Origin of the sequence: Pseudomonas sp. Sample_20 (assembly GCF_004307585.1) — a bacterium.
Taxonomy (GTDB): domain Bacteria; phylum Pseudomonadota; class Gammaproteobacteria; order Pseudomonadales; family Pseudomonadaceae; genus Aquipseudomonas; species Aquipseudomonas atacamensis.
In genome coordinates this window covers 1-41,141 of record NZ_RCOA01000070.1, presented here as the reverse complement: position 1 = coordinate 41,141, position 41,141 = coordinate 1, and the positions used below count along the sequence as shown (strand labels likewise).

32 protein-coding genes and 3 pseudogenes are annotated in these 41,141 nt (G+C 56.8%); 23 read left to right on the top strand and 12 right to left on the bottom strand.

Annotation, left to right across the window (positions count from 1 at the left end; all coding sequences use genetic code 11):
• The 9 genes and pseudogenes from D8U70_RS28035 to D8U70_RS15205 form a co-directional block, all read left to right on the top strand.
• Positions 1 to 317, top strand: a pseudogene (locus D8U70_RS28035) (type VI secretion system tip protein VgrG); the annotation flags it as partial.
• Complete coding sequence (locus D8U70_RS15240; RefSeq protein WP_122506828.1) at positions 317 to 1,156, top strand: DUF4123 domain-containing protein; 840 nt, start codon at positions 317 to 319, stop codon at positions 1,154 to 1,156. The pseudogene D8U70_RS28035 and the gene D8U70_RS15240, both read left to right, overlap by 1 nt.
• A 51-nt stretch (positions 1,157 to 1,207) precedes the next feature.
• Positions 1,208 to 1,684: a hypothetical protein gene (locus tag D8U70_RS15235; RefSeq protein WP_163012694.1), complete on the top strand. Its 477-nt coding sequence runs from the start codon at positions 1,208 to 1,210 to the stop codon at positions 1,682 to 1,684.
• Complete coding sequence (locus tag D8U70_RS15230) at positions 1,681 to 3,501, top strand: DUF2235 domain-containing protein (RefSeq protein WP_130929209.1); 1,821 nt, start codon at positions 1,681 to 1,683, stop codon at positions 3,499 to 3,501. Before D8U70_RS15235 ends, D8U70_RS15230 begins: the two co-directional genes overlap by 4 nt.
• 149 nt (positions 3,502 to 3,650) lie before the next feature.
• A pseudogene (locus D8U70_RS28030) lies at positions 3,651 to 3,854 on the top strand (type VI secretion system tip protein VgrG); the annotation flags it as partial.
• 293 nt (positions 3,855 to 4,147) lie between these two features.
• Positions 4,148 to 5,221 carry a sel1 repeat family protein gene (locus tag D8U70_RS15220; protein WP_241664667.1) on the top strand — a complete coding sequence of 358 codons (1,074 nt, stop codon included), beginning with the start codon at positions 4,148 to 4,150 and terminating at the stop codon, positions 5,219 to 5,221.
• 171 nt (positions 5,222 to 5,392) lie between these two features.
• Entirely contained in the window at positions 5,393 to 6,361 is a 969-nt protein-coding gene (locus tag D8U70_RS15215; protein ID WP_177433971.1) for a sel1 repeat family protein, read from the top strand.
• 290 nt (positions 6,362 to 6,651) lie between these two features.
• Positions 6,652 to 6,918, top strand: a pseudogene (locus D8U70_RS15210) (DUF2790 domain-containing protein); the annotation flags it as partial.
• 93 nt (positions 6,919 to 7,011) lie between these two features.
• Complete coding sequence (locus D8U70_RS15205; protein WP_130929211.1) at positions 7,012 to 7,410, top strand: hypothetical protein; 399 nt, start codon at positions 7,012 to 7,014, stop codon at positions 7,408 to 7,410.
• Here D8U70_RS15205 and D8U70_RS15200 read toward each other — a convergent pair.
• Positions 7,407 to 7,676, bottom strand: a complete 270-nt coding sequence (locus D8U70_RS15200) for a DUF1652 domain-containing protein (RefSeq protein ID WP_041480220.1) — start codon at positions 7,674 to 7,676, stop codon at positions 7,407 to 7,409. The genes D8U70_RS15205 and D8U70_RS15200 overlap by 4 nt on opposite strands.
• 369 nt (positions 7,677 to 8,045) lie before the next feature.
• On the opposite strand from D8U70_RS15200, the gene eco reads away from it, so the two are divergent.
• Entirely contained in the window at positions 8,046 to 8,531 is a 486-nt protein-coding gene (eco, locus tag D8U70_RS15195) for a serine protease inhibitor ecotin (RefSeq protein ID WP_130929208.1), read from the top strand.
• A 12-nt stretch (positions 8,532 to 8,543) separates the two neighbouring features.
• On the opposite strand, the gene ilvA is transcribed toward eco, so the two are convergent.
• Positions 8,544 to 9,557: a threonine ammonia-lyase, biosynthetic gene (gene ilvA / locus D8U70_RS15190; protein ID WP_130929207.1), complete on the bottom strand. Its 1,014-nt coding sequence runs from the start codon at positions 9,555 to 9,557 to the stop codon at positions 8,544 to 8,546.
• A 286-nt stretch (positions 9,558 to 9,843) separates the two neighbouring features.
• On the opposite strand from ilvA, the gene D8U70_RS15185 reads away from it, so the two are divergent.
• Positions 9,844 to 10,023, top strand: coding sequence for a hypothetical protein (locus tag D8U70_RS15185; RefSeq protein ID WP_016774888.1), 180 nt, complete (start codon positions 9,844 to 9,846; stop codon positions 10,021 to 10,023).
• Positions 10,024 to 10,038: 15 nt separating this feature from the next.
• Here the strand turns inward: D8U70_RS15185 and D8U70_RS15180 are convergent, their stop codons facing one another.
• Together D8U70_RS15180 and D8U70_RS15175 are read right to left on the bottom strand one after the other, a co-directional pair.
• A complete protein-coding gene (locus D8U70_RS15180) occupies positions 10,039 to 11,340 on the bottom strand; it encodes an ATP-binding protein (protein ID WP_073476613.1) in 1,302 nt (433 codons plus the stop codon).
• 4 nt (positions 11,341 to 11,344) lie between these two features.
• Complete coding sequence (locus D8U70_RS15175; RefSeq protein ID WP_016774890.1) at positions 11,345 to 12,046, bottom strand: response regulator transcription factor; 702 nt, start codon at positions 12,044 to 12,046, stop codon at positions 11,345 to 11,347.
• Between the two features lie 276 nt (positions 12,047 to 12,322).
• Here D8U70_RS15175 and D8U70_RS15170 point away from each other — a divergent pair, with 276 nt between their 5' ends.
• The 4 genes from D8U70_RS15170 (at position 12,323) to D8U70_RS15155 (ending at position 18,053) form a co-directional block, all read left to right on the top strand.
• Positions 12,323 to 13,480: an efflux RND transporter periplasmic adaptor subunit gene (locus D8U70_RS15170; protein WP_130929206.1), complete on the top strand. Its 1,158-nt coding sequence runs from the start codon at positions 12,323 to 12,325 to the stop codon at positions 13,478 to 13,480.
• A 15-nt stretch (positions 13,481 to 13,495) separates the two neighbouring features.
• Positions 13,496 to 16,588 (top strand): efflux RND transporter permease subunit, encoded by a 3,093-nt coding sequence (locus D8U70_RS15165; RefSeq protein ID WP_110645403.1) that lies wholly within the window; start codon positions 13,496 to 13,498, stop codon positions 16,586 to 16,588.
• Between the two features lie 146 nt (positions 16,589 to 16,734).
• Complete coding sequence (locus D8U70_RS15160) at positions 16,735 to 17,376, top strand: DUF1345 domain-containing protein (protein WP_130929205.1); 642 nt, start codon at positions 16,735 to 16,737, stop codon at positions 17,374 to 17,376.
• 167 nt (positions 17,377 to 17,543) lie between these two features.
• Positions 17,544 to 18,053 (top strand): hypothetical protein, encoded by a 510-nt coding sequence (locus tag D8U70_RS15155; RefSeq protein ID WP_016774894.1) that lies wholly within the window; start codon positions 17,544 to 17,546, stop codon positions 18,051 to 18,053.
• Between the two features lie 50 nt (positions 18,054 to 18,103).
• Here the strand turns inward: D8U70_RS15155 and D8U70_RS15150 are convergent, their stop codons facing one another.
• From D8U70_RS15150 to D8U70_RS15140, 3 genes are all read right to left on the bottom strand, one after another.
• On the bottom strand, positions 18,104 to 20,542 hold the full coding sequence (locus tag D8U70_RS15150; protein WP_130929204.1) for an autotransporter outer membrane beta-barrel domain-containing protein: 2,439 nt from the start codon (positions 20,540 to 20,542) through the stop codon (positions 18,104 to 18,106).
• Between the two features lie 250 nt (positions 20,543 to 20,792).
• Positions 20,793 to 22,877: a hypothetical protein gene (locus tag D8U70_RS15145; RefSeq protein ID WP_073476625.1), complete on the bottom strand. Its 2,085-nt coding sequence runs from the start codon at positions 22,875 to 22,877 to the stop codon at positions 20,793 to 20,795.
• 104 nt (positions 22,878 to 22,981) lie between these two features.
• A complete protein-coding gene (locus tag D8U70_RS15140) occupies positions 22,982 to 23,827 on the bottom strand; it encodes a hypothetical protein (protein WP_130929203.1) in 846 nt (281 codons plus the stop codon).
• 237 nt (positions 23,828 to 24,064) lie between these two features.
• Here D8U70_RS15140 and D8U70_RS15135 point away from each other — a divergent pair, with 237 nt between their 5' ends.
• The 5 genes from D8U70_RS15135 (at position 24,065) to D8U70_RS15115 (ending at position 29,349) form a co-directional block, all read left to right on the top strand.
• A complete protein-coding gene (locus D8U70_RS15135) occupies positions 24,065 to 25,093 on the top strand; it encodes a LacI family DNA-binding transcriptional regulator (RefSeq protein ID WP_130929202.1) in 1,029 nt (342 codons plus the stop codon).
• Positions 25,094 to 25,243: 150 nt separating this feature from the next.
• On the top strand, positions 25,244 to 26,026 hold the full coding sequence (locus D8U70_RS15130) for a TIM barrel protein (RefSeq protein WP_130929201.1): 783 nt from the start codon (positions 25,244 to 25,246) through the stop codon (positions 26,024 to 26,026).
• Complete coding sequence (locus tag D8U70_RS15125; protein ID WP_130929200.1) at positions 26,019 to 27,014, top strand: sugar kinase; 996 nt, start codon at positions 26,019 to 26,021, stop codon at positions 27,012 to 27,014. The genes D8U70_RS15130 and D8U70_RS15125 overlap by 8 nt, the downstream gene beginning before the upstream one ends.
• Positions 27,015 to 27,068: 54 nt before the next feature.
• Positions 27,069 to 28,367, top strand: a complete 1,299-nt coding sequence (locus D8U70_RS15120) for an MFS transporter (protein WP_056789676.1) — start codon at positions 27,069 to 27,071, stop codon at positions 28,365 to 28,367.
• Between the two features lie 13 nt (positions 28,368 to 28,380).
• Positions 28,381 to 29,349: a D-glycerate dehydrogenase gene (locus D8U70_RS15115; RefSeq protein ID WP_130929199.1), complete on the top strand. Its 969-nt coding sequence runs from the start codon at positions 28,381 to 28,383 to the stop codon at positions 29,347 to 29,349.
• Between the two features lie 167 nt (positions 29,350 to 29,516).
• Here the strand turns inward: D8U70_RS15115 and D8U70_RS15110 are convergent, their stop codons facing one another.
• From D8U70_RS15110 to D8U70_RS15095, 4 genes are all read right to left on the bottom strand, one after another.
• The gene (locus tag D8U70_RS15110; RefSeq protein WP_071172586.1) at positions 29,517 to 30,704 is read right to left on the bottom strand and encodes an aminotransferase class I/II-fold pyridoxal phosphate-dependent enzyme; all 1,188 of its coding nucleotides are present in this window, start codon (positions 30,702 to 30,704) and stop codon (positions 29,517 to 29,519) included.
• A 41-nt stretch (positions 30,705 to 30,745) separates the two neighbouring features.
• On the bottom strand, positions 30,746 to 32,371 hold the full coding sequence (locus D8U70_RS15105) for a methyl-accepting chemotaxis protein (protein ID WP_130929198.1): 1,626 nt from the start codon (positions 32,369 to 32,371) through the stop codon (positions 30,746 to 30,748).
• A 304-nt stretch (positions 32,372 to 32,675) separates the two neighbouring features.
• Entirely contained in the window at positions 32,676 to 33,815 is a 1,140-nt protein-coding gene (locus tag D8U70_RS15100; RefSeq protein ID WP_130929197.1) for a glycerate kinase, read from the bottom strand.
• A gap of 238 nt (positions 33,816 to 34,053) precedes the next feature.
• Entirely contained in the window at positions 34,054 to 35,175 is a 1,122-nt protein-coding gene (locus tag D8U70_RS15095) for a sugar diacid recognition domain-containing protein (RefSeq protein ID WP_122750490.1), read from the bottom strand.
• Positions 35,176 to 35,346: 171 nt separating this feature from the next.
• On the opposite strand from D8U70_RS15095, the gene D8U70_RS15090 reads away from it, so the two are divergent.
• Both D8U70_RS15090 and rarD read left to right on the top strand, forming a co-directional pair.
• Positions 35,347 to 36,657, top strand: coding sequence for an MFS transporter (locus tag D8U70_RS15090; RefSeq protein WP_130929196.1), 1,311 nt, complete (start codon positions 35,347 to 35,349; stop codon positions 36,655 to 36,657).
• 284 nt (positions 36,658 to 36,941) lie between these two features.
• Complete coding sequence (gene rarD, locus D8U70_RS15085; protein ID WP_071172591.1) at positions 36,942 to 37,823, top strand: EamA family transporter RarD; 882 nt, start codon at positions 36,942 to 36,944, stop codon at positions 37,821 to 37,823.
• A gap of 138 nt (positions 37,824 to 37,961) precedes the next feature.
• Here the strand turns inward: rarD and hppD are convergent, their stop codons facing one another.
• Positions 37,962 to 39,038, bottom strand: coding sequence for a 4-hydroxyphenylpyruvate dioxygenase (gene hppD, locus D8U70_RS15080; RefSeq protein WP_016774910.1), 1,077 nt, complete (start codon positions 39,036 to 39,038; stop codon positions 37,962 to 37,964).
• Positions 39,039 to 39,388: 350 nt separating this feature from the next.
• Here hppD and D8U70_RS15075 point away from each other — a divergent pair, with 350 nt between their 5' ends.
• Positions 39,389 to 40,924, top strand: a complete 1,536-nt coding sequence (locus D8U70_RS15075; protein WP_130929210.1) for an EAL domain-containing protein — start codon at positions 39,389 to 39,391, stop codon at positions 40,922 to 40,924.
• Positions 40,925 to 41,141 lie beyond the last annotated feature (217 nt).

The following is a 41,141-nucleotide window of genomic DNA, read 5'->3' as shown; positions in this document are numbered from 1 at the left end:
TGGAGCTGACCGCCAAGGCTGGCGGGAGTTTTGTGAAGGTTGATGCGGGTGGTGTGACCATCAGCGGCGCGGAAGTGAAGGTGAATTCGGGTGGTGGTCCTGGGGCCGGCACTGGCATTCAGATCCTCGCCCCATTCATTCCGGGACTCGCAGCCATTGATAACGCCGGACGCCTGATGCAAACCCGCGCTAACCAGATGATGCAGGCGGAGTCCCTCGCCGTGACGCCGAAACTCAAAGCGCCTACCGGCATCTGCGTCGAATGTCTGAAAAAAGCCATGCGTGAGAAACTCGCTCTGCAATCGGGGGCCAATTGATGACAAAGAATGACGCAGCGAAAGCCTGGAGCGAAGCGCAAAAGAATGCTCAGTCGATATTCGCGATCGTTGAGACCGGTCTGTTGCCGGAACCCGCTCGATTGCAGTTCGTCAGCGCTGATCCGTCTCGACGGCCGTTGATGGTGCAACCGGAATTCGCCGAACTGCGCAACTACGGCCCGTGGCTGGTCGACGTTAGCCACATGGATTTCGAAGCCTTTCTTGCTCACGAACACTTCACCGGCTGCACCGCAATGGCCAGTTGGATTCGTACCGACTGCCCAGCCGACAAGCTCGCCGCTCACCTTAGTGATGCGTTGCTGGCAAAAAATGAAGCTGGCGAAGTCCTGATGATTCGTAGCTACGCACCAGAAGTGGTGCCGATGCTGTACGCACGCGATGATCTGTCTTGGCATGCGTGGCTGTTTGGCCCACTGCAGGAGTGGTGGGTACCAGCAGAAGAAGATCAATGGCACTGTCTGAAGGGACTCAACCTCGAAAAGCCCGGAAGATACGAGCCTATCTTTCTTGACGGAAAGCTGTGGACGGACATGGAGATCGATCCTCTACCCTACAGCCTCACCACTGAGCTGGAAAAAGAAGCGCCTGAAGTGTTTGCCAGCACCTGTCACGGCGCCCGTTTGAAACAAGTGAAAGAAGCGCTGGACGCTGGCCGCAATGAAGGTTTAACGGACGCGGAAGACGTCACTCTATTTGCCACCCTGCGGTTGATGAACCCTAAGTTTCCAGAGAACTGGCCGATGTGGACTCAAGCTAAGGAGCGAACATTTAGAGAAAAACTGCCGCTTGGAATCGTTATACAGCAGCTGTCTGACTGAACCTTCAATTTCTATATAACATCGCTTTGTAAAATGACACAGGAAACATTGATGTCGCTGACCATGAATAGCTCGAATGAACGACGATGGAAACGCCGATCTTCAGCGATCGTAATTCTGATTCTCGCGGTATTTTTCGTGGGATTTTATATTTACACCAAAACCCGAATATCCGGCGCTGCTCTCACCTCCCACAATTATATGAACAGACCAGTAGGTAGCTTTTGGGTAAATGACAACTGGGGAGGAAATGGTGGCGTGACCTGTTGCTGGAAGATGTCCGGCGACACTGCGAAGGTAGTTTGGATCCTGAGCATGTCGAAAGCTCAGGAGGATCAAGGAATGAAAATAGAAAGACATGAAGAACTAATGCCTATGCCAAAGCGCAAGGCTGGGGACGACACGCTGCATGTTTACTTTCTTCCCGGTAATAAAATAGAGCTCACGTGGTCTGCAACTACGCTTGATAAAAACTCATTCCGCGAAAATACGACTAAAGAAACCAATGGACAAGGGAGCCATCCATGAGCGAACCAAAAAACTTATGCGATGCACAAGCCATTAGCTCGCGCTTAAGTTCGTCCGCAGGATTAAAAAAGAGTTCAACGTTACCATGTGAAGCAACATTACATGTTGGATTTTTTTTCGATGGAGTTAGTAGAAACCTAGAAGACGACTTAAAGGAAGAAAGAGTTACCAATATTGGCCGCCTTTTTCTCGCGTATCCACACGAGGAGAACTCTGCACCATCCGATCCGGCCAGCCAGCATCATAAATTCTATATATCTGGGCTTGCCACATCGTTTGACGCTACCTTAGGCACGAACTCGACTACTAGCGCAGCCAACCTCAACGGCGCAATCAGCAAAATCAAAGACGACGTTTCCAAGCTACCGAAAGATAATTCCACGGAAGCTGTTGTTGACGTAGGCAAAGACGTATTAGCCGGGAAAAACTGGTGGGACAACTTTACAAACAACCTAAAACCCAGGAATCTTATTTCCGCTATTGCTACTACAGCAGCCAAGGCTTCGGTCGAAGGCATTTCTCCCGTCCGTGACCACGAAATAGTTTTCAGTTTACTTAAAACTGGTGTAGACACTCGCCTAGAGGCCGCAAGTAATCGTTTTGAAAAGCTTGTAGAGGACGTCAAAAAATCGAACTCGATCTCGATCAAAAAAATTTCAGTATCGGTGTTCGGTTTCGATTATGGCGCTACGCTTGCGCGAGCCTTCGCTCATAAATTATTTGAGGCGTGCGACCCTGGTACTACCGTCTACAAAGGTGCAAAGCTGGAAGTGGTTTTCGCTGGGCTGTTCGATGCGGTAGATCGAAGCATGGAAGCATCGGTGGTTCGAGATTTTTTACTGCCAATTTCCAATTCAGTGGATGATGGAGAGTGCTTGCCAGGACCAGTCAAGTCGGCACTTCACCTAGTTGCTGCTCATGAGTGTAGAGGTGACAGGCGTGCACGTCTAATCGGCACCGGATCGCTTACCCCCCGATGGGAAGAACGTTTGGTTCCGGGCACGAGCTCTGACGTAGGGGGCGGATTGGCGAAAAAAAGTGCCTCGCACAGCCGAGAGCTGCACATGGTGGCTTTGCACGAAATGTATCGTGCCGCCTATAGTGCTGGAGTCCCCTTCCCCTCTATGGCGAAACTTCAAGAAAAAGATAGATACGTGGCTAGCTTCTTCGAATTTCATGATCACATCAATGGCACCGGCGCTATTGAGGCGAGCAAACGATACACGAGCCTAGCTGGCAATAAAAAAGTGTCTGCCGGCGCTTTTCTAGCTCATCGCCGCTTATACATCCAAAGACTTCGTGGACTTTGGGAATTGTATAGTGGACAACACCGTGCTTATAGCGAACAAGAAGATCGCTTGAAACGCCCATTATTGGGTGACTCCGGAACATTGAAACGCTTGCTGGGAATGGGCAGTGAAACAGAAGTTCAAGCTAGTAAGCGCGACGCGGCTCTGGAACAAACTCGCAAAAGTAAAGATGTACTTCGCAGCGAGCTTGGCTGGTTAGAGGACGTTGATAGGGAAGCCAAACGCCTGAGCATCGGACTCGCAACTAAAGCAGAAAAAGCATTGCTGGACGAATGGTTTGTGAAGGAGTCGAAGAGTCTCAGCTTCGATATTGAGGACCTGCTGGAATTCTATGTAAATGACAAATTCATGGTAAGCCAAATGTCACAATCACCAAGCTCGACCAAGTATTTTTTAGTCAGAGAATTTGACATTCCTGACCTAAATAAAACAAAAGGGATGGCCCCCGACTTTATGGAACAGATGATGCGAAAAACGCCCGCAGACTCTTCAGGTGCATCGACCTAAAAGCATGAGACTCAAGGTCTGAGAATGAATCTTTTGATTTGGATTCCATTCTATTGACGGATATTGCGGAGGACGAATGCCAAAAAAACAGAATTCGCGACGGAAATAAATAGCTCTCGCGGTAAACGGCCTGGCGGCTTAGTTATGCGATCCACGCCCAGCGCGACGGGGAGGAAAACATCGAACACAACCAGAAAATCCGCGTCGGCAACGAACGCCACGACACCGTTGAAGCCAATTTATTGAGTGAGTCCAAGGTTGAAGAACAACGGATTCCCAATCTGGAACCCATCAGTGAAATACGCACGGATGATCACCCGATTGTGGGCGTCACGCAGTATGTAAAGGTGGGACCAGTGTCAACTGCTTCAGCAGCAGGCTGTTGAGCGCATACTAGGATTGATTGTCCGCCAAGCGGAAAAGCAAGGAACAATAACCCTTGCCCAAGCACAATTTGAAGAAGCATGCATGAGCATGAATCGGTTCGGAACCAAAGCCGCAGACGAAGCAGAACAGCTATATTGCGAGAATCGACTGCATATGGACAATTTCATGTCAGAAGCAATTCTGCGACTGCACGACGATGCGAACGACGAAATGCGTGCCGGGTATAAAGCGCACGTGAACCTCTTAGGCGCGAACCTAGATGGCTTTTGTCACAGAACCCGATACTACGGACAAACTTTTGTTCCTGGCGGAAAAGCAAAATATGTCCCTCCAGCTAAATACATCAAGGGATAAAAAAATGTTGCGCACACTTATATATATAGCAACCACAATTGCAACCCTCTTATCAAACAATGTACTTGCCGAGCTTACACCAACTCAGCAGGCCGCAAAAACTCGTGGGATAATGCTTTTCAATCAATACAAACCAGCAGAACTGGAACTTCGCATAGCAGCCGAAGCGGGCGATGCGGAAGCACAATTCTATTTAGCTGACGAGCTTCGTCAAAAAAAACAAGGAATGACTGTCGAAGCGCAAAAATGGTACGAGGCATCAGCATCACAGGGTGATTATTATGCGATGTTTAAACTCGCCACCGTATCGGAAGACCTGTGCTCGGTTGTCAACCAATGTCCTGCTAGTAGTAAAAAACCAAGTGACTGGCTAGATTTATTGATAAAAACTGCTACGCCTCGTGCTTTGGGTGGCGACGGCGAAGCGATGGCTGTGCTTTACAACGCGACTGCAGAGTTGGATTGGTTGCAGAAATCAGCAGCGGCTGGATATGCGCCGTCACAGTGGTTGCTCGCTAATCGTTACGCCGAGGGGGAAGGCACATTTTTGCTACCTTGGAAAAGAAAGAGTGCCGAGGAGGAGTTGCTAAAGGCTGCTTCGGAAGGAGGTTACCCTCCTGCAATGATCGAATATATTTCGATTCTTTCCCAGCGAAATGATCTGGCAGGTGTTCGGCATTGGTGGGAAGAAGCGGCGAAAACCGGTTATCAAAATGCCGTCGCAACCTATGGTGCATATCTTTCCCACACGCCCGACAAAGTTGGCTACCCCGTCGATTTGATCAAGGGCTACGCACTGGTCTCTTTGCTTAAAGAATTGGATGGCGGTGGAAACGTTCAAGTCTATGTGGAAGGGAAGCTTCCTAAAATTGCTGCAAAAATGACATCGAACCAGATTGAGGAAGCGGAAAAATATGCAATTGAGTGGAAGGCCACCCACCCGCCCCTTTCTTTCTTTCCAAGGAAATTAGGTTTTTAATTAGTAATGAAGCAGAATGCAAGAAATAACCGGTACGAGGCTAATCTTCCCGAATTAGAACAATCGACAGCCTTGTCGTTCGCGCTCTGCCGTATCGTTTTCAAAAGTTTTGCAAAGACCGATATACCAGCGAAACAACTGCAATCGAAAAACAACTCAGCACTTACACTGATGAAGGTGATCCCCACTACGCTTATTTTATTAACGCTAGCGTCGACCCAGTCATTCGCGCTTACGAACGAACAATCTCGGGCAAAAATCAAGGGCATTGAGCTATACAATCAATACAAAGCGACTTCTGCAATCCCGTTTTTAACAACAGCGGCAGAAGCGGGAGACCACGAAGCTCAATATTATTTAGGAGAAGTTCTTCGTAAGAAAAATCATTACGTGAACGAGGAGGCCAAGAAATGGTATGAAGCGTCAGCAGGCCAGAACGATCTTTATGCCATGATCCAATTGGGCCGCATTGAGCATGATATATGTAAAATATCCAACGACTGCCCTCCTTCTCACAAGCAACCAATAGAATGGTTAAATCAGGCAAAAAAAATAGCTCAAGAAAAAGCCGAGGCTGGTGATGCGGAGGCAATGTGCATAATGTATGAAATCACGCTAGATGATGCGTGGTTGGAAAAATCCGCCTCTGCGGGAAATGCATTTGCGCAATACTGGATGGCGGTATCCCTCAAACAAGGTGATGGTTTTCTCATGCCTTGGAAACGAAGCGAAGCAGTTGAAAAGTGGTTTAAGCTATCTGCTGAAGGCGGCTACCCAAAGTCAATGATAGAATACGCTGCGATATTGTATGAGCGCGGCGATATAGAGGGATTTCGCCACTGGAATGAGCAAGCAGCAATAGCAGGTTATGCGGAATCAGTGTATGGATATGGCTCATATCTTGCTCATGAGCCCGACACATATGGATTTCCATATGACCCCGTTAAAGGCTATTCACTAGTTTCATCCTTAAGTATTCTGAATGGCGGGGGTGGAATGCAAGAAAATGTTGAATACAAACTCCCTCTCATTGCAGCCAAGTTGACACCCGCACAAATTTCCGAAGCGCGCGAGCAAACAAAGAAATGGGCCGCTACACATCCTCCGCTGTCTTTTTTTCCTGAAAAACTGAGTCGTTAATTCACTTTAATCAATAATGAGTTAGGACGCGTACTACTTGAGAGCCATGACCAGGATCATCGCTCCTGGTTATGGCTGATCGGCAATCGCTTCAATGCAAATATCTTTGGTTAAATGTGCTTACCGCTTGATCCCCGATCTATTCAGCCTAATTAGTCCAATTACCCCCCCTTAATCCTCAAATCAAAGACTCTACAGTACTGTTCCGCTCAGGCATCGCGCTGAAACCGACTGCGGCAGGCTCATCCGGCTTCATGCCGGGCGCCTATCCGTTACGCTGGAGTCCTTTCATGAACATTCGTCCATTCCTACTCACCTCTACCCTCGCCTGCGCCGCTTCCGCCGGGCTGGCCCCAGCCACTGATACATCCGCCACTTCCGACGCCTTGCCCTACCAATACGGCATGCCACTACACGTGGCGAAGGTGCTTTCGCTAACCGAGCCGCCGACCCTGAAATGCAAAGTCACCACCGCCGACATGAAATACATCGACAACACCGGCAAGCCCGCACAAATCAGTTACAGGAAATTATCTAACGCATGCCGTCGGCAGAACTGGCAGACGCTTCTGATTTTCCGGTTCGCCATAGGCGTGGAGTGGCTCCGGCGGGTATGCTCGGGGCCTTCCCTACTGCCGCAAGGATTGGCCATGCAGTTGTCGTTCCGCACGTTGTCGAGCTTCACTTCAATCCTTTGTTTTCTGCTGGCGCTGGTCTGGGGATTTTTTCCGGAGGTGTTGCTGGCGATCTGGAGTATTGGCTATTCGGAAGGCACCGGCGTAGTCGCAAGGCGCAGCGCGGTGCTGTTTGCGGCGTTGGGGGTGATGTTTTATTTGCTGCGCAATGCTCCGCCGTCAGTGGCACGCAGTGCGCTGAGCAATGGTTTTATCGTCGGCTGTTTTGGTTTGGCGGCGTTGGGTTTTGGCGAGTGGCTCAATGGCCATGCCGGCCCCGGGATTTTGCTCGCGGTGCTGGTCGAGTTCGCGCTGGGCCTAGGTTTCGTGCAGGCCCGGCGCGTGACGGTCGAACTGGGTAAGACGGTGGGTTAAACGGCTCGAGAACGAGCGCTGGTTTGATGTGTTGTGGTCTGTTGCGCGAGGTCGGAACGCAGGCCAGCGACCAGGTTGTTAATTTCACGGCAGCTGTTCAGGCGGCTGGCGTCGATTCCACTGACATAGAGATCGGCCTGATCGGTTCGATGGTCGCCAAATACTTTGACGGACATCGACAAGTCTGGTGTCAGCGTGCACTGGCAGCGTTTCGGCAGGAAGCTGCTTTCAATGATGTTGCGTAATTCCAAGGCAGATAAAAACATGGCGAACCCTCTCCTTTCTGTGCGATTGCCAATCAAGTATTCACGCTGACCCTCTGCTGCGCCTTCACGGGTGTGCCCCCGCTGTTTCCCTGGTGCGGCAAGTGGTGGTACTGCGAAATGCCCATTGGAGTGTAGGCGCCCAAATCCTGTGCGCCTCACTCAAAGAACGCATAAAACGTGCCTTTGATCGGTTCGTTTTGCTCCCTTAAAAATCAAGCACTTGGAAATGTGGCCAGTATCCCGCTATTTGCAAATTGCATGAATCGACCACCCGTCCCCTGCAATCTGCAATCTCCGGGCAAATTTGCTTTCGAAGACTATGACGGCAAGAATGTCTCCCATTGCAATTCAACCCGCACGGAGGCTTCCATGAATTCCTTAAGTGTTTGCGCGATCACCGGTCTGTTGATCGCCAACCTCTCCACCCTCGCCCACGCCGCCAAGCTCGAAGACATCGCGCCGTATCCCAAAGCCGAAGCCGGGTTTACCCGTCAGGTCATCCATCTGCCCAAACAAGAGCAGGAGGAAAATTTCCAGGTTGAAATTCTCGCTGGCAAAACTCTAGAAGTGGATTGCAACCGTCAACGTCTGGGCGGTGTTCTCGATGAAAAGAACCTGCAAGGCTGGGGCTATCCGTTCTATCGCCTGGAAAAGGTCATCGGCCCGATGAGCACGATGATGGCCTGCCCGCCCGGCAGCCAGAAAAAGCGCGCTTTCGTTCCGGTCGTCGGTGACGGCTTCATGTTGCGCTACAACAGCAAGTTGCCAGTCGTGGTGTACGCGCCATCGGACGTCGAAGTGCGCTATCGCATCTGGTCGGCGTCGGAAAAAGTCGGCACCGCCCTGCAGGAATAACCCGAGCGCTTGTTACGCCGGCACGCCGCAAGCAGCGGCGCGTTCGGCGACATGGCGCAGGCTGTAGAAGTTGATGTTGGCCCCGGAGTCGATGGCGACGAATGTCTGATCGCGAACCCCATTGCGCGCCACGTACTGCTTGATCCCCGCCACGGCCAGCGCCCCCGACGGTTCAGTGATCGAACGGGTATCGTCGTAGATATTCTTGATCGCGGCGCACAGCTCGTCATTGCTGACCGTGATTACTTCATCTACGCAGAAGCGGCAAACCTCAAAGCCATACGCGCCGATCTGCGCCACCGCGACGCCATCGGCGAAGGTGCCGACGCTCGGTAGAACCACCCGCTCGTCCGCACTTAAAGCCGCTTGCAGGCACGCCGAATGTTCAGATTCGACGCCGATGATCCGCACTTCCGGGCGCAGGTATTTGACGTAGGCCGCGATACCGGCGATCAAACCTCCGCCCCCGACCGGGATGAAGATGGCGTCCAGGGCGCCTTGATGCTGGCGCAGGATTTCCATTGCCACGGTGCCTTGTCCGGCGATCACGTCAGGATCATCGAACGGTGAAACAAACGTGCATCCGGTCTGTTCGGCCAAGTGCAACGCATGGGCCAGAGCAAAGGGGAAACTCTCGCCATGCAGCAATGCGTCGGCACCGCGACTGCGCACGCCGAGCACCTTGAGCTCAGGGGTGGTAGACGGCATGACGATCGTCGCGCCGATGCCCAATTCCCGTGCCGCCAGCGCTACACCCTGCGCGTGATTACCCGCCGATGCAGTGATCACTCCCCGCGCTCGCTGCTCATCGCTCAGTTGCACGAGTTTGTTGTAAGCACCACGGATCTTGAAAGAGAACGTCGGTTGCAGATCTTCGCGCTTGAGCAGGACCCGATTGCCCAATGTTTCCGACAACGCTGGCGCAAGCTGCAACGGCGTGCGCACCGCAATGTCGTACACCGGTGCGGCCAGGATCTTTTTCACGTAATGCTCAAGCAAAGCTTGCTGGTCGGGGCTGTGCGGCATGGTCGTCTCCTGACATTTTTCAGAACCCCGGAGACAGAAAGTAAAAACCCGCCTCTAGGGCGGGTTGGGTGCTGCAGTCGTAAGCTAGCCCGCCAAATGAGGAATGGCGGTAATAATGCTTGGCTGGCAGCGCGATACGGTGAAAGTCATGGGCTGGAAATTAGCCTGCCGGCGGATGACAAGTCAATGGCCCGCTGCAGAACTTTGAATCTTCCTAATGACTGAACAGTCACTGCAAAAGAGCACAACAACTTCCGCTCCAAGCCGATGAAAGTGGAGATTGACCATGAATATCCGCCAAGCGCTATTCGCCGTCCCGCTGCTGGTCGCCGCCCTGTCCAGCCCTGCTGTATTCGCTGTCGATGAAAGCGACGCCGTGAAAAAGCCCGAATGTCCGAAAGGCCAAGTGTGGGACAGTAAAACCCAGCAATGCGTGTTGCAGACCAGCGGCACAACACAGCCCTGATTTCCTTCATACGGTTCAGGCCGTGGCCGGCAACCACAGCCTGAATCGCGCGCCACCCAGCGGCGAACTCTCAACGGTCAGCGTGCCGCCCTGCGCTTCCAGCGCGCGGCGGCTGATCGCCAAACCGAGGCCGAATCCGCCGGTCGCGCGATCACGGCTGCGGTCGAGCCGATAGAATGGTTCAAAGATCCGCTCGCGCTCGTCGTCGGGAATGCCGATGCCATCATCATCGACCCATATCTCACACCCGCCGGCAATGACCTGCACGCCAATCTGAATGCGTTTTTCGCAATAGCGCATGGCATTGCGCAACAGGTTCTGGATGGCCCGAGCGGTCAGGCGCGGATCCAGCGCGAAGCGTTCGAGCTGGCCGTGCAGCAGAACGTCAATCACGATTTCCGGCGATTCCAGCTCCTCATCGACGCTGCCGAGAATGCTGTCGATGAACTCGTCGAGCGACACCTCGATGCGCTCGGGCGATTGCGCCGGGTTTTGCAAACGGCTGTAGGAGAGCAACTCCAGCACCAATTCATCCAGCTCACGAATGTGCGCGACCAAACTCTGCAAGCGCTCGCGGCTGGCGGCTGGCAAGTCTTCTGACAACGCCAGCGCCAGGCCGAAATCCAGACGCGTCAACGGCGTACGCAGTTCATGGGAAACGGCGTTAAGCAGATCACGTTGCTGGTTGAGCAGGTTTTCGATATCGCCGGCCATGGTGTCGAACACGTTGGCGAGACTGCCGATGTTCGAACTCGGGGCGATTCTGGTTCGTTCGCTCAAATGCCCCTTGCCGAAGCGTTCGGCAGTGCCCTTCAAACGTTCAAGATCGCGCCAGTGCGGGCGCAACCAGAGCAGCAGGCAGCCGAGCAACATGGCACCGATCAGCACGTTGATGCTCCAGTACAACAGATCGACGTCGACCGGATCGGGCGGCACGACCATGCGCACGGCCATGTCCGCATTCAGCGGAGTTACCGCCAATGTTCGCCAGCCCCAGTCGCCGATGCGCACAACGTTTTCACCCCGGTGCAGACGCTCCTGCTCGATGGGAGTGAACACCGGGTCGTCGATTGGCGTCAGGACGATGTGCAGCGGCTGGAATTCCTTGTCCATCGCCGCTGCGATCTCCGGCCACTGCTCTTGCGGCGCAGCATGAAACTGCTTGGTGATCAGCGATTGCAGACCTCGGGAAAAGTCCAGGTTGTAGGTGACGAAGCGATCCCGGAAAGCCATGACTACCAGATCCGGCACCAGATAGATCGCCGCGCTATAGGAGACGATGGTCACCAGATACAGGCGAAACAGGATGCGAAACATCAGCTCAGCATTCCCACTCGGAGCGGCTGAACAGATAGCCCTTGCCCCACACAGTCTTGATCTTGCGCGCCTCGCCGGCGTGATCATCGAACTTGCGCCGCAGCTTGGAAATCGCCACGTCCACCGAGCGGTCAGTGCCATTGAACTCGATGCCGCGCAGCCGCTGCAGAATCTGATCGCGACTCAGCACTTCGCCGGCGTGCCGGGCCAGCACCACCAGCAAATTGTATTCGCCGCTGGACAGCTCAACCGCTTGATCACGCCAGGTCACGGTGCGCTCGGACAGGTCAATGCACAGATTGCCCATGACGATCCGGTCATTAACCGCCAAAGGCTCGCCGAGGCTGCTGCGCCGCAACAAGGTACGCACCCGAGCCAGCAGCACCCGTGGCTCGCAGGGTTTGGTGACGTAATCGTCAGCGCCCATTTCCAGGCCCAGCACCTGATCATGGCTGTCATCGCGGGCCGTGAGCATGAGGATCGGCAGTGTCGCTGAATCGGCGCGCAGCAAGCGGCACACCTGCAAGCCGTCGAGACCCGGGAGCATGAGGTCGAGGATCACCAGATCCGGCGGGCTGATCCGCGCCCGTTCGCGCACATGGTCGCCACGGCCGATGACGCTGACGGAGTAACCGTTGCGCTCCAAGTAGCTGGAAATCAGTTCGGCGAGGGCGGTGTCGTCTTCGACCAGGAGGATGTTGGGCATGGGGTGTTCCAGATATTGCTGAGGTATATGTCAGACCGCTTTCGCGAGCAAGCTCGCTCCCACAGTGGTTTTGCATTGTTCACAAAACTCATGTGGGAGCGAGCTTGCTCGCGAAAGCGGTTCAACCGTCACAAAAGAATTCAAGGTCTGCAGGATATACGCCCTCACCCGCCACGGAGCAAAACCCTTACACAATTTCACACAGCAGCTACAAAGCTTCACCGCTAACCTCCCCGTCTGGCCGTAGGATGCGGCCTTCAATATTGGGGGTTTTACATGTCTGGAAAACTGCTGGCCGGGCTCGGCCTGATCGCATTGGCGCTGACGCTGAGCGCTTGTGATTCATCCTCGAACGCCGAAGAGCAGACGCCGCCGGCCACGGTGCGCGTCGAGACGATCAAAACCCAGCCATTGTCGATCAGCAGCGAACTGAGCGGCCGCATCGCCGCGCCACGGATTGCCGAAGTGCGCGCACGAGTAGCCGGCGTGGTGTTGCAGCGCACCTACCGCGAAGGCAGTGACGTGAAAAAAGGCGATGTGCTGTTCCGCATTGACCCGGCGCCGTTCAAGGCCGATCTGGACAGTGCCGAAGCGGCGTTGCGCAAGGCCGAGGCCAACGCCTTTCAGGCGAAACTGCAAGAACAACGCTACGCCCAATTGATTGAAGACAAGGCCATCAGCGGTCAGGACTACGACAACGCCCGCGCCGCTGCCCGGCAAACGGCAGCTGATGTTGCCGCCAGCAAGGCAGCACTTGAACGGGCGAAACTCAACCTCGGCTATGCCACCGTCACCGCGCCGATTTCCGGACGTATCGGTCGCGCGTTGGTCACCGAGGGTGCGCTGGTCGGACAGAACGAAACCACGCCACTGGCGTTGATTCAGCAACTCAACCCGATCCATGCCGACCTGACCCAGTCGACTCGCGAGCTCAACGAACTGCGTCGAGCATTTCGTTCCGGGCAGTTGCAGGAAGTCGGTCAGGATCAGGTCAAGGCCACACTGATTCAGGATGACGGCAGCCTGTATCCATTGCCTGGCAAGCTGCTGTTCAGCGACATCACCGTTGATCCGGGCACTGGCCAAATCATCCTGCGCAGTGAATTCCCCAATCCGGATCTCGACCTCCTGCCGGGCAGCTTCATCCGCGTACGCCTTGAACAGGCAACCATTCAGAACGGCATTACCGTGCCGCAACGCGCGGTGCAGCGTGACAGTGCCGGCATTGCCCAGGTGCTGACCGTCGATGAGCAGATGCGCGTGGCGCAGCAACCGGTGCAACTGGGTGCGGTGCAGAACAACCGCTGGATCGTCACCGGCGGCCTGAAGCCCGGCGACCGCATTGTCATCGAAGGCCTGCAACACGCCCGTCCCGGGGAAAAGGTACAGATCGACGAAACCCCACTTCCACTTGCCCAGGCCACTGGTCAGTAAGCAGGACGCTCTTATATGCCGCAGTTCTTTATCGACCGCCCGGTGTTTGCCTGGGTGGTCGCCCTGTTCATCCTGTTGGCCGGTGCGCTGGCCATTCCGCAGTTGCCGGTCGCGCAATACCCCGACGTCGCACCGCCGCAGATCGAAATCTATGCCGTCTACCCAGGCGCCTCGGCGCAGACCGTCGATGAGAGCGTGGTCAGCCTGATCGAGGAAGAACTCAACGGCGCCGATCACCTGCTCTATTTCGAATCGCAGAGTAGCCTCGGCAGCGCGACGATCAAAGCCACGTTCCAACCGGGCACCAACCCCGAGCTGGCGCAGGTCGATGTGCAAAACCGCCTCAAGGTCGTCGAGTCGCGCCTGCCGCAAGCGGTCAATCAGCAAGGTTTGCAGGTGGAGAAAGTCTCTTCCGGTTTCCTCTTGCTCATCACTTTGACGTCCAGCGACGGCAAGCTCGATGACGTGGCGCTAAGTGATTATCTGGCGCGCAACGTGATGAACGAGATCAAGCGCCTGGACGGTGTCGGCAAGGCGCAGTTGTACGGCGCCGAACGGGCCATGCGCATCTGGATCGATCCGCAGAAACTCATCGCCTTCAACCTGACGCCGGCGGATGTCAACGAAGCCATCGTCGCGCAGAACGCCCAGGTTTCGGCGGGTAGCATCGGTGATCTGCCGTCACCTTCGACGCAGGAAATCACCGCGACAATTCTGGTCAAAGGCCAATTGTCGACGCCGCAGGAGTTCGCCGACATCGTGCTCAAGGCCAACCGCGACGGCTCCACGGTGCGCATCGGTGATGTCGCGCGCGTCGAAATCGGCAGCCAGGAATATCAGTTCGGCACTCGCCTGAACGGCAAACCGTCCACTGCCGTCGGCGTGCAGCTGTCTCCCGGCGCCAACGCACTGAACACCGCAACGCTGGTGCGGGCGAAGATGGATGAGCTGGCGCGCTACTTCCCGGCCGGCGTGGAGTACAAGATTCCGTACGACACCTCGCCCTTCGTCAAAGTCTCGATCACCAAAGTGATCTACACCCTTGGCGAAGCGATGCTGCTGGTGTTTGCGGTGATGTTCCTGTTCCTGCAAAACGTGCGCTACACGCTGATTCCGACACTGGTGGTGCCGGTGGCGTTGATGGGCACTTTCGCGACCATGCTGGCGCTGGGCTTCTCGATCAACGTGCTGACCATGTTCGGCATGGTGCTGGCCATCGGCATTCTGGTGGATGACGCCATCGTCGTGGTGGAGAACGTCGAACGGATCATGGCCACCGAGGGCCTGTCGCCCAAGGAAGCCACCCGCAAAGCGATGGCGCAGATTACCGGCGCGATTATCGGCATCACTCTGGTGCTGGTCGCGGTGTTTATTCCGATGGCGTTCATGCAGGGCTCGGTCGGCGTGATCTACCAACAGTTCTCGCTGTCCATGGCGACGTCGATTCTGTTCTCGGCGTTTCTCGCCCTGACGTTGACGCCGGCGTTGTGCGCAACATTGCTCAAGCCTGTCGCCAAGGGTGAGCATCACGAGAAGTCCGGATTCTTTGGCTGGTTCAATCGTCGTTTCGAGCAACTGACCGATCGCTATCAGGGTTGGGTCGGCTATGCGTTGAAGCGCACTGGTCGCTACCTGATGATCTACGTCGTCCTGCTGATTGGACTCGGGTTTTGTTTCGCGCGCCTGCCCTCCTCGTTTCTGCCGACCGAGGATCAGGGCTATACCATCACCGATATTCAACTGCCGCCCGGCGCGACCAAGAACCGCACGGTGCAAGTGGCCGAACAGCTCGAAGCGCACAACGCCGATGAGCCGGGAATCAGTGACAGCGTAGTGATCCTGGGTTTCAGCTTCTCCGGTAGCGGGCAGAATGCGGCGCTGGCGTTTTCGACGCTCAAGGATTGGTCTGAACGTGGCGGAGACGATTCCGCCAGTTCCATCGCCGACCGCGCCAACGTTGCCCTGAGCCAGATAAAGGATGCCATGGCGTTCTCGGTGCTGCCGCCGCCGGTGGATGGCCTCGGTACTTCCAGCGGTTTCGAGTTCCGATTGCAGGATCGCGCAGGCCTCGGTCACGCGACGCTGATGCAGGCGCGCACCGAACTTCTGGCCGCCGCCGAGAAAAGTCCGGTGCTTATGAACGTGCGCGAAAGTGCTCTGGCCGAAGCGCCGCAAGTGCAGTTGGTTGTAGACCGCAAGAAGGCCAATGCCCTGGGTGTATCGTTTGCCGAAATCGGCAGCGTGCTGTCCACTGCGGTGGGTTCCAGCTACATCAACGATTTCCCGAATCAGGGCCGCATGCAGCGCGTCGTCGTGCAAGCCGAAGGCGACCAGCGCAGCCAAGTGGACGACTTGCTGAAAATGCACGTGCGCAACAACGCCGGGAACATGGTGCCGCTGTCGGCATTCGTCCAGGCGAACTGGATTCAAGGTCCTGCGCAGTTGACCCGGTACAACGGTTATCCAGCGATCGCGATTTCAGGCGAACCGTCACCGGGTCATAGCACCGGCGAAGCCATGGCGGAAGTCGAGCGTCTGGTCGCGCAGGGGCCGAAGGGTCTGGGCCAGGAATGGACTGGTCTCTCGTTGCAGGAACGTTTGTCAGGCAATCAGGCGCCGATCCTGCTCGGCTTGTCGCTGCTGGTGGTGTTCCTGTGCCTGGCGGCGCTGTACGAGAGCTGGTCGATCCCGACTTCGGTGTTGCTGGTGGTACCGCTGGGTGTGCTCGGCGCGGTGCTGGCGGTGACGTTGCGCGGGATGCCCAATGATGTGTTCTTCAAGGTTGGACTGATCACCATCATTGGTCTGTCGGCGAAGAACGCGATCCTGATCATCGAGTTCGCCAAGAGCTTGTATGACGAAGGTCACGATCTGATCGATGCGACGTTGCAGGCCGCGCGTTTGCGTCTGCGGCCGATCGTGATGACATCGCTGGCGTTCATTCTCGGTGTGGTGCCGTTGGCCATCGCCACTGGTGCCAGTTCGGCAAGTCAGCAGGCGATCGGCACTGGCGTGATCGGCGGGATGATCACCGCTACGCTGGCAGTCATCTTCGTCCCCGTGTTCTTCGTCGTCGTCATGAAGCTAGTACAACGATTCACCAAATGACACTGATCTAATTGTAGGAGCTGCCGAAGGCTGCGATCTTTTGACTTTGCTTTTAGAAGATCAAAAGATCGCAGCCTTCGGCAGCTCTTACAAAAGCCGGATCGCCTGCGCTATGGTGCGCTGACAGTTCACCAACGTGAGTCACCATGCGCTTCCTCGCCCGTACGCACCCTCGCCTTTCCGGCGCCGTCCTGTTCGGCCTCGCAACGGGTCTGCTGGTCCCGGCCGATTCCATCGTCAGCAAAATCCTCATTGGCTGGAACGTCGGTGTCTGGACTTACCTGGTTCTGATGTTCTGGCTGACCATACGCGCCAAGGCCCCGGATGTGCGTCGCATCGCCGAGATCGAGGATGAAAACGCCGGACTGGTGCTTTTCGTCGTGTGCATCGCCGCGCTGGCAAGCCTGGCCACCATCACATTTGAACTGGCGGGCAGCAAAGATCTGGATAACACACACAAATTGATGCACTACGGCTTCACAGCGCTGACGGTGATCGGCTCATGGCTGCTGATTGGGGTGATCTTTTGCGTGCACTACGCGAGGTTGTTTTACACCTGGAACGGCAAGGAGCCGGCACTGCATTTTGCTGAAGGACTGACCACCCCCAATTATTGGGATTTTCTGTACTTCTCGTTCACCATCGGCGTGGCTGTGCAGACTTCGGATGTAGGTGTTGCGACACGGGATATTCGAAAGATTGTGCTGGCGCAGTCGTTGATCGGTTTCGTGTTCAATACAGCGATCCTCGGGTTCTCGATCAATATTGCAGCAGGGTTGTTCGGCTGAAAAACACGGCATGTTCCTGCTGCTCAAAGCTCACAAAAAAGTGCGCCTGTAAACTGTCAACACTGACAGTTTACAGGCGCACTGCATTCAGGCTTCCATACAACATCCAGAAGTAGGACGGGTCAGTCTTTGGATGTCCCCAACCATATCGTATGGAGATATAACTCATGAGCTATACAGCCCGAGCCTACAGGACGATCTTGCCGGATACAGCGCAGACCTTTTTGTCAGCCACGATCAACGGCGATGCCAATCCACGCTACAGGTTTGTCAAAGTCCCTCAGTTTATGGAGTTTCGATCTACCTCTGTGCCTTCCTTCGGGCCTAAGCCCTACCCGGAAGGCTTGCGTTACGTTTTGACAGCTGGACACACCAAGGATGGTGTGACGCGTACGCTTGAGTTTGTGTTCCCTTTCAAACCCCAATCGTTGAGCTATGACCTGTCCAAAGATAGCGATGATGTCAGAAGCACCTACTATTCCAATCCCGCGACGGGCGACCTGCATGTCTCTGTGAGCGGGAGCCTGACATTGAAATATGACGACATTGAAAAAACACTGAGAGGCACTTGGTCCGGCACATATGACCATGGTGGAGAGAATGGCACCGAAGAGTTCCCGATTGCTGGGGAATTTGTCGTTGACGCCGACCTGAGCAAAAGAAAAAGCACTTACTGACTACGGAAAAAAGGAAGCTGCGAGGCTTCCTTTTTTTTATGCTGATGCAATCAGAAACTGAAGCTCAGCCCGACACTCCCTCCCAGCTCCTGGTCAGCTTTGCTGCCCCTGCTGGTTCCTAGCTCGCCATATACCTGCCATTTGTTATTGGCCGGAACCCAGTTGAGGCCACCGGTCAGCTCGAGGTTGGTGCTGGACAAGTCGTTGTTGAATCCAGTGTCATTGACGCTGACACGGTTGTTGTTAACGAATTCATGACTTACCGCCGCGTGCAGCCTGGGTTGCAGTTTGCCGCCATTGTTCAGCACCACCTCGCGGCCAACTGTCATTCCGACCTTGCCGAGCAATGAGCGGGTCTCGTTGCTGTCTACCTGCAGCCCATTGTCCAGCTGATAATCTTTGCCTTTTACCGTCGCTACACCAAACTGGGCAGAGGGCTCGATGAAATAGCCTCGATTCAAGACTATATGCTTGCCCACTTCGACGGTCCCACTGATCCCGAGATTATCGAAGTCACCCTTTGTTCGAGTGTCATCGCTCAATGTGACTTTGACGTCATTACTGAAACGGTTGATTTTGCCAACGGTATCCACGTAGTACCCGGTCATTTCGTCGTACCACGACAGATACATCCCGCCATAGGTGCTATTGATCGTGCCCGCGCTGCCGCGGGCCAGGTCAAGGCGAGTGGTGCTGTATCCACCAAAAACCCCAATCAACCATTGGCCATCACCCATCGGTAGTGGCGTATCCACCCCCAACGAGACGCCAGTCTGATTTTGTTTGTAACCATCGCCATAGGCATTCTTGACGTTGTACTGATTGGCATGAGTCCGTATCCACAGGCCGGTGGTCGCGTTCTGATTATCTGAGTCCAATGCAGCAATCGATTGCGATCGGGGCTGAGTGCCGGCCATGCGACGGTCGCCGAGGCGGGTATTGAGAGTGGTCATTTCCGAGTAGATAACCGTAGGAGCGGTACCGGCAATCGCCAACGCCGTTTGCGTACCTGTGCTCGGCGTTGTCCCATCAGTTCGCAGGAAAATACCTTCGCCTTCTCGCACCAGTTTGTACGCCAAAGCACCACGATCAACCTGACCGTTTCTCAGATCGAACTCAGCATCCCCGCCAGCGATGTTAGCCACTTGAACCGGTGCACCGGTGACAGGTTCGCTGGCGCTTGCACCGACTACCAGCTCGTGCCGGCCACTGGCTGATTCCGTGACATTGAGAAAGTCCGTTTCACCGGTGGACACGTCAGCATCCAAAAAAAACCGGCCGTTGCCTGACAAGTTGGCAACGTCCAGGCGGACGAACTCGGCGGGCGTGCCGAATCTCACGTTCCCGCCCTGCATTTCGAGATTCGATAACGAATTGTTGCCAACCAGGTTCCATTCAGCGCCACGCCCGATGGACATAGCGCTGACGCCAGTAACCGAACCGTGCAGGATCGAGTCGTTGTCCAGCATCACGACGCCAGTCCCGGAGCCCTGAATGTCACCGGTGAGTATGCTTCGGGTATCGAGCGAAACAGAATCGACGTTGATCAAATTGCCGTCGAGGCTGGCATTGTTTTGCAAGATAACCGCGGCGGTCCCGCCGTCAGCAACCGCTACATTGCCGGTCAACTGGCTGTCGTCGATTTGAAAGCGCGCTGCTGCGCCATCAATGACCTCGACGATATTACCGTTGCCGCCGATCAGATTCGAACGGTTAGCTATCTCGATCAATACCGGTTGATCGTCTGGCGTTGCAAAATCGACTTTGATCGCTGCGCCGGTGCGGCCCTGCACGGTTGACCCATCAATCTTCAGTACACTCTGTGCGGTGACATCGCTCGGGTTAAGGACAGTATCCTCGCCAAAGATGATCCCATCCAGTTCTCCGATGACCTCGCTGGCTGCACTGATGTTGACGTTGCCGCCGTAAAGTTCGAGGCCAACACTATCTGCGTCGGTCCCTTCAACCCGGCTGTCCACCAGATTCAAGGTACTGAGGGATGTTATCGCTGCGCCCGAGAAACCTCCTGTCAGCGTACTGCCAGTGACGGTCGCTGTTGAACCAACGGGTACGTTCAGGTCGCGCGTAAGCGACATTGCTCTGCCATCGCTGGACAGCGTACTGCCGGACACCACTGCCGAGCTGTCGGTCAAGCTCAGCGCAGTGTCGAAATTGCTACCGGTCACCCTCGCCCCATCCAGAGTTACGAGGGCGTTTGAGGCTTCAATCTGGGCAGTGTTGGCGGAAATCGCATTCAACGTTCCACCGCCGACCACAATGTTAAGCGCGTCACCACCATTGAGGTTAAGCGTGGCAGTGGCAGGGATAAACCAGGCTTCTGGCGTAGCACCGACGGATACGGTTTCGACTTCACCAGGATTGAGATTCCGGGAAAAGGCCGTCTCGGATATCGCGATCAGTAATGCTGCACAAGAGAGCGTGCCAGTGAGTTTCAAAACTGTCGGTCCCAAGCTATTTTCAAACGTCATATACACTTCTCGTTGAGGTTAATCGGGACGGAAGAAGGACGGTTCAGACGTACATATTCCATCAGACGACCTTTGTAGGCGACGCCGGAGAATACCTGCTAGTCCGGACTTTCTCTGTAGGACTAATCCTCTTAGTAGGTGGGCTTAATCGCCAACTCGCGACATTTCGAGATGTTTCTTACTTCTCCAATTAAATTGCATTGCCTGAAGAGGCTGGCTCTTCCGGCAATGCAATGATCGCGAATGCCATTTATGAAGCAGGCGCAGGATCCCAGCCCGGTTCCGACTCGCAGTACAGGAAGTCACCATTGAGCAAGTAAACGACCATTTCCTGAACTTCTGACGTCGTTACAGTTGGCGTCGAGTACCAGATTTTCACATAGCCCGCATAAAAATCGTTTCGATCAGGAGGGGTAGCAGGAGGACGAGGAAGATTACGAATAAAAGGCACATATGGCACCTCCCAAAGCATCCCGTCCTTTAGCTCCTGCAAAGTGATCGCACGTGTATCACTAAACACGGTATCAGCCGGCGCATCTACTGTATAAGCATCGTCATGCCAACCTTGCCAATTGAATGTGATGTCCATTCCATCGGTGAAATGATCATTGGGCTTGATCAAGAACGTCGCAACGTGATCCTCCCCTGCCAAGCTCTCGCAGATAATGTTTGGGTACTCGGTGCCATCGGTCGGTGGACGCTGGAACTCTGGCTTATCAAGAACAATAACTACTGTATTGACATTCACTGTCTCTTTTGCCGAATCCTGGCTATTGTTTCGAGCGGGGTTTTCATATGTCCACCAAGCCTCTTTAGGCCCAATACCACCCGGACCGACAACGCTATATGGCAGATCTATCTGAACGACCGTATTGATATTCGATACATCCATTGCTATTGAATTAACAATGATTTCGCCTTGATCACCGAGATACTTCAGAGTGACCAGATCGCCTGCTTCGGGTTCAGGGAATGTCGTTCCGGCGGTGACAGGCGATACATCGATGTGAGCCTTGGCTGTCTGATCGACATCATGAGGGCCCAGCACGTTATCCGTAACAGGTGCCTGTCCGCGAACGATCAATTTGCGGAATTCTGGATTTACCTCAGGGGGGGGGGTCGTCGGGTCAACCGTGTAAGGCGGATACGTCGAGAAATCTGTTTTTACAGTTATTGTTCCACTGTCGATCGATAAACCGCCACGCATCAAGTCAGCTTTGATGACCACGTCCAACTCAAAATTCGTACCCGTCTGGTTATCGAAGTACTCCTTGCTCAGACTCGACCAAGGAATAGTAAACTCCAGCTCCGTGAGTGCATTGAATTGGAGATCCTGGGCCGGTTGAGCGCCGTACGTCAGGCTCACTCCGTCGGTGCCGATTGTATCTGCCAACCGGCTGACTTTTACCTTCACACCTGCACGCGCATCGTTTAGATCAATCAGACCATCTTCGTTTGCCGGGACGGTAATGACCCCCAGTTTAGGCAATGGCAAAAAACGTACGTTTTTGAAATACACACCCCATGCGCTCGGGTTGCCAGCAACGTCAGTGATGATGAACCAGATGAACGCTCTGCCGCTCGTTACCTTGCGAAGCTCCGCGGTCGGGATCGACAGCTTGCCATCGATAGGCATCGTTCCGTTGAAAAAAGGGGGCACCTGCGGAGGATTGGTACGTACGCCTCCCACGTACAGGGTTAACGTGTCATCGGGCTGAGCGTTGGCGTAGCCTGTATCAATTTCTACCTGCAATCCCCCTTCGTTACCTGGCTGATTCGCCCAGGTGTCATCCAGATCGCCCGGGGCATTGGGAAACGTGGCTGGCGGAACTGTTCTGGCGCCTGGAACCTGCCCTGGATTTGTCCCTGTTTGTGCAGGTTTCGCTTGCCAGGCACCGGTACGGTCGATGAAAAACTGCATCACAACACCGGTCAGCGGGTTGAGCCCCCGCTCAAACAGCACGCTACGAACCCAGATCGGCGTCGGTCCGTCCGGGGTCGCATTCTCACCCAGATATTCAGTGGGCACTGTGATCGGAAAATCTACAGGGCGGGTGCCCACGTCACCGAGCCTTACCCGGGGCAGCCGCGTGAAGTCTGTCGGCAACGGATTGGACGGGGGTTGAGTTCGCGTAACCTCAAGAGCAATCTGATCACCGTTATGGGGGTTCAACCACACATTGGTCTTGACCATAAGTGTCAGCGGGCCGCCCACAGGTATCGCAGCTATCGGAATAATGTCCTTGTTTGTACCGCGCCCGTCTGGCAATTCGGGGGTGGGTGCGGCAAGAATGCCTGCTTGGGTACTCGACTCCGCTGTTTGAATGCTTGTCATGTGCCTTCTCCATTGCGTAGAAAATGTTTTTTGATCCATGCATCTTCGACAATGGCGAACGTCGCCAACTGCTGTCTTAATATCGCTACCCTGTTGCGCCCTGATCACTTCATCCAACTTGAATCCGAGCAATACTTGCTTTCGCCCGGAATTTTCCTGTCTACCTTCACCAGCCCGGTAAACGAGCGAAAGATGGGTACACCGTTGCGCAATAGCTGGTAATTCACTATGGCCGAATCGTTTTCCTCCATGGGTGCTATATGTGAATCGAATGGCTTGATTACTATCTTGACCGGCTCCTTGGTTACAACATCTGTCACAACCTCAGTAAAGTTAAACACCTGTGTCAAAGGGTTTCCCGACCCGTTTAAAGAATCCCATGCCTGCCAATCGAGGCTGAGGACATCCGTAAGCTGAAACAAGTCATCGAAAGGAATTTCGATACGTACCCCTTCCCAGATAAACAAGGCTTCCGGATCTTCGGGATGGTTCTTGTAACAGCCGATATAACCCCAATCATCCGCATCGGGAAAAATAACCTCTTTCAAACGTTGCGGCGGCTTAACTATTGCAAAAGTCAGGCGTCGTGAAGGCGACGTAGTAGGGTTGATCGAACGTACTGTGTAAAAAAGCTCAAACGTAGCCAAATCCGGAAGTTTCTCGGGAGCCACTGGAATACGAAACTCCGGCGCATCATCCGCGGCCCCATATTCGGCATATGCGATGTAATCAGGGTTACCGACGATGAAAATCTCAACACGGTCTTTACGCCCGCCTGAAACAGGAAAGTTCGGCCAGCGGTCAATAATACAAACGATGCCCACCTGTTTTGCGTCCGGCGGCAATGTTCCGGCGGGGTCAAGCGGATCGACGCCTTCCACTCTAGGCAAGCTCAGAAGCACACCGGGATTCAAGGGATTGCTGGAAGTTATTGGCGTTTCGATAGGCATGGAATTTCTCACTGGCGGGTCATCTTGGCCTGAAAGAAATTAAGCGCTGGTATTGGAAAGATTCCTACTGTCAGATCTGACAGGTAATCCGACCGTTTGTCGGAAACCAAATATTGCCGTGACGACTTCTGCTGCATTTGGAGGTTGACGGCTTGAGGTCAGATGGTGTCTTCTGAAACCGGTTTCAGCGGTATTGGTGCCGTCAGACCGCTATATTCAAAAACAAGGTCTAACCCATTGAATGACTTCTCCGCCGCACAGCGCAGCCGCGTGACCATGCTCGATGTCGCCGAGCGCGCCGGCGTGTCCAAGGCCAGCGTCTCACGTTTCATCGGCGATGACCGCGCCATGCTCTCCGATGCCATAGCCCGGCGCATCGAGCAGGCGATTGATGAACTCGGCTACCGCCCCAACCAAATGGCCCGTGGCCTGAAACGCGGGCGTACGCGCCTGATCGGCATGCTTGTCGCCGATATCCGTAACCCCTATTCGATTGCCGTGATGCACGGGGTGGAAACCGCCTGCCGTGCGCACGGCTACAGCCTGGTGGTGTGCAACACCGACCGCGATGACGAGCAGGAGCGCCAGCATCTGGCGCTGTTGCGCTCGTACAACATCGAAGGGCTGATCGTGAACACGCTGGGCCATCACCGGGACGAACTGCACGAACTGCGCCGCGAGATGCCGCTGGTGCTGGTGGATCGCAAGGTCGACGGGCTCGACAGCGACATGGTCGGGTTGAACAACTCGCAAGCAGTAGAGATGGCGCTCGCGCATCTCGAGCAACGCAGATATCGGGATCTTTTGCTGGTGACTGAACCGTATGACGGCACCAGCTCGCGAATCGAGCGGGTCAGCAGTTTTCAGGCGCAGATTGCTCAGCGCTCAACCCTGACTGGGGCGGTGCTGGAAACCGGTGATGATCTGAACGCGCGACTTCAAAGCTTTTTAAACACACCCGGTGATGGCCCGAAAGCGCTGTTTTGCGCCAATGGCGTCGCGGCGCTGGCGGCGACTCATGCGTTGCGCATGCTGGGTGTGCGTTTGTTTAAAGACGTCGGATTGATTGCTCTGGATGATCTGGACTGGTATCCGCTGGTGGGCAGCGGAATTACCGCGCTGGCGCAGCCGACGCAAGAGATTGGCGCGCGGGCGTTTGAGTGTCTGCTCAAGCGCTTGCGCGGAGATGATGAGATGGCGCGGGTACTGGATTTTGCGCCGGCGCTGATTGAACGGGGTTCGACCCGAGGGATTGGCGGCGTCTGATCTGACGCTTTCGCGAGCAGGCTCGCTCCCACAGGTTGATCCCATTCCATCGTGGGAGCGAGCCTGCTCGCGAAAGGGCCTGCAATAACACTACGGAATCACCTGATTTTTTTTGAACAAAAATGAAACCGGTTTCAGAGGTCAATAACAATGAATAAACCAGCCGTTTCCATCAGTCTGTCCAGCTACGGTGCCGAGCTTGTGCGCCAGCGTGGGCAGGATTCTTTTATCGAGATCCTCGCGGCAGCCGGCGCCAATCGCATCGAGTGGCGCGAAGAGTTGCTGACCCGGGAAGACCCGGCGCAACTCGCTCAGGCTACCCAGGCGCAGGGCTTGCAAAGCATTTATTCCTCACCCGCAGAACTGTGGCTGGCCGGGCAAGCGCAGCCGAATCCCGAATTGATTACCGCGCTGCAACAGGCCCAGGCGTTCGGTTCGAAATGGCTGAAAGTTTCGCTTGGCTATTTCACTGACAACTCTGATTTGCAGGCACTGGCCGAGCGACTCAAGCAAAGCCCGGTGCAACTGCTGGTGGAGAACGACCAGACCTTGCACGGCGGGCGCATCGAGCCGTTCCAGCGTTTCTTCGCCGCCGTCGAGCAGCACAACCTGCCGATCAAGATGACTTTCGACATCGGTAACTGGCACTGGCAGGATCAGTCCGCCGCCAGCGCCGCACGCGCGCTCGGCCGTCACGTCGGTTATGTGCATTGCAAAGCCGTTGCGCGCCGCGCCGACGGCAAACTGATCGCCGTACCGCCGGCCATCAGCGATCTGCATCTGTGGGAACAACTGCTGCGGCACATGGACCAAGGCGTCATGCGCGCCGCCGAATACCCGCTGCAAGGCGATGACCTGGTGCAACTGACCCGCGAACACGTCGCCGCCCTCGCCCGCCTCGGTCAATCGCGCCTGGAGCCAGCTCATGTCTGAGATCGATATTCTTTCTTTCGGTGAAACCATGGCGATGCTGGTCGCCGAGCAGACCGGCGATCTGGCGAAGGTCGAGCGATTTCACAAACGGATTGCCGGAGCCGACAGCAACGTCGCGATCGGGTTGTCCCGCCTCGGCTTCAACGTCGCATGGCTAAGCCGGGTCGGTAACGATTCACTTGGTCGCTTTGTGGTCGAGACGCTGATCAAGGAAGGTCTGGATTGCAGCCACGTCGAAGTCGATAAAAACCATCCGACCGGATTCCAGTTCAAATCGCGCAACGACGATGGCAGCGACCCGCAGGTGGAGTATTTCCGCCGTGGTTCGGCGGCCAGTCATCTGTCGCCGCACTCCATCAACGACAACCTGCTCAGCGCCCGCCATTTGCACGCCACCGGTATCCCACCGGCGCTCTCTGCCTCGGCGCGGGAAATGTCCGTCGAACTGATGAACCGCATGCGCGCCGCCGGACGCAGCGTTTCATTCGACCCGAATCTGCGCCCGAGCCTGTGGGCCAGCGAAAGCAAGATGATCCGCGAGATCAACCGCCTCGCCGCTCTCGCCCACTGGGTGTTGCCGGGGTTAAGCGAGGGCCGCTTGCTCAGCGGTTTCGACGACCCGGCCGACATTGCTGCGTTCTATCTGGACCAAGGTGCGGAGGCGGTGGCGATCAAGCTCGGGCCTGAGGGCGCTTATTACCGCACGCAGCTGGATCAGGGTTTCGTTGCCGGCGTGCCGGTGAGCAACGTGGTCGATACCGTGGGTGCCGGAGATGGCTTTGCGGTGGGGATGATCAGCGCCCTGCTCGAGCATCAGAGTTTTGCCGAGGCCGTGCAGCGAGCGAACTGGATTGGCAGTCGCGCGGTGCAGAGCCGTGGGGATATGGAGGGGTTGCCTTCCCGCTTGGAGTTGACCGCTGAATTCGCGAGCAGGCTCGCTCCCACAGGGGAATGCATTTCAAGCCTGCTCGCGAAGAGGCCCGCCTGATCACCGCAAATCAATGAACCTGCTGCGACAAAAACAACATCAGGAGTCACACCGATGAAAACCGCTACCCTCGCCACCCGCCGCTGGTGGTACATCATGCCGATCGTGTTCATCACTTACAGCCTGGCCTATCTCGATCGCGCCAACTACGGTTTCGCCGCCGCGTCGGGCATGGCCGAAGACCTGATGATCACACCGGGCTTGTCCTCGCTGCTCGGTGCGCTGTTCTTTCTTGGGTACTTTTTCTTCCAGGTACCTGGCGCGATCTACGCGCAAAAGCACAGCGTGAAAAAGCTGATCTTCGTCAGCCTGATTCTTTGGGGCGGGCTCGCCACGCTGACCGGCGTGGTGTCCAACGCCTATTGGCTGATCGTCATTCGCTTCATGCTCGGCGTGGTCGAAGCGGCGGTGATGCCGGCGATGCTGGTGTATCTCTGCCATTGGTTCACCCGTGCCGAACGCTCACGGGCCAACACCTTTCTGATCCTCGGCAACCCGGTGACCATGCTGTGGATGTCGGTGGTCTCGGGTTATCTGGTGCAGCATTTCAGCTGGCGCTGGATGTTCATCATCGAAGGTCTGCCGGCAGTGTTGTGGGCGTTTATCTGGTGGCGTCTGGCCGATGATCGTCCGGTCCAGGCCAAGTGGCTCAACGACCAGGAAAAGCAGGATCTGGAAAGCGCCCTCGCCGCAGAGCAGGTCGGCATCAAGGCTGTGAAGAACTACGCCGAGGCTTTCCGTTCGCCGAAGGTGATCATTCTCGCGCTGCAGTTTTTCTGCTGGAGCATCGGCGTTTACGGCTTTGTGTTGTGGCTGCCGTCGATCCTCAAGGCCGGCGCGCAAATGGACATGATCGAGGCCGGCTGGCTCTCGGCGCTGCCATATCTGGCGGCAGTGCTGGGCATGCTCGCGGTGTCGTGGGGTTCGGACAAATTGCAGAAGCGCAAACGCTTCGTCTGGCCGCCGCTGCTGATCGCCTCCATCGCGTTCTACGGCTCTTATGCCTTGGGCGCCGAACACTTCTGGTGGTCGTACACCCTGCTGGTCATTGCCGGCGCCTGCATGTACGCGCCATACGGGCCGTTCTTCGCCATCGTCCCGGAGATCCTGCCGGCCAACGTTGCCGGTGGCGCCATGGCGCTGATCAACAGCATGGGCGCGCTCGGCTCGTTCGGCGGTTCGTATCTGGTCGGCTACCTGAACAGCTCCACCGGCTCGCCCGGCGCGTCCTATTTATTGATGAGCGGCGCGTTGCTGTTGTCGGTGGTGCTGACGATTTTCCTCAAGCCCGGCGCCAGTGATCGCGTCGTCGCCAAAGCCGCCGCCACACCGCGTGTGCCGGCGCATTCCTGAAAGGACTTTTGCCATGAAAAAACAGGTCGTGCTGTACAAGAAACTTTCGCCCGCGCTGATGGCGCGCCTGCAAGAGCAGTTTGACGTAACGCTGATCGAAAGCCTCGACGCCGATGGCCTCATGCAGTTGCGCGATGCCCTGCCCCGCGCCCACGGTTTGCTCGGCGCCAGCCTCAAACTGGATGCGGCGTTGCTGGACCTGGCGCCGCAGCTGGAGGCAATTGCCAGCGTCTCGGTGGGTGTCGACAACTACGACATCGAGTATCTGAATCGGCGCAAGATTCTGCTGACCAACACTCCCGACGTGCTCACCGAAACCACCGCCGACACGGGTTTCGCCCTGATCCTCGCTGCAGCGCGGCGTGTGGTCGAACTGGCGAACATGGTCCGTGGCGGACAGTGGAGCCGCAACATCGGCCCGGCGCATTTCGGCACCGATGTGCATGGCAAGACGCTGGGCATCATCGGCATGGGCCGCATCGGCGAAGCGTTGGCCCAGCGTGGGCATTTCGGTTTCGGCATGCCGCTGATCTACCACAGCCAGTCGCGCAAACCGGCGGTCGAGGAGCGGTTCGCTGCGCAATATCGCAGCCTCGAAGAGTTGCTCCAACAGGCCGATTTCATTTGCCTGACTTTGCCTCTGACGGCGCAGACCGAACGTTTGATCGGCGCCGAGCAATTTGCGCTGATGCGGCCGGAGAGCATTTTCATCAATATCTCGCGCGGTAAGGTGGTCGATGAGGCGGCAATGATCGAGGCGTTGCGCAACCAGCGCATTCGCGCGGCGGGGCTGGATGTGTTCGAGCGCGAGCCGTTGAATCATGATTCGCCATTGTTGCAGTTGAGCAATGTTGTGGCCACGCCGCACATGGGCTCGGCGACCCATGAAACGCGTGAGGCAATGGCGCGGTGTGCGGTGGAGAATCTGCTGGCGGCGTTGAATGGGCAGCGGCCGGCGAATCTGGTGAATCCTCTAAACTGATCGTTCCCACGCTCTGCGTACTGATCGTTCCCACGCTCAGCGTGGGAATGCAGCCCGGGACGCTCCGCGTCCCTTCCGAAAGCTGGAACGCGGAGCGTCCCTAGAGGCGTTCCCGCGCGGAGCGTGGGAACGATCAGCAAGGCGCCGGTTCAGGCAACACAAATCCATCAGGCACTCCGCGCCTGCAGCAGCTGCACCGCACACAACGCAATCCGCGCGCAGGCATCCGCCAGTTTGACCCGATCCACCACCAGCCCGATGCGAATATGCCCCGCCGCGCTCGGCCCGAACGCTTCGCCGGCCAGCACAGAGACGCCATAACCTTCCAGCAAGCGCTCGGCAAACGCCTGAGCGCCAAGCCCAGTCTGGCGCACATCGACCATCACAAACATGCCGCCATCCGGGCAAATCGGCTGCAACCCAGGGCAACCGTACAAACGTTCGCAAACCAGATCGCGGCGCAAGCGATACTCCTCGCGCATCTGCGCGACTTCCGGCAGATCACTTTGCAGCGCCACTTGTGCGGCCTTCTGTACGAAATCCGGCAGACCGAAGAGCATGCTCAGCGACAGATTCACCAGATGCTCGGCCAAGGGTTTCGGGCCGATCATCCAGCCGATGCGCCAACCGGTCATCGCATGGGATTTCGACAGACTGTTGATCGTTGCGGTGCGCTCGGCCATGCCCGGCAGGCTCGCCGGGCTGATGTGCTCGCCTTCATATAAAAGCTCGCTGTACACCTCATCGCTGATCAACCACAGGTCATGGCGAATGCACAGCGCCGCCAGTTCCTGCCAGATCAGCAAAGACAAACTCGCGCCGCTGGGATTGTTCGGGCTGTTGAGCAACATGGCGCGGGTTCTCGGGGTGATACGCGCCGCAACATCCGCTGGGTCGACACGAAAACCGTTCTCCGGGCGCACCGGCACCGCAATCACCTTGGCACCGCAGGCGCCAAACACACCTTCGTAAGTAACGTACATCGGCTCGGCGACGATCACCTCATCACCCGGATCAAGCAGACATTGCGCCACCGAGTACACCGCGCATTGCGCGCCGGGCAGGACAATCACCTGATCAGGATCAACACGCTGACCACTGCGCTGGCGATGACGCTCGGCAATCAGCCTGCGCAGCTCGAAGCGACCACGCACGTCGGCGTAATGGGTATCGCCGGCCAACAGGCTGTCAATCGCACCATGGACGATCGGCAACGGCGTATCGAAATCCGGATCGCCGACGCTCAACAACAAAACATCAACGCCCTCGGCGCGCAGTTCCAGCGCTCGGTCGTGAATCTGCCAGGCAGCGGCACCCTCCCCGGCGATTCGTTGGGTCAAGGCTGAATAGCGCATGTACGTCTCCTGTTAGCGCGGTTTCCAGCCTTCACCGTATCTCAAATCACGAAACGCGCCACCATGGCGTTCAAATCCACTGCCAGTCGCGACAGTTCGTGGGTCGCGGCGCTGGTCTGGTTGGCGCCGGCGGCCGATTGCGTGGCGAGGTCGCGGATGTTGACCAGGTTGCGATCGACTTCGCGGGAGACTTGCGCCTGCTCTTCCGACGCGCTGGCGATAACCAGGTTGCGTTCGTTGATCTGGTGAATCGATTGCGTGATCTGCTCCAGTGCCACGCCCGCCGCGCGCGCCATTTCCAACGTGGACTGGGTGCGCTGATTGCTTTGCTGCATCGACGAAACCGCTTCTCCGGTACCGTTCTGGATGCCGGCCACCATTTTTTCGATTTCCTGAGTCGACTGCGCGGTGCGATGGGCCAAGGCGCGCACTTCGTCAGCCACCACGGCAAAACCACGGCCAGCCTCGCCGGCACGCGCCGCTTCAATCGCAGCGTTGAGCGCCAAAAGGTTGGTCTGCTCGGCGATCGCGCGAATCACGTCCAGCACCTTGCCGATGTCACGACCTTGCGCGGCGAGGCCTTCGATCATCTGCGCGGTGTTCTGCACGTCGTGAGTCATGGTCTGGATCGCGTCGACGGTTTTAACCACCTGATCGCGACCTTCGCGGGCGGCGTGGGTCGACTGGTTTGACGCTTCGGAAGTCGACACGGCGTTGCGCGCCACCTCTTCCACCGCAGCGGTCATCTCGTTGACGGCCGTGGCGGCCTGCTCGATTTCGTTGTTCTGTTGCTGCAGCCCGCGCGACGCTTCTTCAGTGACGGCGCTGAGTTCTTCGGCAGCGGCGCCCAGTTGCGTGGCGGAACCGGCGATCTGCTCGATGGTTTTGCGCAGGTTGGTCTGCATCGCGGCCAAGGCTTCGAGCAGGCGCGCCGGTTCATCCTTGCCGTCAACTTCGATGGCTTTGCTGAGGTCACCGTCGGCAATGGTTTGCGCAGCGAGCACGGCGCGGTTGAGCGGCGTGACGATGCTGCGGGTCAGCAACCAGGCGAGCAACACGGTGGCCAGTCCCGCAATCACGGCGACGATGATGATCCCGGTGATGGCGCTGTCATAGTTTTCACCGGCCTTGGTGGCCGCCGCTCTGGCCCCGGCGGTATTCATGCCGATCAGCTTGTTGAGCTGCTCGCCCATCTGATCGGTGCCTTCCTTGATGCGCGTGTTGATCAACGCGCGCATCGCTTCCAGATCGCCTTTGCGCGATAGCTCAATCATCTGATTCTGCGCTTGCAGGTAATTATCGAGCGTCGTCGAAAACGTCTGGAAGACCGCGCGCTCTTCAGGGCCTGCCGGCAACGCAGCGTAGCTGGCCTGCGCTTTGCGCACCTTGTCGACCAGCACCGCGATGCGGGTTTCTGCCTCTTGCAGGCTGGCCGGTTCGCGATTGACCAGCACGCGGAACGAGAGGATGCGCATACGCAGGACGTTTTCCGTGACCACGCTGAGGTGGGTCACGCTTGGCAACTGGTTGGTGTCCATGTCGATCGACGCCTGACGAATGACCGTCATGCGGCTGACGGCGAATACGCCGAGGACAATCACCAGCAAGGCGATAAAGGCAAAACCGAGGAAAGCACGGGGCGCGATATTCAGGTTACGCAGGGACATGGTCGGACTCTCGAAAGAAAGAAACTACGAGCGTCCATGCCGTGAGCACTGGCCCATAGCGGGCGACAGTCCGGCGGCACTGAATTGTGGTTTTGTGTGCGCCTGACCGTTGTATCGGCCAGGCTTGAGGAAGGTTTCGGGTCCGCAGTAAATATTTTTTCGGACGTTACAACAATGAAACACTGCTCCGCTGCCTTGGTAGGAGCTGTCGAGTGCAACGAGGCTGCGATCTTTTGATCTTGCTTTTAAAAGTCAAAAGATCGCAGCCTCGTTGCACTCGACAGCTCCTACATAGGCAAGCGGTTCAGCGTTTGGTGGCGAGTTGCCAGACCCGAGCAATATCTGTAGCGCGCTCACGCAGCAGGCGCGGGGCTTCGGCGCAGGCCTGTTCCAGAGTCATCGGTCCGCTGGTCACGGCGAACGCGGCGTCGATGCCGTGTTGATAGAGCTCCTGATAGCCCTCGCCCAAGGTCCCGGCAATCACGATCACCGGCACGGCGTGTTGTTTGGCAACTCGCGCAACACCGAACGGTGTTTTGCCACGCAGGGTTTGCGCATCGAAGCGGCCTTCTCCGGTAATCACCAGATCCGCACCTTTGACCGCGTCAGCGAGCCCGACCAGTTCCGCCACCACCTCGACGCCTGCCTGAAACTGCGCGCCGAGAAAAGCCTTGGCGGCAAAGCCCAGACCACCCGCCGCGCCGCTGCCCGGTTCATTGCGCACGTCCTTGCCCAATGCTTGCGCGCAGAGTTTGGCAAAGTGCCCCAGCGCCTGATCGAGCTGCTCAACCTGCGCAGGCGATGCGCCCTTCTGCGGGCCGAAAATGGCCGAGGCGCCATGGGGGCCGCAGAGCGGATTGTTAACGTCGGCGGCGATGTCGAAACGCACATCGGCCAGACGTCGATCGAGCCCACTCAGGTCCAATCGCGCCAGTTGCGCCAAGGCCAGGCCGCCGGGCACCAGAGGCTGATTTTGCGCATCCAGCAACTTCACACCCAATGCCTGCATCGCCCCGGCACCGCCGTCATTGGTCGCGCTGCCGCCGATCGCCAGGATCACTCGTTGCGCGCCGGCATCCAGCGCTGCACGAATCAATTCACCCGTGCCAAACGTGCTGCTGATGCAGGCATCGCGCTGTCCCGGCGGGACCAGTTGCAGACCGCTGGCCTCGGCCATTTCGATGATCGCGGTGTGGTTGTGCGGTAGCCAACCCCAAGCAGCATCGACCGGCGCGCCCAGTGGACCGCGCACGCGGGTGCGGCGTAACTCACCTTCGCAGGCTGCAAGAATCGACTCGACCGTGCCTTCGCCGCCATCGGCCATCGGGCATTTGATCAGCGTCGCCTGCGGCCAGACCTGCGCCAGTCCGAGGGCAATGGCTTCGGCAACGCCTTGGGCACTCAGGCTGTCCTTGAACGAGTCGGGGGCGATGACGATCTTCATGGGAATTCTCCGGTTGCAGTGGCGTTCATGCTGCCAGTCGACCTGCGCCTTGACGCCGGTCGGGTGCACAAGTGGCGTCGGCGTTTATTGTTCATTTCCACAAAAGATATGTGTTGGTCGTACCGGCCTCATCGCTGGCAAGCCAGCTCCCACAGGGTTCTGCGGTGGCTATGGACGTTATGAACGCCTTCTGACCTGTGGGAGCTGGCTTGCCAGCGATGGCGGCCTCAAGGACAACTCATGTCAATGGATCAGTCTGCGGCAGCAGCTGCACCCCAAGATACAACGCCAGCATCCCGTCCAGCTTCAACGGATCAACCCCGCTCAACTCGGCAATCCGTTCCATGCGATAGCGCAGGCTGTTGCGATGGATGCCCAGCGCTTCGGCACAGGCCTGGCTCTGCCCGTCGTGCTCGCACCAACTGCGCAGGGTCGCCAGCAACTGGCCGTTGCTGTCCTTGGCGATGACCTGGCGCAGCGGCTTGAGCAGTTCGTCCAGCGCATCATCGTTGCGATGCCGCCACAGCATGACCGGCAAGCGATAACGATTGAGCGTCAGCAGTCTCGAATTCGGCAGCACGTCTCGACCATACGCCAGCAGATCGCCGACCCGTCGATAACAGCGGCGCAACCCGGCCAGGCCATCCGCCTGCCCGCCGACGGCGATGCGCAGAATCTTCCAGCCAAGGCCATCGAGTTTTTCCAGCAGGCGATCGTGCTCGACGTTCTGGCTCGCCGGGCGACACCACAACAGCGAAGACTTCGCCGAACTCACACACCAACTGTCGGGATAACGCGAGGTCAGCCACGCACTCAGGGCCTCGACGGTTTGCCCCGGGCCATGCTCAAGCCCCAGTTCAAACAGATACGGCACACGCGTCAATTGCGGCTTAAGTCCCAACTGTTGCGCCTCATCGACCAGACGCGGCGAGTCCCCCGCCTCGCTCAACAGCAAAGCCAGCAGATCATCGCAACGCTGCCGTCGCCATTGCTGCTCGGCCTGCTGGTTGCGCTGGCCGACGAGCATTTCGGCGGTCATGCGCACCAGCTCGGCGTAGGTGCGCAATTGCTCCGGCTCGCCAGTGATGCCAAGCACGCCGATCAAGCGCTGATCGAGCAACAGCGGCAGGTTGATGCCCGGTTGCACGCCTTTGAGGTGCACCGCCGTCTGCGCATCGATTTCCACCACGCGCCCGTTGGCCAGCACCAGTTGCGCGCCTTCATGCCGGGTGTTGATGCGCTCCGGTTCACCGCTGCCGAGGATCAGGCCCTGACTGTCCATGACATTGACGTTGTACGGCAAAATGGCCATGGCCCGGTCGACGATGTCCTGGGCAAGGTCGTGATCGAGTTCGAACATAGCGGCGGCAATCCTTCATTTCAGGCACAAGCGGTTGTTCAGCCGCACAGGGTCTGGCGGCAAACCCTGTGCTCAGGCACAAAGACAATCCGGCCAAAGGTGGCCGAGACTCTCAGGGCGATCAACGTTACCCTTTGCATCGCAAAAAATCATAATAAAGAGAGAGCCGCTATGTCGCAGAGCGCCGCAGCTACCCAGACCATCGACGACGGTAAAAACGCCGTCTACAAACGCATCACCCTGCGTTTGATTCCCTTCATTTTCATCTGCTACCTGTTCAACTACCTCGACCGGGTCAACGTCGGCTTCGCCAAATTGCAGATGCTCGACGCACTGAAATTCAGCGAAACCGTATATGGCCTCGGCGCCGGCATCTTCTTCATCGGTTACGTGCTGTGCGGCGTGCCGAGCAACCTGGCATTGACCCGCTTCGGTCCTCGGCGCTGGATTGCCTTGATGATGATCACCTGGGGCACGCTGTCGACCTGCCTGTTGTTCGTCACCACCCCGACCGAGTTCTACACCCTGCGCTTTTTCACCGGTGCGGCTGAGGCGGGTTTCTTCCCGGGTGTCGTGCTGTATCTCTCGCAGTGGTTCCCGACCTTCCGCCGTGGCCGAATCATGGCGCTGTTCATGTCGGCAATCCCCGTCTCCGGGCTGCTCGGCAGCCCGTTTTCCGGCTGGATCCTTAACCACTTCGCCACCGGCCAAGGTGGCCTGGCCGGTTGGCAGTGGATGTTCCTGCTGCAAGGCATTCCGACGGTGATCCTTGGTGCGCTGGCATATTTCCTGTTGAGCGACAGCTTTGCCAACGCCAAATGGCTGACCGCCCACGAACGTTCGGTGCTCGAAGCCGACCACGCCGAAGACCTCGCCAACAAACCGAAAACGGCCACCGACTCGCTGCTTGCGGTGTTCAAGAACCCAGCGATCTGGGCCTTCGGCCTGATCTATTTCTGCATCCAGAGCGGCGTGTACGCGATCAACTTCTGGCTGCCGTCGATCATCAAGAACCTCGGCTTCAGCGATAACCTGGTGATCGGCTGGCTGAGTGCGATTCCGTACCTGCTCGCGGCGGTGTTCATGCTGGTCGTCGGCCGCTCGGCGGACTTGCGCAAGGAGCGCCGCTGGCACTTGGTGGTGCCGATGCTGATGGGCGCTGTCGGTCTGGTGATCGCAGTGAATTTCGCAGCGAATCCGGCGATTGCGATTCTCGGCCTGACCATCGCGACCATGGGCGCACTGACTGGTCTGCCGATGTTCTGGCCGGTGCCAACCGCGATGCTGAGCGCGGGCGCGGCGGCTGGAGGTCTGGCGTTGATCAACTCGATGGGGCAGATGGCCGGGTTCCTCAGCCCGTATCTGGTGGGTTGGGTCAAGGACAGCACTGGCTCGACGGATGCGGCGTTGTATGTGCTGGCGGCGGTGATCGTTGGCGGGAGTCTGCTGGCGTTGCGGATGACGAGGACGTTGCGGGCTTAATCAGAAGCGCAGATCGAAAGATCGCAGCCTTCGGCAGCTACTGTGGAATGCGTTCCCTGTAGGAAGTGCCGAAGGTTGCGATCTTTTGCGTTTAAGCGGTGCAATCATGCATAGCGCCAGCCGACGCAACATCTATGCTGAATCTGCCGGCCGCTTCGCGAGCAGGCTCGCTCCCACAGGATTTGTGGCTCCTGATGTGGGAAATAATGAGCGTCCGCTCAATATTCAGCACAGAAACCACGTATCCTGCGCGGCCCGTTCAACCATCACGTCGCGAGGACAGTTTGTCTAAAGGTATCGCTCTATCGGTTTCAGCCTCGGTGCTGTTTGCCGTCATGTATTACTACACGTCGCTGCTGACGCCTCTGAGCGGCGTGGAAATCTTCGGCTGGCGCATGCTCCTGACCGTGCCGTGCATGACCGTGTTCATGCTGGTTTCCGGGGAATGGCGGCGGGTGCTGGAGCTGTTCCGATTGATGGCAGCCAGGCCGAAGCTGATTGCCGGGCTGCTGGTTTCTTCCGCCCTGCTCGGCGTTCAGCTGTGGCTGTTCATGTGGGCACCGCTCAATGACTACAGCCTGGATGTATCGCTGGGTTATTTCTTGTTGCCGCTGGCGATGGTGCTGACCGGGCGGATTGCCTATGGCGAGAGCCTGTCTTACCTGCAGAAAATCGCCGTATTTTTTGCCAGCCTCGGCGTGTTGAACGAGTTGTATCAGGTGGGTGGTTTTTCCTGGGCGACACTGGTGGTCGTGGTCGGTTATCCGCTGTACTTCGTACTGCGCAAATACCTGAAAACCGACAACCTCGGTGGCCTGTGGGTCGACATGACCCTGATGCTGCCGGTCGCCTACTGGTTTGTGCAGGGCGGCGAACAGGGCCTGGCCGTGTTCGATCAATATCCGGGACTGATGTGGCTGATTCCGCTGCTCGGCTTGATCAGCGCTTCCGCGCTGGTGGTGTACATCATCGCCAGCCGCTTGCTGCCGTTCAGTCTGTTTGGTTTGTTGAGTTATGTGGAACCGGTGTTGTTGCTTGCGGTGGCGTTGTTGCTGGGAGAAAGCATCAAGTCGGGCGAGTGGCTGACTTACATCCCGATCTGGCTGGCGGTTGTGGTGCTGGTTTTCGAAGGCTTCAAGCATTTGACGCGGCAACGCCGCTCTTAAAAGCAAAAGATCGCAGCCTTCGGCAGCTCCTACAGGAAAAATGCATTCCAAATGTAGGAGCTGCCGAAGGCTGCGATCTTTTGATCTTAAAAAATCCCGGCCCTGCATTTCTGCAGGCCGGGATTTCTTCGTTTCAGGTTACTCGGTGGTCAGCACACCACGACGCACCTGGTCACGCTCGATCGATTCGAACAGAGCCTTGAAGTTGCCCTCGCCGAAACCGTCGTCGCCCTTGCGCTGGATGAATTCGAAGAACACCGGCCCCATCAGGGTTTCCGAGAAAATCTGCAGCAGCAGACGCTTGTCGCCCTGCTCCGAGGCACCGTCGAGCAGAATGCCGCGTGATTGCAGCTGATCGACCGGCTCGCCGTGGTTCGGCAGGCGACCTTCAAGCATTTCGTAGTAGGTGTCCGGCGGCGCGGTCATGAAGCGCATGCCGATTTTCTTCAGCTGATCCCAGGTCTTGATCAGGTCGTCGGTGAGGAACGCAACGTGCTGGATGCCCTCGCCGTTGAACTGCATCAGGAACTCTTCGATCTGCCCGGCGCCTTTGGACGACTCTTCGTTGAGCGGGATGCGGATCATGCCATCCGGTGCGGTCATGGCTTTCGAGGTCAGGCCGGTGTACTCGCCTTTGATGTCGAAGTAACGGATTTCACGGAAGTTGAACAGCTTCTCGTAGAAGTTCGCCCAGTACGCCATGCGACCGCGATAAACGTTGTGGGTCAGGTGATCGATGATCTTCAGGCCGGCGCCAACCGGGTTGCGATCAACACCTTCGATGAACACGAAGTCGATGTCGTAGATCGAGCTGCCTTCGCCGAAACGGTCGATCAGATACAGCGGCGCGCCACCGATGCCTTTGATCGCCGGCAGGTTAAGCTCCATCGGACCGGTTTCGATGTGGATCGGCTGAGCGCCGAGTTCGAGTGCGCGGGAATAGGCTTTCTGCGAATCCTTGACGCGAAACGCCATGCCGCAAACGGACGGGCCGTGTTCGGCGGCGAAGTACGAGGCGACGCTGTTGGGTTCGTTATTGAGGATCAGGTTGATCGCGCCCTGACGATAGAGGTGCACGTTCTTGGAACGGTGGGTCGCGACTTTGGTGAAGCCCATGATCTCGAAGATCGGCTCCAGCGTGCCGGGAGTCGGCGCTGCGAACTCGATGAACTCAAAGCCCATCAGGCCCATTGGGTTTTCGTATAAATCTGCCATGGTGACGCCTCATCATTTCTTATCAATTAACCAGGGTTATTTGTCAGGAAAGTGATGTAGAGGGAGGCGCACAGGAGATGCCACGCACGCTGCGCGCGAGGAAGTCTCCGTAGATCAGTTGGAACCCGAATATCTTCATTGTCGACCCAAGGCTCTTGCGGGCGAGGCTTCTGCTGCCAGAAGACGATTATTATTGTATGCGTAAATCGATTCTACACAGCGTAACGGGACCTGTCTGCCCTCTGTATAAAATCCGCTTTTTTTCGTACGGCGCAAGAGCCATCTGCCATCTATTCTCCCTTTTGGCTCAATTGTTATCGGGTCGGATTTCTAGACCACAGGATGTGTCCATGCCGCTGACCCGTCAAACCCGCCGCAAACGCAGGACCCGCATCGTCGTGACTGTGCTCAGCGGTCTGCTGCCGATCGTACTGGGCAGTGGGATTCTTTATATGCAGGCAGAACGCACACTGCAGCAAAGTGCCGGGGAGACGGCCGAACAAGCGCTGCGACAGTTCGATCTGATGCTCGATAACACGGCAGAAGCCGCTCGGGTCCTGCTGCCGCTTGCCGGGAAAAATTGCGAAGCGGTGAAACTGGCCCTGCGCGAACAAGTGACCCGCCGCCCCTTCGTGCGCTCGACCAATCTGGTCTGGGACAACAATCTCTACTGCAGCTCACTCTTCGGGGCGTTCCAGGAAGCCGTCAATGCCGGGGACTATCATCAAGGCAAACTGTGGTTGATGAACGGCAATCCGGTGACGCCTGATACGGCACTGTTGATCTACCGTCTCAGCGACGGTCGCGGTGGCGCACTGACTACACTGGATGGCTATCACTTGAGCAACATCCTGCGCCTGATCGGCCGCCAGACATTACTGACGTTGCAAGTGGGCGATAACTGGCTGTCCGCCGACGGCAAAGTTCATCAGGGATCACTGCCTGCCCCGCCGGTCGCGCGCAGCCTGCTGGAATCCGAGCGTTACGGTTTCAAAGTGTCGGCGGGTTTCCCCCAGAGCGAAGTCCGGCGCTACATGGCGGCTGAGTATCCTCCGCTGTTCAGTCTGTTGATTTTCTTCGGTGCAATCTCCGGTGCCATTGGCCACTTCGTTCAGAAGCGATCGACCTCGCCCAGCCACGAAATGATGCGCGCACTCGAGGCCGGGGAATTCATTCCTTACTTCCAGCCCGTGGTTCACGGTGACAGCAAGCAGTGGTCGGGCGCTGAAGTGCTGATGCGCTGGAATCACCCGAAAGAGGGGCTGGTACGCCCGGACCTTTTCATTCCATTTGCCGAACACTCAGGCCTGATCGTGCCGATGACCCGCTCACTGATGCAACAGACTGCGGCCCTGCTGGGACCGCACTCTGTGAACTTCGCCAAGCCTTTCCATATCGGCATCAACATCAGCGCCAGCCACTGCCAGGATCTGGAGCTGGTCGAGGATTGTCGCGACCTCTTGGCGGCGTTTGCGCCCGGCAGCGTCGAACTGGTGCTGGAATTGACGGAGCGCGAACTGATCGAGCCGAGCGACATCACGCTTCAGTTGTTTGAGCAATTGCACGCACTTGGAGTGAAAATCGCAATCGACGACTTTGGTACCGGACACTCGAGCCTTGGTTATCTACGCACCTTCAACGTCGACTTTCTAAAGATCGATCAGAGCTTTGTGGCCATGATCGGCGTAGACGCGTTATCGAGGCATATTCTCGACTCCATCATTGAACTGTCGGCCAAACTGGACTTGGGCATTGTTGCCGAAGGTGTCGAAACTCAGGCCCAGGCTGATTACCTGACCGAGCATAACGTTAACTTTTTGCAGGGCTATTTGTACGGTAGACCGATGCCTGGCGCTGATTTCCTCGAAGCATTAACTCATCATTAAATCGCCGACACTGCCCGCCGAACAACCGCACCAAATTGATACAAAAAGTCATTGTTGTTACATGGCGACAACATCAGGATTTACTCTTGTCGCATTAACTACTACAATTTTTTCAACCTGAGCCAGACTGGCAGGTGAGCCAATTATCACCGAGTCGCTTCCAGGCTCTTGGCTTATAGCTTTGTTTGCGGTTGGTATCAGCCAAACACACTATTGG

Excerpts from the sequence above, each read along its gene's own strand:
- D8U70_RS15240 (WP_122506828.1), top strand. The coding sequence starts at position 317 with ATGACAAAGAATGACGCAGCGAAAGCCTGGAGCGAAGCGCAAAAGAAT.
- D8U70_RS15235 (WP_163012694.1), top strand. The coding sequence starts at position 1,208 with ATGTCGCTGACCATGAATAGCTCGAATGAACGACGATGGAAACGCCGA.
- D8U70_RS15230 (WP_130929209.1), top strand. The coding sequence starts at position 1,681 with ATGAGCGAACCAAAAAACTTATGCGATGCACAAGCCATTAGCTCGCGC.
- D8U70_RS15220 (WP_241664667.1), top strand. The coding sequence starts at position 4,148 with ATGGCTTTTGTCACAGAACCCGATACTACGGACAAACTTTTGTTCCTG.
- D8U70_RS15215 (WP_177433971.1), top strand. The coding sequence starts at position 5,393 with ATGAAGGTGATCCCCACTACGCTTATTTTATTAACGCTAGCGTCGACC.
- D8U70_RS15205 (WP_130929211.1), top strand. The coding sequence starts at position 7,012 with ATGCAGTTGTCGTTCCGCACGTTGTCGAGCTTCACTTCAATCCTTTGT.
- D8U70_RS15200 (WP_041480220.1), bottom strand. The coding sequence starts at position 7,676 with ATGTTTTTATCTGCCTTGGAATTACGCAACATCATTGAAAGCAGCTTC.
- eco (WP_130929208.1), top strand. The coding sequence starts at position 8,046 with ATGAATTCCTTAAGTGTTTGCGCGATCACCGGTCTGTTGATCGCCAAC.
- ilvA (WP_130929207.1), bottom strand. The coding sequence starts at position 9,557 with ATGCCGCACAGCCCCGACCAGCAAGCTTTGCTTGAGCATTACGTGAAA.
- D8U70_RS15185 (WP_016774888.1), top strand. The coding sequence starts at position 9,844 with ATGAATATCCGCCAAGCGCTATTCGCCGTCCCGCTGCTGGTCGCCGCC.
- D8U70_RS15180 (WP_073476613.1), bottom strand. The coding sequence starts at position 11,340 with ATGTTTCGCATCCTGTTTCGCCTGTATCTGGTGACCATCGTCTCCTAT.
- D8U70_RS15175 (WP_016774890.1), bottom strand. The coding sequence starts at position 12,046 with ATGCCCAACATCCTCCTGGTCGAAGACGACACCGCCCTCGCCGAACTG.
- D8U70_RS15170 (WP_130929206.1), top strand. The coding sequence starts at position 12,323 with ATGTCTGGAAAACTGCTGGCCGGGCTCGGCCTGATCGCATTGGCGCTG.
- D8U70_RS15165 (WP_110645403.1), top strand. The coding sequence starts at position 13,496 with ATGCCGCAGTTCTTTATCGACCGCCCGGTGTTTGCCTGGGTGGTCGCC.
- D8U70_RS15160 (WP_130929205.1), top strand. The coding sequence starts at position 16,735 with ATGCGCTTCCTCGCCCGTACGCACCCTCGCCTTTCCGGCGCCGTCCTG.
- D8U70_RS15155 (WP_016774894.1), top strand. The coding sequence starts at position 17,544 with ATGAGCTATACAGCCCGAGCCTACAGGACGATCTTGCCGGATACAGCG.
- D8U70_RS15150 (WP_130929204.1), bottom strand. The coding sequence starts at position 20,542 with ATGACGTTTGAAAATAGCTTGGGACCGACAGTTTTGAAACTCACTGGC.
- D8U70_RS15145 (WP_073476625.1), bottom strand. The coding sequence starts at position 22,877 with ATGACAAGCATTCAAACAGCGGAGTCGAGTACCCAAGCAGGCATTCTT.
- D8U70_RS15140 (WP_130929203.1), bottom strand. The coding sequence starts at position 23,827 with ATGCCTATCGAAACGCCAATAACTTCCAGCAATCCCTTGAATCCCGGT.
- D8U70_RS15130 (WP_130929201.1), top strand. The coding sequence starts at position 25,244 with ATGAATAAACCAGCCGTTTCCATCAGTCTGTCCAGCTACGGTGCCGAG.
- D8U70_RS15125 (WP_130929200.1), top strand. The coding sequence starts at position 26,019 with ATGTCTGAGATCGATATTCTTTCTTTCGGTGAAACCATGGCGATGCTG.
- D8U70_RS15120 (WP_056789676.1), top strand. The coding sequence starts at position 27,069 with ATGAAAACCGCTACCCTCGCCACCCGCCGCTGGTGGTACATCATGCCG.
- D8U70_RS15115 (WP_130929199.1), top strand. The coding sequence starts at position 28,381 with ATGAAAAAACAGGTCGTGCTGTACAAGAAACTTTCGCCCGCGCTGATG.
- D8U70_RS15110 (WP_071172586.1), bottom strand. The coding sequence starts at position 30,704 with ATGCGCTATTCAGCCTTGACCCAACGAATCGCCGGGGAGGGTGCCGCT.
- D8U70_RS15105 (WP_130929198.1), bottom strand. The coding sequence starts at position 32,371 with ATGTCCCTGCGTAACCTGAATATCGCGCCCCGTGCTTTCCTCGGTTTT.
- D8U70_RS15100 (WP_130929197.1), bottom strand. The coding sequence starts at position 33,815 with ATGAAGATCGTCATCGCCCCCGACTCGTTCAAGGACAGCCTGAGTGCC.
- D8U70_RS15095 (WP_122750490.1), bottom strand. The coding sequence starts at position 35,175 with ATGTTCGAACTCGATCACGACCTTGCCCAGGACATCGTCGACCGGGCC.
- D8U70_RS15090 (WP_130929196.1), top strand. The coding sequence starts at position 35,347 with ATGTCGCAGAGCGCCGCAGCTACCCAGACCATCGACGACGGTAAAAAC.
- hppD (WP_016774910.1), bottom strand. The coding sequence starts at position 39,038 with ATGGCAGATTTATACGAAAACCCAATGGGCCTGATGGGCTTTGAGTTC.
- D8U70_RS15075 (WP_130929210.1), top strand. The coding sequence starts at position 39,389 with ATGCCGCTGACCCGTCAAACCCGCCGCAAACGCAGGACCCGCATCGTC.